Annotated in this window: 51 protein-coding genes, 2 tRNA genes and 1 pseudogene (2 of these 54 cut by a window edge); 34 read left to right on the top strand and 20 right to left on the bottom strand. The window is 66.2% G+C overall.

Going from position 1 to position 56856, the window contains the following annotated elements; genetic code table 11:
- Nucleotides 1-1471 carry the 3' portion of a bifunctional phosphoribosylaminoimidazolecarboxamide formyltransferase/IMP cyclohydrolase gene (gene purH / locus ACQR10_RS02990; RefSeq protein WP_315800759.1) on the top strand. It extends 122 nt beyond the left edge of the window, so 1471 of the gene's 1593 nt are visible here — the last part of the coding sequence; its start codon lies off the left edge, out of view; its stop codon occupies nt 1469-1471.
- Between the two features lie 133 nt (nt 1472-1604).
- Here purH and ACQR10_RS02985 read toward each other — a convergent pair whose 3' ends face one another.
- Complete coding sequence (locus ACQR10_RS02985) at nt 1605-3014, bottom strand: MFS transporter (protein WP_434838821.1); 1410 nt, start codon at nt 3012-3014, stop codon at nt 1605-1607.
- 169 nt (nt 3015-3183) lie between these two features.
- Between ACQR10_RS02985 and ggt the strand changes: the two genes are divergently transcribed.
- A complete protein-coding gene (gene ggt, locus ACQR10_RS02980; protein WP_434838820.1) occupies nt 3184-4890 on the top strand; it encodes a gamma-glutamyltransferase in 1707 nt (568 codons plus the stop codon).
- A 168-nt stretch (nt 4891-5058) separates the two neighbouring features.
- Nucleotides 5059-6465: a serine hydrolase domain-containing protein gene (locus tag ACQR10_RS02975; RefSeq protein ID WP_434838819.1), complete on the top strand. Its 1407-nt coding sequence runs from the start codon at nt 5059-5061 to the stop codon at nt 6463-6465.
- Nucleotides 6466-6474: 9 nt separating this feature from the next.
- On the opposite strand, the gene ACQR10_RS02970 is transcribed toward ACQR10_RS02975, so the two are convergent.
- Entirely contained in the window at nt 6475-7140 is a 666-nt protein-coding gene (locus tag ACQR10_RS02970; RefSeq protein WP_434838818.1) for a glutathione S-transferase family protein, read from the bottom strand.
- Nucleotides 7141-7303: 163 nt separating this feature from the next.
- Here ACQR10_RS02970 and ACQR10_RS02965 point away from each other — a divergent pair, with 163 nt between their 5' ends.
- The 5 genes from ACQR10_RS02965 (at nt 7304) to panE (ending at nt 11940) form a co-directional block, all read left to right on the top strand.
- A complete protein-coding gene (locus ACQR10_RS02965) occupies nt 7304-7876 on the top strand; it encodes a DUF2239 family protein (RefSeq protein ID WP_434838817.1) in 573 nt (190 codons plus the stop codon).
- 151 nt (nt 7877-8027) lie between these two features.
- Nucleotides 8028-9341: an MATE family efflux transporter gene (locus ACQR10_RS02960; protein WP_434911790.1), complete on the top strand. Its 1314-nt coding sequence runs from the start codon at nt 8028-8030 to the stop codon at nt 9339-9341.
- 103 nt (nt 9342-9444) lie between these two features.
- Complete coding sequence (locus tag ACQR10_RS02955) at nt 9445-10053, top strand: 2-hydroxychromene-2-carboxylate isomerase (protein ID WP_315800765.1); 609 nt, start codon at nt 9445-9447, stop codon at nt 10051-10053.
- Nucleotides 10054-10165: 112 nt separating this feature from the next.
- On the top strand, nt 10166-10903 hold the full coding sequence (locus tag ACQR10_RS02950) for an SDR family oxidoreductase (RefSeq protein WP_316180249.1): 738 nt from the start codon (nt 10166-10168) through the stop codon (nt 10901-10903).
- Nucleotides 10904-11016: 113 nt separating this feature from the next.
- Nucleotides 11017-11940: a 2-dehydropantoate 2-reductase gene (gene panE, locus ACQR10_RS02945; RefSeq protein WP_316180247.1), complete on the top strand. Its 924-nt coding sequence runs from the start codon at nt 11017-11019 to the stop codon at nt 11938-11940.
- Between the two features lie 105 nt (nt 11941-12045).
- Here panE and ACQR10_RS02940 read toward each other — a convergent pair whose 3' ends face one another.
- Together ACQR10_RS02940 and ACQR10_RS02935 are read right to left on the bottom strand one after the other, a co-directional pair.
- The gene (locus ACQR10_RS02940; protein ID WP_316180246.1) at nt 12046-12630 is read right to left on the bottom strand and encodes a c-type cytochrome; all 585 of its coding nucleotides are present in this window, start codon (nt 12628-12630) and stop codon (nt 12046-12048) included.
- A 131-nt stretch (nt 12631-12761) separates the two neighbouring features.
- Nucleotides 12762-14039, bottom strand: a complete 1278-nt coding sequence (locus ACQR10_RS02935; RefSeq protein ID WP_315800769.1) for a PQQ-dependent sugar dehydrogenase — start codon at nt 14037-14039, stop codon at nt 12762-12764.
- 401 nt (nt 14040-14440) lie between these two features.
- Between ACQR10_RS02935 and ACQR10_RS02930 the strand changes: the two genes are divergently transcribed.
- From ACQR10_RS02930 to ACQR10_RS02920, 3 genes are all read left to right on the top strand, one after another.
- On the top strand, nt 14441-15787 hold the full coding sequence (locus ACQR10_RS02930) for an amidase (protein WP_316215483.1): 1347 nt from the start codon (nt 14441-14443) through the stop codon (nt 15785-15787).
- A gap of 96 nt (nt 15788-15883) precedes the next feature.
- Complete coding sequence (gene pncB / locus ACQR10_RS02925; protein ID WP_316215482.1) at nt 15884-17188, top strand: nicotinate phosphoribosyltransferase; 1305 nt, start codon at nt 15884-15886, stop codon at nt 17186-17188.
- 116 nt (nt 17189-17304) lie between these two features.
- On the top strand, nt 17305-18741 hold the full coding sequence (locus ACQR10_RS02920; RefSeq protein ID WP_316215481.1) for a caspase family protein: 1437 nt from the start codon (nt 17305-17307) through the stop codon (nt 18739-18741).
- Between the two features lie 34 nt (nt 18742-18775).
- Here the strand turns inward: ACQR10_RS02920 and ACQR10_RS02915 are convergent.
- Nucleotides 18776-18850 (bottom strand) — tRNA-Gly (locus ACQR10_RS02915).
- 289 nt (nt 18851-19139) lie between these two features.
- On the opposite strand from ACQR10_RS02915, the gene trxA reads away from it, so the two are divergent.
- Together trxA and ACQR10_RS02905 are read left to right on the top strand one after the other, a co-directional pair.
- Nucleotides 19140-20060 (top strand): thioredoxin, encoded by a 921-nt coding sequence (trxA, locus tag ACQR10_RS02910; RefSeq protein ID WP_316215480.1) that lies wholly within the window; start codon nt 19140-19142, stop codon nt 20058-20060.
- A 48-nt stretch (nt 20061-20108) separates the two neighbouring features.
- Entirely contained in the window at nt 20109-20783 is a 675-nt protein-coding gene (locus ACQR10_RS02905) for an LON peptidase substrate-binding domain-containing protein (RefSeq protein WP_315715855.1), read from the top strand.
- Here ACQR10_RS02905 and ACQR10_RS02900 read toward each other — a convergent pair whose 3' ends face one another.
- The 3 genes from ACQR10_RS02900 to ACQR10_RS02890 all read right to left on the bottom strand — a co-directional run bounded on the left by ACQR10_RS02900 (nt 20784) and on the right by ACQR10_RS02890 (nt 22622).
- On the bottom strand, nt 20784-21614 hold the full coding sequence (locus ACQR10_RS02900) for an FTR1 family iron permease (protein ID WP_316215479.1): 831 nt from the start codon (nt 21612-21614) through the stop codon (nt 20784-20786).
- Between the two features lie 11 nt (nt 21615-21625).
- Nucleotides 21626-21922 (bottom strand): cupredoxin domain-containing protein, encoded by a 297-nt coding sequence (locus ACQR10_RS02895; protein ID WP_315800775.1) that lies wholly within the window; start codon nt 21920-21922, stop codon nt 21626-21628.
- Between the two features lie 349 nt (nt 21923-22271).
- Nucleotides 22272-22622: a hypothetical protein gene (locus tag ACQR10_RS02890; protein ID WP_316215478.1), complete on the bottom strand. Its 351-nt coding sequence runs from the start codon at nt 22620-22622 to the stop codon at nt 22272-22274.
- Nucleotides 22623-22712: 90 nt separating this feature from the next.
- Here ACQR10_RS02890 and ACQR10_RS02885 point away from each other — a divergent pair, with 90 nt between their 5' ends.
- Genes ACQR10_RS02885 through ACQR10_RS02875 form a run of 3 tightly spaced genes read left to right on the top strand, consistent with a single transcriptional unit; the run spans nt 22713 to nt 24442 of the window.
- The gene (locus ACQR10_RS02885) at nt 22713-23255 is read left to right on the top strand and encodes a TetR/AcrR family transcriptional regulator (protein WP_315800777.1); all 543 of its coding nucleotides are present in this window, start codon (nt 22713-22715) and stop codon (nt 23253-23255) included.
- A 56-nt stretch (nt 23256-23311) separates the two neighbouring features.
- Nucleotides 23312-23509 (top strand): Trm112 family protein, encoded by a 198-nt coding sequence (locus ACQR10_RS02880; RefSeq protein ID WP_006613415.1) that lies wholly within the window; start codon nt 23312-23314, stop codon nt 23507-23509.
- Nucleotides 23510-23512: 3 nt separating this feature from the next.
- The gene (locus ACQR10_RS02875) at nt 23513-24442 is read left to right on the top strand and encodes an alpha/beta hydrolase (RefSeq protein ID WP_316215477.1); all 930 of its coding nucleotides are present in this window, start codon (nt 23513-23515) and stop codon (nt 24440-24442) included.
- Between the two features lie 58 nt (nt 24443-24500).
- Here ACQR10_RS02875 and ACQR10_RS02870 read toward each other — a convergent pair.
- A pseudogene (locus ACQR10_RS02870) lies at nt 24501-25724 on the bottom strand (ubiquinone biosynthesis hydroxylase); the annotation flags it as partial.
- A gap of 152 nt (nt 25725-25876) precedes the next feature.
- Between ACQR10_RS02870 and tesB the strand changes: the two are divergent.
- The gene (tesB, locus tag ACQR10_RS02865; RefSeq protein WP_315800779.1) at nt 25877-26752 is read left to right on the top strand and encodes an acyl-CoA thioesterase II; all 876 of its coding nucleotides are present in this window, start codon (nt 25877-25879) and stop codon (nt 26750-26752) included.
- Between the two features lie 5 nt (nt 26753-26757).
- Here tesB and ACQR10_RS02860 read toward each other — a convergent pair whose 3' ends face one another.
- The gene (locus ACQR10_RS02860; RefSeq protein ID WP_315800780.1) at nt 26758-27633 is read right to left on the bottom strand and encodes a DUF4339 domain-containing protein; all 876 of its coding nucleotides are present in this window, start codon (nt 27631-27633) and stop codon (nt 26758-26760) included.
- A 208-nt stretch (nt 27634-27841) separates the two neighbouring features.
- Here ACQR10_RS02860 and ACQR10_RS02855 point away from each other — a divergent pair, with 208 nt between their 5' ends.
- The 4 genes from ACQR10_RS02855 (at nt 27842) to ACQR10_RS02840 (ending at nt 31797) form a co-directional block, all read left to right on the top strand.
- Nucleotides 27842-28180, top strand: a complete 339-nt coding sequence (locus tag ACQR10_RS02855; protein ID WP_315800781.1) for a P-II family nitrogen regulator — start codon at nt 27842-27844, stop codon at nt 28178-28180.
- Nucleotides 28181-28273: 93 nt separating this feature from the next.
- Nucleotides 28274-29584, top strand: a complete 1311-nt coding sequence (locus ACQR10_RS02850; RefSeq protein WP_316215476.1) for an ammonium transporter — start codon at nt 28274-28276, stop codon at nt 29582-29584.
- Between the two features lie 332 nt (nt 29585-29916).
- Nucleotides 29917-30255 carry a P-II family nitrogen regulator gene (locus tag ACQR10_RS02845; protein ID WP_006611147.1) on the top strand — a complete coding sequence of 113 codons (339 nt, stop codon included), beginning with the start codon at nt 29917-29919 and terminating at the stop codon, nt 30253-30255.
- Between the two features lie 39 nt (nt 30256-30294).
- Nucleotides 30295-31797, top strand: coding sequence for an ammonium transporter (locus tag ACQR10_RS02840; RefSeq protein WP_315800783.1), 1503 nt, complete (start codon nt 30295-30297; stop codon nt 31795-31797).
- An 858-nt stretch (nt 31798-32655) separates the two neighbouring features.
- On the opposite strand, the gene ACQR10_RS02835 is transcribed toward ACQR10_RS02840, so the two are convergent.
- From ACQR10_RS02835 to tsaD, 4 genes are all read right to left on the bottom strand, one after another.
- Complete coding sequence (locus tag ACQR10_RS02835) at nt 32656-32871, bottom strand: dodecin family protein (RefSeq protein WP_315800784.1); 216 nt, start codon at nt 32869-32871, stop codon at nt 32656-32658.
- A gap of 325 nt (nt 32872-33196) precedes the next feature.
- Nucleotides 33197-33610, bottom strand: a complete 414-nt coding sequence (locus ACQR10_RS02830; protein ID WP_315800785.1) for an EVE domain-containing protein — start codon at nt 33608-33610, stop codon at nt 33197-33199.
- A 184-nt stretch (nt 33611-33794) separates the two neighbouring features.
- Complete coding sequence (locus ACQR10_RS02825) at nt 33795-34775, bottom strand: NAD(P)H-dependent glycerol-3-phosphate dehydrogenase (protein ID WP_316180229.1); 981 nt, start codon at nt 34773-34775, stop codon at nt 33795-33797.
- A gap of 241 nt (nt 34776-35016) precedes the next feature.
- A complete protein-coding gene (gene tsaD / locus ACQR10_RS02820; RefSeq protein WP_434846065.1) occupies nt 35017-36084 on the bottom strand; it encodes a tRNA (adenosine(37)-N6)-threonylcarbamoyltransferase complex transferase subunit TsaD in 1068 nt (355 codons plus the stop codon).
- A 140-nt stretch (nt 36085-36224) separates the two neighbouring features.
- Here tsaD and ACQR10_RS02815 point away from each other — a divergent pair, with 140 nt between their 5' ends.
- The 5 genes from ACQR10_RS02815 (at nt 36225) to ACQR10_RS02795 (ending at nt 41844) form a co-directional block, all read left to right on the top strand.
- Nucleotides 36225-36953 carry a uroporphyrinogen-III synthase gene (locus ACQR10_RS02815; RefSeq protein ID WP_434911777.1) on the top strand — a complete coding sequence of 243 codons (729 nt, stop codon included), beginning with the start codon at nt 36225-36227 and terminating at the stop codon, nt 36951-36953.
- Between the two features lie 50 nt (nt 36954-37003).
- Nucleotides 37004-38314 carry a COG4223 family protein gene (locus ACQR10_RS02810; protein ID WP_434881634.1) on the top strand — a complete coding sequence of 437 codons (1311 nt, stop codon included), beginning with the start codon at nt 37004-37006 and terminating at the stop codon, nt 38312-38314.
- A 17-nt stretch (nt 38315-38331) separates the two neighbouring features.
- On the top strand, nt 38332-40230 hold the full coding sequence (locus tag ACQR10_RS02805) for a heme biosynthesis HemY N-terminal domain-containing protein (RefSeq protein ID WP_434881633.1): 1899 nt from the start codon (nt 38332-38334) through the stop codon (nt 40228-40230).
- 143 nt (nt 40231-40373) lie between these two features.
- Nucleotides 40374-40449 (top strand) — tRNA-Thr (locus tag ACQR10_RS02800).
- Nucleotides 40450-41649: 1200 nt separating this feature from the next.
- Nucleotides 41650-41844, top strand: a complete 195-nt coding sequence (locus ACQR10_RS02795) for a hypothetical protein (protein WP_316180214.1) — start codon at nt 41650-41652, stop codon at nt 41842-41844.
- Nucleotides 41845-41915: 71 nt separating this feature from the next.
- Here the strand turns inward: ACQR10_RS02795 and ACQR10_RS02790 are convergent, their stop codons facing one another.
- Both ACQR10_RS02790 and ACQR10_RS02785 read right to left on the bottom strand, forming a co-directional pair.
- Nucleotides 41916-43919 carry an ATP-dependent nuclease gene (locus ACQR10_RS02790; protein WP_316180212.1) on the bottom strand — a complete coding sequence of 668 codons (2004 nt, stop codon included), beginning with the start codon at nt 43917-43919 and terminating at the stop codon, nt 41916-41918.
- A gap of 468 nt (nt 43920-44387) precedes the next feature.
- Nucleotides 44388-44990, bottom strand: coding sequence for a hypothetical protein (locus ACQR10_RS02785; protein WP_316180210.1), 603 nt, complete (start codon nt 44988-44990; stop codon nt 44388-44390).
- Nucleotides 44991-45577: 587 nt separating this feature from the next.
- Between ACQR10_RS02785 and ACQR10_RS02780 the strand changes: the two genes are divergently transcribed.
- A complete protein-coding gene (locus tag ACQR10_RS02780) occupies nt 45578-46990 on the top strand; it encodes a GSCFA domain-containing protein (RefSeq protein ID WP_316180208.1) in 1413 nt (470 codons plus the stop codon).
- Between the two features lie 34 nt (nt 46991-47024).
- Here ACQR10_RS02780 and ACQR10_RS02775 read toward each other — a convergent pair whose 3' ends face one another.
- Nucleotides 47025-47600 (bottom strand): hypothetical protein, encoded by a 576-nt coding sequence (locus tag ACQR10_RS02775; RefSeq protein WP_434881632.1) that lies wholly within the window; start codon nt 47598-47600, stop codon nt 47025-47027.
- Between the two features lie 428 nt (nt 47601-48028).
- Here ACQR10_RS02775 and ACQR10_RS02770 point away from each other — a divergent pair, with 428 nt between their 5' ends.
- Complete coding sequence (locus tag ACQR10_RS02770; RefSeq protein ID WP_434911776.1) at nt 48029-48442, top strand: hypothetical protein; 414 nt, start codon at nt 48029-48031, stop codon at nt 48440-48442.
- A gap of 75 nt (nt 48443-48517) precedes the next feature.
- Here the strand turns inward: ACQR10_RS02770 and ACQR10_RS02765 are convergent, their stop codons facing one another.
- Nucleotides 48518-49561 carry a polysaccharide deacetylase family protein gene (locus tag ACQR10_RS02765; RefSeq protein ID WP_434911775.1) on the bottom strand — a complete coding sequence of 348 codons (1044 nt, stop codon included), beginning with the start codon at nt 49559-49561 and terminating at the stop codon, nt 48518-48520.
- A 326-nt stretch (nt 49562-49887) separates the two neighbouring features.
- On the opposite strand from ACQR10_RS02765, the gene ACQR10_RS02760 reads away from it, so the two are divergent.
- Together ACQR10_RS02760 and ACQR10_RS02755 are read left to right on the top strand one after the other, a co-directional pair.
- The gene (locus ACQR10_RS02760; protein WP_434848413.1) at nt 49888-50175 is read left to right on the top strand and encodes a hypothetical protein; all 288 of its coding nucleotides are present in this window, start codon (nt 49888-49890) and stop codon (nt 50173-50175) included.
- 115 nt (nt 50176-50290) lie between these two features.
- Entirely contained in the window at nt 50291-50506 is a 216-nt protein-coding gene (locus ACQR10_RS02755) for a cysteine rich repeat-containing protein (RefSeq protein WP_315800812.1), read from the top strand.
- 74 nt (nt 50507-50580) lie between these two features.
- Here ACQR10_RS02755 and ACQR10_RS02750 read toward each other — a convergent pair whose 3' ends face one another.
- On the bottom strand, nt 50581-51387 hold the full coding sequence (locus ACQR10_RS02750) for an oxidoreductase (protein WP_316215467.1): 807 nt from the start codon (nt 51385-51387) through the stop codon (nt 50581-50583).
- Between the two features lie 105 nt (nt 51388-51492).
- On the opposite strand from ACQR10_RS02750, the gene ACQR10_RS02745 reads away from it, so the two are divergent.
- Nucleotides 51493-52083, top strand: a complete 591-nt coding sequence (locus tag ACQR10_RS02745; protein ID WP_316215466.1) for a TetR/AcrR family transcriptional regulator — start codon at nt 51493-51495, stop codon at nt 52081-52083.
- Between the two features lie 137 nt (nt 52084-52220).
- The gene (locus ACQR10_RS02740) at nt 52221-53222 is read left to right on the top strand and encodes an NADP-dependent oxidoreductase (protein WP_316215465.1); all 1002 of its coding nucleotides are present in this window, start codon (nt 52221-52223) and stop codon (nt 53220-53222) included.
- 77 nt (nt 53223-53299) lie between these two features.
- Here the strand turns inward: ACQR10_RS02740 and ACQR10_RS02735 are convergent, their stop codons facing one another.
- The gene (locus ACQR10_RS02735) at nt 53300-54982 is read right to left on the bottom strand and encodes an MFS transporter (RefSeq protein ID WP_316215464.1); all 1683 of its coding nucleotides are present in this window, start codon (nt 54980-54982) and stop codon (nt 53300-53302) included.
- Between the two features lie 177 nt (nt 54983-55159).
- On the opposite strand from ACQR10_RS02735, the gene ACQR10_RS02730 reads away from it, so the two are divergent.
- Nucleotides 55160-56527 (top strand): hydrolase, encoded by a 1368-nt coding sequence (locus ACQR10_RS02730; protein WP_316215463.1) that lies wholly within the window; start codon nt 55160-55162, stop codon nt 56525-56527.
- 205 nt (nt 56528-56732) lie between these two features.
- Nucleotides 56733-56856, top strand: partial view of a cytochrome P450 gene (locus ACQR10_RS02725; protein ID WP_316215462.1) — the beginning only. It continues 1268 nt past the right edge of the window; only the first 124 of its 1392 coding nucleotides appear in the window; its start codon is at nt 56733-56735; the stop codon falls past the right edge of the window.

Genomic DNA, 56856 nt, shown 5'->3' with positions numbered 1-56856 from the left:
CGCCAAGGCGATTGCCGAGGCCGGCCTGAAGGTGAAGGACGTCTCCGACCTCACCGGCTTTCCCGAGATGATGGACGGTCGCGTCAAGACGCTGCATCCCAAGGTGCATGGCGGCCTGCTCGCCATCCGCGGCAATGACGAGCACACCGAGGCGATGAAGGCGCACAACATCGCGCCGATCGATCTCCTCGTCGTCAATCTCTATCCGTTCGAGGCCACCGCCGAGCGCGGCGCGTCGTTCAGCGACTGCATCGAGAACATCGATATCGGCGGCCCGGCGATGATCCGCGCGGCCTCGAAGAACCACGAGGATGTCGCGGTCGTCGTCGACGTCAACGACTACGAGGCCGTGCTCGAGGACCTCGCGCGCCACGAGGGCTCGACCACCTTGCTGCTGCGCCGCCGGCTTGCCGCCAAGGCCTATGCGCGCACCGCCGCCTATGATGCTGCGATCTCCAACTGGTTCGCCGCCACCATCCAGAACGACGCGCCCGACTACCGGGCCTTCGGCGGCAAGCTGATCCAGTCGCTGCGCTATGGCGAGAACCCGCACCAGCATGCGGCGTTCTACGCGCTGCCCGGCCGCCGTCCCGGCGTCGCGACCGCGCGCCAGCTCCAAGGCAAGGAGCTGTCCTACAACAACATCAACGACACCGATGCGGCCTATGAGTGCATCGCCGAGTTCGACCCGGCGCGCACCGCGGCCTGCGTCATCGTCAAGCATGCCAATCCCTGCGGCGTCGCCGAAGGCCCCGATCTCGTCACCGCCTATCAGAAGGCGCTGGCCTGCGATTCGACCTCGGCGTTCGGCGGAATCATCGCGATGAACCGCAAGCTCGACGCCGCCACCGCGCGCGCCATCACCGGCATCTTCACCGAGGTGATCATCGCGCCCGACGCCACCGACGAGGCGATCTCGATCATCGCAGCGCGCAAGAACCTGCGGCTGCTGCTCGCCGGCGCCCTGCCCGATCCGCGCGAAGCCGGCCTCACCGCCAAGACCGTGGCCGGCGGCCTGCTGGTGCAGAGCCGCGACAATGCCGTCGTCGATGACATGGAGCTGAAGGTGGTGACCAAGCGCGCCCCCACCGACGCCGAGCTGCGCGACCTGCGCTTCGCCTTCCGCGTCGCCAAGCATGTCAAGTCGAACACGATCGTCTACGCTAAGGATTCGGCGACCGTCGGCATCGGCGCCGGACAGATGAGCCGGGTGGATTCGGCGCGCATCGCCGCACGCAAGGCGCTGGATGCGGCCAGCGCGCTCAAGCTCGCCGAGCCGCTGACCAAGGGCTCGGTGGTCGCCTCCGACGCGTTCTTCCCGTTCGCCGACGGCATGCTCGCCTGCATCGAGGCCGGTGCCACCGCCGTGATCCAGCCGGGCGGATCGGTGCGCGACGACGAGGTCATCAAGGCCGCCGACGAGCACGGCATCGCCATGGTGCTTACTGGCGTCCGGCACTTCCGGCACTGATCGGCCCGACAATCTCCGTCGTCATTCCGGGGCGTCGCGTAGCGACGAGCCCGGAATCCATAACCACGACCGTGAGTATGGATTCCGGGCCTGTGCCTACGCGGCGCATCCCGGAATGACGGCGGAATAAGTTTCAAGCGCCCTGCCCTGCACGACCAACTGCGTCCACTCGCGCCAGCAGCAGCAGCCCCGCCGCGAAGAACAGCACCAGCACCGCCATGCCGGCCTTCTGACTCGCAGTGACCGCGGTGATGGTGCCGATCAGCAATGGCCCGACGAACGACGTCACCTTGCCGGTGAGCGCGAACAGGCCGAAATACTGCGCGACGCGCTCCTTCGGCACCATGCGGATCAGCAGCGAGCGCGAGGCCGCCTGCAGCGGCGCGCCGCAGGCGCCGATGACGCAGCCGAGCAGGAGATAGGCGCGCTCCGGCAGCGAGGCGAACAGCGGGCCGCCCGGCACGGCCGGCGTCACCGGAATGAACAGGACCGAATCACGGCTCACCATGAGAATCGCGACGATCGCGAGCAGCAGCAGCGTCATGCTGCCGGCGATCACACGCTTCGGCCCGAGAAAATCATCCAGCTTGCCGCCGAGCCAGCCACCGAACGTGCCGGCGGCGGCGAGGATGATGCCGAAGGTGCCGATCTGGATCGTGTTCCAGCCGAATGTGCCGGCGGCATAGATGCCGCCGAAAGCGAACAGCGACACCAGCCCATCGGTGTAGATCATGTTGGCGAGGAGAAAGAGCGCAACGTCACGCTGCTGCGGCAGGCTGCGCAGCGTCTGCTTCAGTTGGCCGACGCCCTCGCGCACGGCCGCGCCGAGCCGGTGGCGCGCCGGATAGTCCGGCGTGAACAGGAACATCGGCAGCACGAACACGACGAACCAGAGGCCGGTGAGCGGACCGGAGATGCGGTCGCCTTCATGGCTCACGGGATCGAGCCCGAACAGCGGCTTGAAGCCAAACAGCGTGCGGCCGCTGTCGGGATTGGCGGCGAGAAAGCCGAGCACGATGATGAGCGACAGGATGCCGCCGACATAGCCGGTGGCCCATCCGGTGCCGGACAGCCGGCCGATGCGTTCCGGCGGCACCAGGGTCGGCATCATCGCGTTGTTGAACACGGTGGCGAACTCGACGCCGATGGTGGCGATCACATAGGCCGCGAGCAGCGGCGGGATCAGCTCGGGCGCGCCGGGACGTCCGATCCACATCAGCGCGGCGCCGATCACGAGCAGCGCGCCGAACGCCGCGATCCACGGCTTGCGGCGCCCGGTGGCATCGGCGATGGCGCCGAACACCGGTGACAGCAGCGCGATGACGATGCCGGCCGCGGCGGTCGCAAAGCCCCACAGCGCCTGGCCGCTCGCCGCGTCCGGCGCGACATGCGCCGCGAAATAGGGCGCGAAGACGAAGGTCGTGATCAGCGTGAAATAGGGCTGCGCCGCCCAATCGAACAAGATCCAGCTGACGACGGCCGCGCGCCCGGGATAGATTCGGCCGTCGGCAGAGCCAGAGGTCTCGATCGTGATGACGGCCATTCGAAAATCCTCTGCAATCCCAGCGTCGCGTCTCGCGACGATCACGGCGTTGCGTTTTACGCCGGCGACCCGGCCCTATAACATCTGACGATCCCAGGCGGATGTCAGCAACGGCAGAATTGCGATGACCACGTTCACGATTGATCGACGACGGCTCCTTGCGGGTTTCATGCTGTTGCTGGCCGGCTGCCTGCCCGCACGGGCGCTGGATTCGCAAACCTTCGATATCCCGCAGCCACCCGGTATCACCGCGCCGGCGCAGCCGCCCGCCCACGGCATGGTGGTGGCACAGGAGAGGATCGCAGCCGAAGTCGGCCAGCGCATTCTCGCGCTCGGCGGCAACGCGGTCGATGCCGCCGTTGCCACCGGCTTTGCGATGGCCGTCACCTATCCGGTTGCCGGCAACATCGGCGGCGGCGGCTTCATGGTCATCCACATCGCCAAGTCCAACGAGGATATCGCGATCGACTATCGCGAGACCGGTCCCGCCGCGATCACGCGCGACATCTTCCTCGGCGCCGACGGCAAGCCCGACAACGCCAAGTCGCGCGATTCGGCGCTGTCGATCGGCGTCCCCGGATCGGTGGCGGGTCTCGCGTTGGCGCTGGAGAAATACGGCTCGGGCAAATTCACGCTGGCGCAGGTGCTGCAGCCGGCGATCGTGCTGGCACGCGACGGCATCCCCGTCGCCGACGACGTCGCCGTGACGCTGCCGATGATGGCGCCGCGGCTGGCGAAATGGAAATCGTCGGCCGCGATCTTCATGCGGCCCGATGGCACCGTGCTGAAGGACGGAGACCGGCTGATTCAGCGCGATCTGGCGGCGACGCTCACCGCCGTCGCCGAGCAGGGACCGCGCGGCTTCTATGAAGGCCCCGTTGCCGAGCGACTCGCCAAGGCGATCCAGGATGCCGGCGGCATCATGACGGCGGACGATCTCAAATCCTACCAGCCGGTGCTGCGCACGCCGGTGCGCGGCACCTATCGCGGCTATGATATCGTGTCGATGCCGCTGCCGTCGTCGGGCGGCACCGTGCTGGTCGAGATGCTGAACATCCTCGAGGGCTTTCCGCTCGCTGAGCTGAAGCAGGGCTCGCCCGAATCGCTGCATCTGCTGATCGAGGCGATGAAGCGCGCCTATGCCGACCGTGCGCGCTATCTCGGCGACCCCGCCTTCGTCGACGCGCCGGTGCGCGCGATGCTGTCGAAGGACTATGCCGCGCGCCAGCGCGCCGGCATCGATCCCGCGCACGCCACCAGCGCCGGCGACGTTCTCAACACCAAGCCGCTGCGGGAGGGCAGCAACACCACGCATTTTTCGGTGGTCGACAATGACGGCAATGCCGTCAGCAACACCTACACGCTGAACTTCCCCTATGGCGTCGGCCTCGTCGCCGAGGGCACCGGCGTGCTGCTCAACAACGAGCTCGACGATTTCACCGCCGCGCCCGGCGCCTCCAACGCCTTCGGCCTGGTCGGCTTCGAGGCCAACCTGCCGGGCCCCGGCAAGCGGCCGCTGTCGTCGATGTCGCCGACCATCGTGCTGAAGGATGGCAAGCCCGTGCTCGTCACCGGCTCGCCCGGCGGCAGCCGCATCATCTCGACCGCGCTGCAGGTGATCGTCAACGTGCTCGACTATCGGATGGACGTCCGCCAGGCCGTCACCGCGCCTCGCCTGCATCACCAATGGATGCCCGACGAGGTCCGGATCGAGAAGGGTTTTGCCGATGACGTGCTCGCCGGCCTGCGCGCCCGCGGCCACAAGATCGAGGAGCCGATGGGACGGACCTCGGCCAACTCCATTCTGGTGACGCCGGATGGATTTGTCGGCGCGCCCGATCCGCGCAGCAAGGGCGCCACCGCGGCCGGGCGCTGAGGTGCCCGGTTCCCGGCCGGGAGGAGGAGGTCGTGGCCCGGATGACGATTTGCCGCCGCCCGGCGGGGCCCTGCACCAGCTTCCCTCCGTTGGCGTGGTGACCGAGGCGCGTTAGAAGCATACCAGGGCGCAGCGAGGCTCGCCCGCGAGACGGCGTCGGACGTTCTGGTGCATTTGCGAAGATTCGTGGTCGGTCTGTTGGTGTTTGCGGCCCTGCTGGTGGCGGGGTGGCTCACCTATCGGCCTGACCGGGCGCTGCGCGTCGCGACCACCGTGGTCGCCGAGATGATCTGCGCCAAGACCTACGTCTCCGGCCTCGATCCGCAGACGGTGTTTGCGGAGACCATGGAACGGCCCGGTCTGCGCCGGTTGCGGGCCGTGATGCGCTACCGGGTGGAGCCCGACATGCGCATGGTGGAGGTGTCGCTGCTCGGCCTGCACGCCACCCGGGCCTCGTATCACGACGGTCTCGGTTGCGTGGCGCTTCAGGGTCAGAAGCCGCCTTACGTGCCCCACACCGACGTCGCTGCGCTGCGCGCCGCGGCGCCTGCTCCCGCCTTGCCCGACTTCGCCGAAGACGCTGCGGTGGAGCCCAGCGATCCCGCGCTGAAGGCGGCGCTCGATCACGCCTTCGAGGAGCCGGCCAGCCCGCCATTCCGCCGCACCAAGGCGATCGTCGTCGTCAAGGACGGTCGCCTGATCGCGGAACGCTATGCGCCGAACATCGGCGTCGATACCCCGCTCATGGGGTTCTCGATGACCAAGACGGTCACCAATGCGCTGCTGGGCATCCTCACCCGGCAGGGCAGACTGAGCCCGTCGATCCCGGCGCCGGTCGCGGAATGGCGCGAGCCAAGGGATCCGCGCCACGACATCACCGTCGAGCAGTTGATGCGCATGACATCAGGCCTGGCGCTGGACGAAACCAATTCCGGCTTCGATCCGTCGAGCCAGATGGACATCCACCGCGACATGGCGGCGTTCGCGGTGCATGCGCCGCTGATCGCGCCGCCGGGACAGCGCTGGGCCTATTCGAGCGCGAGCACCCAGATCCTGGCGCGCATCATCCGCGACGCCGCCGGCGGTCCCGAGCAGGCGATCGAATTCGCGTGGCGCGAGCTGTTCCATCCGCTCGGCATGCGCAGCCCGACGCTGCAGTTCGACGGCACCGGCACGCTGCAAGGTTACGGCAACATGCTGGCGAGCGCGCGGGACTGGGCGAAGCTGGGGCTGCTCTATCTCGGCGACGGCGTCGCCGGCGGCAAGCGCATCCTGCCCGAGGGCTGGGTGGCGATGTCGGCGACCGCGACGCTGGACACCGACTATGGCGCGGGATTGTGGACCAACCGCAGCCAGCACGTTCACGCGCAGGGACGGGCGCGCGCCGGCATTCCGGCGGATGCGTTCTTCGCCTTTGGCCTGCTCGGCCAGCGGCTCGTGATTATGCCGAGCCAGCGCATGGTGGTGGCCAGGCTCGGTGATTCCATCGACCCCGACGGCGACATCAAGGGCGTCGCGCGCCTGGTGCGCGAGGTGATCGCGGCGACGGAAGCCACCGCCGCGCAGTCGAAATAGACGCCGGCTTCAGCGGCCGACCTCGTAGGGCCCGCCCTTCTCCAGCGCGATCTTGTAGGCCGGCCGTGCCTCGATGCGGGCGAGGAAATCCATCGCCCGCGGATGGCCCTGCTCCAGACCGCCGCGCGATGCCGCCGCCTGCAGCGGGAAGCTCATCTGGATGTCGGCCGCGGTGAACGAATCGCCCGCAAACCACTCGCTCTTCTGCAGCTCGCTTTCCCAGAACGCCATGTGCTGCTTCAATTGCGGATTGACCAGCGTGCTCAACGCCTGGTTCGACACCTTGCGCACGATCGGACGCAGCAGCGCCGGCGCGCGCTTCGGCATGATGTTGAACAGCAGCTTCAGCAGCAGCAGCGGCATCGCCGAGCCCTCTGCATAGTGCAACCAGTACGAATAGCGCAGCCGCTCCGGCGTCTTCGACGGCGGGATCAGGCGGCCATCGCCATAGGTCTCGATCAGATATTCGACGATCGCGCCGGACTCCGCGACCGTGTTGCCGTTGTCGGTGATCACGGGCGACTTGCCGAGCGGATGAATGGCGCGCAGCTCCTTGGGCGCGCGCATGTCGGGCTGGCGCTCGTAGCGGATGATCTCATAGGGGACGCCGAGCTCCTCGAGCAGCCAGAGCACGCGTTGCGAGCGGGAATTGTTGAGGTGGTGAACGGTGAGCATGGGGTTCCCAGGGACGGATCGAGTGGCGGGCGGCGTTCCGTAGCAGGACGGCACGGGTTCGGCGAGGCGTCCTCGGCACTGGAGGAGAGTCACAATAATTATCCGGGTAATATTGACTTTAATTTCGCCCGGGTCTTATTAAGCGCATCAACGGGACCAAGCCATGGACACTTTCACCGCATTTGCCGGCCAGACCCGGATCGCCGCCGGGCCCCTGCCCAAGGTGGCGCTGGTGCTGAAACACGCCGCGCCGAACATCGAGCCGATCGTGATCTTCAACGACCGCACCGGGCAGCCGATCGACATCGATCTGCGCGGCAGCGACCGGGATATCCTGGCCCGCCTGCCGGTCGACGCCGGCGTGGTCGCAGACCAGCCGCCGACCGGGCCGCGCGGCCGCGGCCGGCCAAAGCTCGGGGTCGTGGCCCGCGAGGTCACGTTGCTGCCGCAGCACTGGGAATGGCTCAATGCGCAGCCGGGCGGCGCCTCGGTCGCCCTGCGCAAGCTGGTCCACGAAGCCCGCCGCGCCAACGGCGACAGCGACCGCGCCCGCGAGGCGCGCGACGCGGCCTATCATTTCATGTCGGGGATCGGCAGCAACCTGCCACAGTTCGAGGAGGCGTCCCGCGCGCTGTTCGCCGGCGATCTCGCCCGCTTCGCCGGCTTGATCGCGGACTGGCCGCCCGACATCCGCGACCATGCAGTGGCGCTCGCGCATCGCCACAGGGCCGAGTGAGATCGGCTGATTTCGACAGTCAACGAGAGCGGCCGCTCGCGGCGGCTCTCGCTTCCATTCCTCGCAACACGGCCGTGCCTCGAACGAAGGGCGGTCGACGGAGAACCACGCCGTGTCGCCGCCAACCGCCTCGCTGCGCAAGCCGTTCCTGATGTTCGTCGTCCCGATGATGCTGAGCAATATCCTGCAATCGCTGTTCGGCACCATCAACAATGTCTATCTCGGCCAGATGATCGGCGTCGATGCGCTCGCCGCGGTCTCGGTGTTCTTCCCGGCGATGTTCTTCTTCGTCTCCTTCGTCATGGGCCTCGGCTCGGGCGCCGGCGTTCTGATCGGACAGGCCTGGGGTGCCGGCGAGCCCGCGAAGGTGAAGCAGATCGCCGGCACGACGCTGAGCATCGCGCTGCTGCTTGGCGGCCTGATCGCGGTGCTGGGTGGCGTCTTCAGCCGCGAACTGCTCACCGCCCTCGCCACGCCCGCCAACATCCTGGATGCGGCCGCGGGCTATGCCCGCATCATGATGATCACAATGCCGCTGACCTTCGCCTACATCCTGCTGTCCTCGCAGATGCGCGGCGTCGGCGACACCGTGACGCCGCTGGCCTCGCTCGCCGCGTCGACCACGCTCGGGCTGGTGCTGACGCCGGTGTTCATCCGCGGCTGGCTCGGCGCGCCCGTTCTCGGCGTCGCCAGTGCGGCCTGGGCCTCGGCAATCTCGACGCTGACGACGCTGGCCTGGCTCCATGTCCATCTGCGCCGGCGCAAGCACCCGTTGGCGATCGATACGGCACTCCTGCGGGGCATGCTGCCGGACGCGAAACTGCTGCGGGCGGTGCTGCGGCTCGGCATCCCCGCCGCGATCGGCATGATCGTGATGTCCCTGGCGGAGATGGTGCTGATCGGCCTAGTCAACGGCTTCGGCTCGGACGCGACGGCGGCCTATGGCGCGGTCAACCAGGTGCTCGGCTATGTGCAGTTTCCGGCGCTGTCGATCGCGATCTCGGTCTCGATCTTCGGCGCCCAGGCGATCGGCCGCGGCCAGGCCAAGCAGATCGGCGACATCGTGCGGACCGGCATCGAGATGAATGTCGTGCTGACCGGCGGCCTCGTCGCGATCGGCTATCTGTTCTCACGGGTGCTGATGGGCTTCTTCATCACCGACCCAGCCGTCATCGAGGTGGCGCAGCATTCGCTGCACATCGTGCTGTGGAGCTCGGTGCTGTTCGGCATATCCATCACGTTCTCGTCGGCGATGCGCGCGTCCGGAACGGTGTGGATGCCGCTGGCGATCTCGGCGTTTGCGATCGCCGCGATCGAGGTGCCGGCTGCCACCTGGCTTAGCCGCAGCATCGGACTCGACGGCGTCTGGCTCGCCTATCCCATTACATTCGCCGCGATGATGCTGCTGCAGATGAGCTATTATCTCGTGGTCTGGCGCAAGCGGACGGTGCACAGGATGATCTGATGCACTCCGATGCCTCCCGGCCGCTGGAATATGATGACCGTCATAAAACCCTGGACGGGGCTGCTGCGCTGGACCACAATGTGAAAAACCGAGGAGACCGCCCATGAGCCGTCCAGCGCCAGAATTCATGTTCGACTTCGGCAGTCCCAACGCCTATCTGAGCCACGAGGCGATCCCGGCGATCGTGCAGCGGATCGGCGTCCAGTTCTACTATGTCCCGGTGCTGCTCGGCGGCATCTTCAAGGCGACCAACAACAAGTCGCCCGCCGAGTCGCTCGCCGGCGTCAGGAACAAGCGTGAGTTCCACGAGGTCGAGACGCAGCGTTTCCTCAAGCGCTACCACGTGCAGCCCTGGGTCTGGAATCCATACTTCCCGGTGAATACGCTGAACCTGATGCGCGCGGCCATCGCCGCCCAGCTCGAAGGCGTGTTCGAGGCCTATGTCGACGCGGCGTTCCACCACATGTGGCGCGAGCCGAAGAAGATGGACGATCCCGAGATCGCGATTGCTGCGATCACATCCTCCGGGCTCGACGGGGCCAAGCTGTTCGCGCGCGCCCAGGAGCCCGAGGTCAAGGCGAAGCTCGTGGAGAACACGCAAGCCGCCGTCGAGCGCGGCGCATTCGGTTCGCCCACCTTCTTCGTCGGCAACGAGATGTTCTTCGGCAAGGAGCAGTTGCGCGACGTCGAGGAATATATCCTGGGCAAGTGATCGCCATCATCGCGAGCCGACGGGTCCGCGCGAAGCACGGCCCGACGGGCTCGCCATAGGCGAGACCCGGGGCTCCTCGCAATGACGCTGAAGTGAGATCGGGAGACAAAGCATGCAACAGCGCAACGCCACCGTCGCGGTCGTCGGGGCCGGCGACTACATCGGCGCCGAGATCGTCAAGAAGTTCGCGTCGGAAGGCTTCACGGTGTTCGCCGGCCGCCGCAATGGCGACAAGCTCGCGCCGCTGGTCGCAGAGGTCGAGGCCGCCGGCGGGCGGATCGTGGCGCGCTCGCTCGATGCCCGCAAGGAGGACGAGACCACCGCCTTCCTCAACGACGCCGACAGGCATGCGCCGCTCGAGGTCGTGATCTTCAACGTCGGCGCCAACGTGAACTTCCCGATCCTCGAGACGACGGACCGGGTGTTCCGCAAGGTCTGGGAGATGGCGTGCTGGGCCGGCTTCGTCACCGGGCGCGAGGCCGCCCGGCTGATGCTGCCCCGCGGCGGCGGCAAGATCTTCTTCACCGGCGCGACCGCGTCGCTGCGCGGCGGCTCCGGCTATGCCGCCTTCGCTTCGGCCAAGTTCGGACTGCGCGCCGTGGCGCAGGCGATGGCGCGCGAACTGATGCCGCAGAACATCCATGTCGCCCATCTCATCATCGATTCCGGCGTCGATACCGCCTGGGTCCGCGAGCGCCGCGCCCAGCTCTGGGGTCAGGAGGCGCTGGACAATCCGGACCTGCTGATGCCGCCGGCGTCGGTCGCCGGTGCCTATTGGCAGCTCTACCAGCAGCCGAAGAGCGCCTGGACCTTCGAAATGGAGATCCGGCCGTTCGGCGAGAAATGGTAGAGGCGAATGGCGAATAGGGAGTAGCGAATAGGAATGGAGCCTATTCCCATTCGCTGCTCGCCATTCGTCGCTCGCTTCTGCATGATGCGGCCCGCTCACAGAGGGATCCACCCATGCGTATTCTCGTCGTCGGCGCCGGTGCCATCGGCGGCTATTTCGGCGGCCGGCTGCTGCAGTCCGGTGCCGATGTCACCTTCCTGGTCCGCCCGCGCCGCGCGGCTGAGCTCGCCAGTGCCGGCCTCGTGATCCGCAGTCCGACCGGTGACGTCACCTTGCCCAATCCGAAGACGGTGCAGGCGGACGGTTTGAAGCAGCACTTCGACGTCGTACTGCTGAGCTGCAAGGCGTTTGATCTCGACGACGCGATCGACTCGTTTGCACCCGCGGTGGGACCTGACACCGCGATCATTCCGATGCTGAACGGCATGAGGCACCTCGACGTGCTCGACGCCAGGTTCGGTCGCGCGCGCGTGCTCGGCGGGCTCTGCGCCATCGCCGCGACCTTGAACGAGAGCCGCGAGGTGGTGCAGCTGCAGCCGATGCAGTCGCTGAGCTTCGGCGAACGCGACGGCGGATCATCAGAGCGCGTCCGCGCGATCTTCGAGATTTTCCAGCGCGGCAATTTCAATGCGTCGGCCAGCGAGAACATCATGCAGGACATGTGGGAGAAGTGGGTTTTCCTGTCCTCGCTCGCGGCGTCGACCACCTTGATGCGCGGGCCGGTCGGCGTGATCCTGACCGCGCCGGGCGGCAAGGATTTCCTGCTCGGCATGCTCGATGAATGCAGCGCCACCGCTGCGGCTGCAGGCTACCCTCCGGCCGGCGCCTTCTTCCAGCGCGTTTCCGGCATGCTCACGGCGGAGGGTTCCCCCATGACCGCCTCGATGTTCCGCGATCTGCGCGCCGGTCTGCCGGTCGAGGCCGATCACGTCATCGGCGATCTCGTCGCCCGCGCCGATGCCGCCAAGGTCCCGGTGCCGCGGCTGCGCATCGCCTATACCCAGCTCAAGGTTTACGAGGCACAGCGGGGGAAGTAGCCTCGATGAGGCGGCAACGATGAGCGAAGTCCCTCGATAGATTCCGCGGTATGGGTCCCGGACCGTCGTCCGGGACGACGGCCTTTGTCTTGGCAACCATCCCGACTACAAATGCGCCAGATAATGCGCCAGCGCCGTGATCTCCTCGTCGCTCAGCGGATAGGCAACATCCGTCATCGCGGCCTGGCTGCCGCCGACACGTTGTCCGCTCTTGTAGTCGTGCAGCGCCTTGACGAGATATTCCTCGCGCTGGCCGGCGAGCCGCGCCACGCCCTTGGTGCCGGCATAGCTGTCGAGATGGCATGAGGCACAGCGGCGACCGGCGGCGGCTTCGGCGCCCTTCTTCGACAGCTCCGGATTATCGTCGGGCGGTGACTTCGCCGGCTGCAGCGAAGCGAAATAGGCGCCGAGGTTGCGGATGTCCTCGTTGTTCAGCTGATCGATGATCGGCTTCATCGCCTCGTTCTTGCGGGTGCCGGCCCGGAAGAACACCAGCTGCCACTGGATGAACTGGTCCTGCTGGCCGGCTAGCGAAGGAATGTTCTCGGTCTGCGAGATGCCGTTCTCGCCATGGCAGCCGACGCAGAGCTCGGCCTTTGCCTTGCCGGCTTCGACATCAGCCGCCTGCGCGGAGGGGCTCATCAACACCAGCGCCAGCACGCATGCCGCAGCGGCAACTCCATGACGCATGTCAAATCCTCCGAATGCCCGGCTTCGCCTGCGCGGCCGGGATCGCCACGCTCAGATCAACGCGCAGCCCCGAAAATAGTTGGGGCTGCGGCCGCCATAAGGCAGCGCGCAGCCCCGCTTTCACGACGAGATCACTTCTTCTCGTAGCTGATGCGATAGATCGCGCCGGCCCAGTCGTCCGCCACCAAGATCGAACCGTCCTTGGCGAGGATGATGTCGTCGGGACGGCCGAGGTAGCCCTGGTCGCCCTCGATGAAGCCGGAAGCGAACACCTCTTGCTTGGCGTCCTTGCCGTCGGGACCGACGATGACGCGCATGATCCGGGCGCCCTGGTACTTGTGCCGGTTCCAGGAGCCGTGCTCGGCGATCAGGATGTTGTTCTTGTACTCCGCCGGGAACTGGTCGCCGGTATAGAACTTCATGCCCAGGGGCGCGACGTGAGCCCCGAGGTTCAGCACCGGAGGCGTGAACTCCGAGCATTTGTGGCCCATCGCGAACTTCGGATCCGGCAGGTCGCCCTGGTGGCAATAGGGATAGCCGAAATGCTCGCCGAGCTTCGAGATCATGTTGAGTTTGTCGCTCGGCAGATCGTCACTGACCCAGTCGCGCGCATTCTCCGTGAACCAGTATTTGCCGGTGCGCGGATCGACGTCGCCGCCGACGCTGTTGCGCACGCCGAGCGCATAGATCTCGGCATTGCCGGTGCGCGGATCGACGCGGCGGATCTGCGACACCGATGTCGGCGGAATGCCGATGTTGAAGGGCGGTCCGAAGGGAATATAGAACCAGCCGTCCTTGTCGACCGCGATGTATTTCCAGCCATGCGCCGCATAGGACGGCATGTCGTCATAGACGACCTTGCCCTGGCCGAGATTGTCGAGATTGGCCTCGGCATTCTCATATTTGATCAGCTTGTCGACGGCGATGACGTACAGATTGCCGTCCTGGAAGGCGAGGCCGGTCGGCATGTTCAGGCCCTTGAGGACCGTCTTGACCTCGCGCTTGCCGCCCTTGTCGCTGATCGCATAGACGTTGCCGAGCCCGAACGAGCCGACGAACAGCGTGCCCTTGTCGCCCCAGGCCATCTGCCGCGCGGCAAGCACGCCCGAGGCCCAGACTTCCATCTTGAAGCCGTCGGGCAGCTTCACCTGCTTGACGATCTTGGCGAGCTCGGCATCGGAGGCGCCGGTCGGCGGGCCCGATGGCGGCGCCAACCCCTTCTGCGCCTCGGTCTCGTCGCCGAGGAACCAGTCGTCCGGCGGATGCGTCCAGAATTCCTTGGTGCCCGATTCGTACTTCTTGAGCGGCTTACCCGCGTCGGATTTCTGCTGCGCGCCGGCAATGCTGGTGCCGGCGAGAAGACCGATTGTTGCAAGCGCAAGAATGCTTCGGTGGAAAGCCGATGTCATCGCTTCACTCCCATGAGGCAGCTCGTCTGGCTGCGTCTACTTTTCGGAACGTATCTGAGGACGTCCTTTGGCCGGCCACGTCGAGTGGTCCTGCGCGAAAATGGTAGCACATCCTGAGCGGGTGAGAAGCGGATTGCGGCGAAGTTTGCGCGGCACTCACGAGCCGCCTCTGCACTCAAAGCATGCCAAATGCGCGCTTGATGTGCGCGCTCTTGCAACCCATCGATCGCTTTTGCGCTGACGGCAAGAACGGCCATGCGCTGTATTCATACGCACTGATCGCAGGCGCGACTGGCGGCCGCATCGCCAGTCGCTACTCTGCGGCAGCACGAGCGGGCGCGGGCCGTGCGAGAACCTCCAAGACTCGTGCCGAACAAAACTCGTGCCAAACAGGATGCCCGATGTCGCGACAGTCCGAACTTCAGACGCCGAAGGCCGGTGCAGGTGTTCTCGAGCTGCTGCGCCGGTTCGCCGCCGACCCGGCCGCGGCGGCGGGCTATGGTGAAGAATGTCTGACGAGGACACGAGCGATCGAGCCGCAGTTGAAGGCGTTCGAATATCTGCCGCGCGACGTCACGGCGAAGGCCGGACCGCTGGGCGGAATTCCCGTCGCCATCAAGGACATCATCGCCACCTCGGACATGCCGACCACCAACGGCTCGCAGATCTATCGCGATCACGTCCCGGAGGCGGACGCCTGGGTGGTCGAGCGGCTGCGCAATCTCGGCGCGACGATCTTCGGCAAGACGGTCTCGACCGAGTTCGCGTGGCGTCATCCAGGCCCGACCGTCAACCCATGGAACCCCGAGCACACGCCGGGCGGCTCATCGTCCGGATCAGCCGCGGCGGTTGCGGCCGGCCTGGTGCCGCTGGCGCTGGGCACGCAGACGCTCGGCTCGGTGATCCGGCCGGCGGCGTTCAACGGCGTCGTCGGCTTCAAGCCGAGCTTCGGCGCGATTCCCCGCGTCGGCGTGCATCCGCTCAGCCCGTCGCTCGACCATGTCGGCTTTTTCGCCCGCCGCGTCGACGACGTCGCCTTCGCCCTCTCGCTGCTGGCCGGCAGCAGCGCCGACGATCGCCACGGCCGGCCGCTGCCGGGCTTCACGGTGGATGTTGCGCAGGGCGTCGCGCCGCTCTCCAGGCCGCGGCTCGCGGTGGTACGCTTCGCCAAATGGGAGCGCGCGGAGGCGGACCAGAAGGCGGTGTTCGAGTCGGTCGTCGACACGTTGCGCAGCGCCGGCGCGGCGATCACCGAGATCGAACTGAGAGAGCTCGATACGGCAAACGGGAAGGCGGTCACCACCATCATGCTCAGCGAGGCGACCACGATCTTCTCCGACCTGATCGCGCGCTATCCGGATCGCGTCAGCGCAGTCATGAAGGACCATGTCGAGAGCGGCCGCAGCAAGACCGCCATGGAATATCTCGCCGCCAAGGCGGCCCAGGCCCACCGGCAGAGGGCGCTCGCAACCGAGCTCGACGGGTTCGATGCGGTGCTCACCTTGCCGGCCTTCGGCGAAGCGCCGCGCGGCCTGGATTGGACCGGCGATGCCGAATATTGCGCGCCCTGGACCTTCGTCGGAGCGCCTGCAATCTCCCTGCCGGCGGGGTTCGGCCATGACGGCCTTCCACTCGGCGTGCAGATCACCGGCCCCTATCGCAACGACCTCCACGTGCTCCGCGTCGCGAAATGGGCCGAAGCTGCGCTGGCGTTCGATCCCGGCGTACCGCTGCTGGCGCGCGAATAGCCCTCAAAAAGTGCGAGCGAGGATGCCGCCGCGCCACAAGGTTCACCTGCGACAAGCCCAGTGGCGGGTTTGCGGCCGGCGCTGTAGAACGATCACATGACAGTCACAGACATCGCGAGCAGAACCTATAATCACGGTTGGCGCCTCGATCCGATCGTGCGCAGCCTGCTCGATACCGATTTTTACAAGCTGTTGATGCTGCAGATGATTCGGGAATTCTACCCGAATCAGCAGGTGACGTTCTCGGTCATCAACCGGACGAAGCGCGTGCGGCTCGGCGACGTCATCGACGAAGGCGAGTTGCGCGCCCAGCTCGATCACGCCCGCACCATCCGCTTCTCCAAGAAGGAGCTGATCTGGCTGGCCGGCAACACGTTCTACGGCAAGACCCACATGTTCTCGCCGGACTTCATCGCCTGGCTCGCCAATTTCCGCCTGCCCGAATACGAGCTGCGCAAGTCCGAGGGCCAGTACGAGCTGCATTTCCACGGGCCATGGACGCACACCACGATGTGGGAGATCCCGGCGCTCGCCATCGTCAACGAGCTGCGCTCGCGCCAGGCGATGAAGGGCCAGGGCCGGTTCGCGCTCGACGTACTGTTCGCTCGCGCCAAGGCCAAGCTGTGGGCCAAGGTGGAGCGGCTGCGCAAGCTGGACGGCCTGCGGCTGTCGGATTTCGGCACCCGCCGCCGTCACGGCTTCCTGTGGCAGCGCTGGTGCGTCGAGGCCGTGAAGGAAGGTCTCGGCTCGTCGTTCACCGGCACTTCCAACGTGCTGCTGGCGATGGACAATGATCTCGAAGCCATCGGCACCAACGCGCATGAGCTGCCGATGGTCGCGGCGGCGCTTGCCAAGGACGATGACGAGCTTCGCTTCGCGCCCTATCGCATTCTCGACCAGTGGCGGCAGACCTATGCCGGCAACCTCCTGATCGCGCTGCCCGACGCATTCGGCACCAAGGCCTTCCTGCGCGACGCACCCGATTGGGTCGCCGACTGGACCGGCTTCCGGCCCGACAGCGCGCCGCCGATCCAGGCCGGCGAGGAGATCGTCGCCTGGTGGAAATCGAAGGGACGCGATCCCAAGCAGAAGCTCCTGGTGTTCTCCGACGCGATGGACGTCGAATCCATCGAGCAGATCCATCATCGCTTCTCCGACCAGGTGCGGCTGTCGTTCGGCTGGGGCACCAACCTGACCAACGATTTCGTCGGCTGCTCGCCGGACGGCTCGGTCGACCTCGATCCGATCTCGCTGGTCTGCAAGGTGACGTCGGCGGACGGCCATCCCGCCGTGAAGCTGTCCGACAACCCGGAGAAGGCGACCGGCGACCCCACCGAGATCGCGCGTTACCTGCGGGTGTTCGGCGACGCCGGGCGAGTGCGCACGCCGGTGGTCGTCTAGGCGGCCAACACCCGGCGGCAATTTTCTCTTTTCTGCCACGATTCTTGTTCCGGTTTTGTTCGACTTGCGGTATTACCACCGCGAGCGTTCGGATCGGATGGCAGGAGATCGTTGGCATGCGTCGGGTGATCGGCCGAGTTGGACCGCTGCTGTCTGCAATCATCCTATGGGTCGGCGTGATCCTGATCACCACGGGGCCCGCTGCCGCCGACAAGCGGGTGGCGTTGGTGATCGGCAACTCCATCCACGAGCGCGCGCCGCTGCTGGACGAGCCGGCGGCGGACGCCCGGCTGATCGCCGACAGCCTGTCGCGGCTGGGCTTCACCCTGAGCGGTGGTGCTGCGCAGATCGACCTCGACCGACGCGGCTTCGATCGCGCGCTGGCCGAGTTCAAGGGCCGGATCGCCGACGCCGACGTCGCGCTGGTCTATTACGCCGGCTATGGACTCAACCTGGGCGGCGCCGATTATCTCGTCCCGGTCGACGCGACGCCGGCGACGCCCGCGGACCTGACCACCGAGCTGCGCGACCTGACTGGCATTCTGCGCGAGCTGAGCGGATCGAGCTCCCGGCAAAACGTGATCATTCTCGACGCCTTCCGCTCCAATCCGTTCGCCGGGCGCGGCATCGCCGGTCTTGCCGCCGGCCTCGTCCCGGTCGACGTTTCCGCACAGACCGTGATCTCCTTTGCCGCACAGGCCGGGACGGCGGGACAGCGCGGTCCGGACGGTCACGGCGTGTTCGCCGCCGCCCTTGCAGAAGCGCTCCAGCAGCCTGGCCAACGCCTGATCGAGACCTTCAACCAGACCAACGCGGCGGTGGAGCGCGCCACCGGCGGAGCGCAGCGCCCGCTCGTGATGTTCACGTCGATCGACGGCAGCGCCCAACTGAGCGCCGCTGCGGCGAAGCCGGCGCAGCCCGCTGGCCTGGGCGCCGGACATAGCAGCGCTCCCCTGCCCAGCCCGACCGCATCCTCCGACGCGCCGGACGCGCGGACGCCCGGACTCGCGGTGCTGTATGACGAGGATCTCTCCAACCCCAACGGCAAGCGGTATTCCGGCTCGGTGACCTGGCGGACCGAGACGGTCACGAATGCACAATCAGGGCGGCCCACGCCGGTGATCCGTGGCGAGATCGACATTCCCGAGCGCAAGCTGAAGGTCAGCCTGCAGCTGCGCCGCAACGACGATCCCAGCCTGCCGGCCAGCCATGTCGCCGAGCTCACCTTCAGGCCCGCCGCCGATTTCGTCGGTGGCGGCGTCAGCAACGTGCCGGGAATGCTGATGAAGACGGATGAGAAGTCGCGCGGGACGCCGCTCGCCGGGCTCTCCGTCAAGATCACCGAAGGCTCGTTCCTGGTCGGCTTGTCCAACGTCGAGGCCGATCGCGCACGCAATGAGGAGCTTCTCGCGCGGCGCGAATGGTTCGACATCCCGGTCGTCTATGCGAACCAGCGCCGGGGCATCCTCGCAATCGGCAAAGGTCCAAGTGGGGATCGGATATTTGCCGACGCACTCGCGGCCTGGGACAAATCCCCGGCGACGAAACGATGAGGCATAAAGCGAGAGAGCAACGGAGCGGAATTTTTGGAGCGGGCGAAGGGGTTCGAACCCTCGACCCCGACCTTGGCAAGGTCGTGCTCTACCACTGAGCTACACCCGCATCCGTGACGCCTTGGCGGCGTGGCCGCCAGCGACGGGCAGACCTATGCCAAATGCCGCGGACGAATGCAACAGGTCTGCGACAGGTTTCGTACGCCGGCGACGTTCAAATTTTAGCGGTCGGGACCGGCCGAACCGGGCCAAAACCTGCCCATCACCGGACCGCGAAGGGCGCTGATTGAAATTTCCGGCTGGACCGCCACTTAAAGTGAAAGAAAACGTGTATTGAGGCGCGGCGGCGGCCGGTTCCCGGTCGCCGTCCATCGGAATTTTTTCGGACGAGGGACCCCGTGACCATTGTTGAACAGGGCGGCGGAGCGGCGCCGCAGGTGCCGGATCTGATCAAGGACACCACGACGCAGAGCTTCGTGAAGGACGTCATCGAGGAATCGAAGCGGCAGCCGGTCCTCATCGACTTCTGGGCGCCGTGGTGCGGACCGTGCAAGCAGCTGACGCCCATCCTGGAAAAGGCCGTCAAGGCCGCCAAGGGCAAGGTCAAGCTGGTCAAGATGAACATCGACGAGCATCCGGCCATCCCGGGCCAGATGGGCATCCAGTCGATTCCGGCCGTGATCGCGTTCGTCGGCGGACGGCCCGCCGATGGCTTCATGGGTGCCGTGCCCGAGAGCCAGGTCGCCACCTTCATCGAAAAGATCACCAAGGGCGTTCCCGGCGCCGGCGAGCCCGACATCGCTGAGATCCTCAAGGAAGCCGAAGCCGTGCTGGCCGAGGGCGATGCGGCCGGCGCGGCCGAGATCTATGCCGAGGTGCTCGCGGTCGACGCCGCCAACCTCCCGGCGATCGCCGGGCTTGCCAAGTGCCAGGTCGAGCTCGGCGCGATCGACGAGGCCAAGCAGACGCTGGCGATGGTCCCGGACTCCAAGCGCAGCGATTCGGCGGTCTCCGCCGTGCAGGCCGCGATCGATCTGGCCGAGCAGGCCCAGTCGCTCGGGCCGGTCGGCGAGCTCGAACAGAAGGTCGCCGCCAATCCGCTCGACCACCAGGCGCGTTTCGACCTGGCGACCGCGCTGAACGCCGCGGGCAAGCGGAAGGAAGCCACCGACCAGTTGCTCGAGATCGTGAAGCGTGACCGCAAATGGAACGAGGACGGCGCGCGCAAGCAGCTCGTGCAGTTCTTCGAAGCCTGGGGCGGCGCCGACGAGGCCACCATCGAGGGCCGCAAGCGGCTGTCGACGATCCTGTTTTCGTAACCCGGCTGGGCGGGACGCGCGCTCGTTCCAGCGGACACGAGGTATCGCATGCCGATCAATGCCGAATATCGCGGTCCCGCCGAGCTGCCGGAGATCGTTCCGGTGTTTCCGTTGGCGGGAGCCTTGCTGCTGCCGCGCGGCCAAATGCCGCTCAACATCTTCGAGCCGCGTTATCTCGCGATGGTCGACGATGCGCTTCGCGACGGCCATCGGCTCATCGGCATGATCCAGCCCGACGTCACCCATTCCTCCAGCGAGGAGCGCCCGGTGCTGTTCAAGGTCGGCTGCGTCGGCCGGATCACGCAGCTCGCCGAGTCCGGCGATGGCCGCTACATCCTCGAGCTCACCGGCGTGTCCCGCTTCAAGGTGGTCGAGGAAATGACGGTGCTGACGCCCTATCGGCAGTGCAAGGTCGATTATTTCCCGTTCGTCGATGATTTCACGGCGCGCAAGGGTGAGGACGCGGTCGACCGCGAGGCGCTGCTCGCGGTGCTCACCGACTTCCTCAAGGCCAACAATCTGAAGGTCGACTGGGCCGGCATCGAAGCGGCGCCGAACGAGGCGCTCGTGAACGCGCTGGCGATGATGTCGCCCTACGGACCGGCGGAGAAGCAGGCGATGCTCGAGGCGCCGGACCTGAAGACCCGCGCCGAAATCCTCATCGCCGTGACCGAGATGGATCTCGCCAAGAAGCGGACCTCAGGCGATCCGCCGCTGCAATGATCATTCGGCGGGAGCCGCACGCGGCGCTGGCGGAGCCGCCGTCAGACGCATCAGCGCGATGGTGGCGACGATCACCCCGATGTAGACTGCGAGCTGCATCGCGGTAGGCTGATCAGTATAGCCGATCAGAGCCTTGAGCGTCCGCCCGGCGACGCCACGCTCGGGCAGAACCGCGCTCGAATCCCACACCACCTGGTCGAATGACGTCAGCCAGTTGGCGCGGGCAAGAAAGAACACCGCCTGCGCGGCCATTCCCGCCGACAGCAGGGTGATCAGCACGGTGGTGGTCTTGAACAGCGCGCGCGGCGGGATGCGCATCAGACCAAGGTAGGTCGCGAGACAGACGGCGACGCCGAGCATCAGGCCGAGGACGCCGCCACCGAGCAGCGCCCGCCCGCCGCCGTCGCCGGAGGCCGCCACGCCATACAGAAACAGCGCGACCTCACTGCCCTCGCGCAACACGGCGATGGCGATCACGGTCGCCAGCGCGACCAGCGGCTTGGCGCCTTCGGCCACCGCCTGGCCCATCGTCCGCAGCTCGTTGCTCATCTCGCGGCCGTGCCGGGCCATCCAGACATTGTGCCACGTCAGCATGATCACGGCAGCCGACAGGATCCCCGCATTGAACAATTCCTGTCCCATGCCTTCAAAGAGCTGAGTCAGCGTTCCCGCGAACGCCGCGACGATGCATGCGCCGACCAGGCCGGCAAACAGCCCCGCGCCGATCCAGCGCAGGCGATGCGGGACCGCGCTGGTGACGGCAAGCACGATGCCGACGATCAGGCCGGCTTCGAACACTTCGCGGAAGACGATGATCAGGGCGGCGAGCATGGGATCTGGACCTATTGGACGTTGACGAAGCCGCGGGCCTTTTCGTTGAAGTCGTTATAGAACTCGTAGCGCCCGGACTTCATCGCGCGGACGTTGAGAACCGCCTCGCTGTTGGCCGCGATCACCTTCTCGACCTTCAGGGTCTCGCTCTCGAACTCGATCGCCTTGCCCTCCATGTTCCTGACGCGGATGGTCAGCGGCGCGTCCGCAGGAACGGTCGGCTCCTTGGGCTCGAATTGACCATTGGCATAGGTGAGGCAGATCTCGTTCGATCCGCCGGCGTGCGCCTGCGCTGCCATCACGAGCATGCCGACGCTTCCACCTACGACGACCAACTTCCGCACCACGTCGACCAACATCGATCCGTCCCCTCTCCTATCCAGACAAGCAAATCGGAGAACGGTTGCGCGCCCCGGATCGATGTCGACACCGGGCACCCGTTCGCGACGACGAACAACTAAGCGGCTCGTCGCCGTGTCTGCAAAGAGACTCCTTCTAAGTTGGAACCATTCTTGGCGAATGTGTCGCGGCAGTGGCCTCGCGGTGAACGGAGTGCGGCCGAACGGCAGTTGAGGCGACGCGGCGGTGACGGAGCGTCACGGTGCCTTCCTCTGGCCGGGTACGTGGCGGCGCTGCGGTCGACCGGAATTCCCCGCATCAGTAGCCGGCGATGGCGAGACTGACCACGCCGGCGAGCATGACCCAGCCGAAATGCCGCCCGCGCGTCGCCAGCGCATTGGCGCCTGCAGCGAAAGCGAACACGACGATGACCGTGGCCACCGTCCAATGCCGCGCCGGCTCCGACGCCATTTGCGGGGCGACGGCGAGCAGCACGCCACAGCCGATCCACGCCACCGTGCCAGTCTGCCAGACCAGCCGCAGCAGGGTTCGCAGCCGCTCCGGCGAGATGGCGGCACGCGCGAAGACCATCGTCTCGCCGAGCACGCCATGGATCACGGCGACGGTGATCGCCAGCAGCCCCGCGCATACCAGCAGCACATCACGCATGGCACATCCTCCATACAGTTCTGTATGGAGGATGCACGACGTCCTGGCGGCCGTCAATACAGTTGTGTATGGTCGTCTCATGGAGACGACATGACCGATCAGCTCTCGGCCGACGATTGGCTGGACCAGGGATTGAAGGTGCTGGCCAGCCAAGGCTTCACCGCGCTGAAGGCGGAACCGCTGGCGAAAGCCCTGGGCGTGTCACGCGGCAGCTTCTACTGGCATTTCGCCGACGTGGCTGCGTTTCACGCCGCCCTCCTCAAGAGGTGGCGGGAGATTGCGGCCGAGCAGATCATCACCGGGGTGGAGGCGAGCGCCGGCGACCAGCCGGCGATTGCCGTGCTCCTCCGGCGCACGTTCACGGTCAAGCTCGTCCTGGAGCGCGCCGTGCGCAACTGGGCAGGATCCGACCCCGCCGCGCGCCAGGCGGTGCAGGCCATCGATAGGCGCCGGCTGGGCTATGTCGAGAGCCTGCTTGCAGCCGAGGGACTGACGCCGGCGATCGCACACGCACGCGCCCAGGTGCTGTACTGGGCTTTTCTCGGCCATGCGCTGTCGGATCGGCCGTTGCCGGCCCAGCAACTGGACACGGTCATCGACGAACTGATCCGGATCGCCCTGCACAGGCCTTGATGGACGACAAGCAGGCGCGCGATATGCTACAGAGGCGCCCGCCGGAGACCCTTGCCATGAACGCCCCGCTCGAACGCCCCGCCAATTCCGTCGATCCCAAGCTGCTCGAGATCCTGGTCTGTCCGATGACCAAGGGCCCGCTGGAATACGACGCGGCGAAGCAGGAGCTGGTCTCCCGGTCGGCGAAGCTCGCCTACCCGATCCGCGACGGCATCCCGATCATGCTGCCCGAGGAAGCGCGGAAGATCGACTGACCGATGCGGTCCGTCGTGATCCGCTGCGCGCTCGCTTTGGCGCTGATGGCCCTCGCTTCGGCGGTCTCGGCCGAGGAGAGCGCCGTCCGCATTGGCCCACTCGACGCCGTCTTGACGACGCCAGCGGGTGTCGCGCGCCCGCCGGTGGCGCTGTTGATCGCCGGCTCGGGGTCGACGGACCGGGACGGCAACGGGCCGCAGCTCAAGCCGGCGACCTTGAAGAAGCTCGCCGAGCAGCTCGCCCTCCAGGGCATCGCCAGCCTGCGCTACGACAAGCGCGGCGCGCGCGGCTGGAAGGCGGAATTCGGCAAGCCTGAGGACTTCCGCTTCAAGGACTATGTCGACGACGCCGCTTCGCTGGTCGACTTCCTGCGCGGCAAGTTCGCCCGCATCGTTCTCGTCGGCCACAGCGAGGGCGGCCTGGTCGCCATCCTCACCGCCCGCCGCACCCCGGTCGACCGCCTCGTGCTGCTCACGACGTCGGCGCGGCGGCAGGGCGATCTGCTCAAGGCGCAGCTCGAGAAGAAGCTGCCGGCGGCGAAGATGGAGCCGGTCGCCAAGGCGATCGACGCCATCATGGCCGGGCAGGTCGTGGACCCGCCACCGCCCGAGCTGCCGGTCGCGCCGAGCATGCAGCCCAGCATCGGCTCCGCCTTCGCAGAGGACCCGATCGATCCGCTGAAGCAGCTCACGATCCCGATCCTGATCGTCGGCGGCGCCCGCGATCACCAGATCGCACGCCTCGACATGGTCGCGCTCGCCGCCGCCGCACCGGCCGCCAAGTCGCTGTGGCTGCCGGAGATGAACCACGTCCTGGTCGACGTCGCCAACGAGGACGAGAACCTCGCCTCCTACAACGACACGGAGCGTCCGCTCGACCCCGACATGGTCGAGGCCGTCGCCGGTTTCATCACGGCCGCAGGCCCGCGCTAGCTCTTTGTTTGAGCATGATCTTTTCGGAAAACCGGTCCCCACTTTTCCGGATCATGCTTTATAACGCTTCCCCCTTCAACAGCCGCGGCATCTCCCCGGTGAGGCCCGCGGCCTGCTTGATGAACAACTCCTTCAGCGGCGGCGCGCGATCGACGATCCCAAGGCCGATGTCGCGCACGGCGCGCAGCAAGGTCGACTTGTTCGAGAACAGGAAGTTCAGCGAGTTGGTGGCGACGCCCATCGCCATCGTGTCGAAGCGGCGCCAGCGCTGGTAGCGCTCGAGGACATCGACCTGCCCCGGATCGATCCCCATGCGCGCAGCATCGACCACGACCTCGGCCAGCGCGGCGACGTCCTTCAGCCCCATGTTGAGGCCCTGCCCCGCGATCGGATGGATCACATGGGCGGCGTCGCCGACCAGCGCCAGCCGCGGCGCGATGAAGGAGCGGGCAACGAAATAGGACAGCGGAAACGCCCGGGGCTGGTCGAGCACCTTGAGCTCGCCGAGATGCAGGCCGGCGCGCTTTTCCAGCTCGGCGTGGAATTCGTCCGCGCTCAGCTCCACGAGGCGCTTCGCTTCCTTGCGCCGCTCGGTCCACACCAGCGAGGAGCGCTTGCCGGTCAGCGGCAGGATCGCGAATGGGCCGGGCGGCAGGAAATGCTCTTCGGCGCGGCCGCCATGGTCGCGCTCATGACCGATGGTGACGACGATGCCGGACTGATCATAGTCCCAGCCATGGGTCTGGATGCCCGCGCGCTCGCGCAGCTTCGAACGCGCGCCGTCGGCGGCCACCAGCAGGCTGGCTTCGCAGCGGCTGCCATCGCCCAGGGTCACTGCAACGCTGTCGCCGCGCGTCTCAAAACCGGTCACCGGCATCGCCTTGAGCTCGACGCCCGCCGCCTCCGCATGCTTGACCAGCGCGTCGATCAGGTGCCGGTTCTCGACCATGTGCGCGAACGGCTCGCCGGCCTCGACCTGGCCCGCAAAGGTCAGGAACGACGGCCGCATCGCATCCTCGAGCTTGGAATCGGTGATGACCATGTCGAGGATCGGCTGCGCCTGCGGCGCCACGTCCGCCCAGACGCCGATCGCGTCGAACAGCTTGCGGCAGGCCGCGACGATGGCGCTGGCGCGTGGATCGCGGCTTGGCCGGTTGGCGAGCGCCGGATCGGCCACGATGACGGGCACCTCGGGGCCGAGCCCCTGCCGGAGCGCCAGCGCAAGCGCCAGGCCGGCAAAGGCGCCGCCACAAATGACAATGCTTCGCTGTGTCGTCATGGCACCCTGCTCACGGTTACTCTTGCGGGGCGATTATAGCTGGGCGAAACAGGGGCGTGAACCAAGGGCTGCCACCCCAGGCCGTCATTTCCGGATGCCTGATCCCGCCCGAACGGGGCCGGAGCGGACGGCCGAGCCAGCGAAAGCAACACGCCATGTCCAAGGGACTGATCGACCTGATCTCGATCCTCGATCTCGAGCCGATCGAGGTGAACCTGTTCCGCGGCAACAGCCCGAAGACCAGCTGGCAGCGCGTGTTCGGCGGCCAGGTGATCGGCCAGGCGATGATGGCGGCGTGCCGCACCGTCGAGGGCCGGCTGCCGCATTCGCTGCACTGCTATTTCATCCTGCCGGGCGACCCGCAGGTGCCGATCATCTACCAGGTGGAGCGCCTCCGCGACGGCAAGAGCTACGCGACGCGCCGCGTCACCGCGATCCAGCACGGCAACGCTATCTTCTCCATCATGGTCTCGTTCCACAGCGACGAGGAGAGCGCGTTCAACCATCAGGACAGGATGCCGGACGTGCCGCCGCCGGAGAAGCTGACGGCCGAGGAGATCTCCAAGCAGCCGATGTTCCAGGAGGTCTTCCAGCGGATGCCGGACTTCATCCGCCGCTATTACGAATCCGATCGTCCGATCGAATTGCGCCCGGTCGAGCTCAGCCGCTATTTCGGCCAGAAGATCGACGACGGGCGCATCCATGTCTGGATCAGGACGGCGGCGAAGCTGCCCGATGATCCGGCGCTGCACATGTGCGCGCTGGCCTATGCGTCGGACTTCTCGCTGCTTGACGCCGTGATGGCGCGTTACGGCCGCACGCTGTTCGACAAGCGCATGATGCCGGCCTCGCTGGATCATGCGATGTGGTTTCACCGCCCGTTCCGCGCCGACGAATGGCTGCTCTATGCGCAGGATTCGCCGAGCGCGCAGGGCGGCCGCGGGCTGACCCGCGGCTCGATCTTCAAGCCCGACGGCACGCTGGTCGCCTCCGTCGCGCAGGAGGGATCGATCCGCGAGCGCCGGGCCTAGCCGCATCACATCGGCTGCGCGGTGCGCGGCACGACCGCGAATTGCGACACGTACCAGGCGCTGTACCAGCGCAGCAGCCACGGGATCGGAATGATCACCGAGCTGCCGAGCACGAACGCGAAGGTGCGCCACAGCACCTGCAGGCCCGAGCCGGTGAACACGACCTCGCGCCGCGTCCCCTGGATGTTGCGGCACACCCAGCGCATCCAGGCGGTCAGCACCCAGGCCCAGCCGATGACGGTGATGCCCGACACGATCATCAGCAGGTACCAGCCGGCATAGACGACGGGGCTGCCTTCGAAATGGATCGGCAACCGCTCGCCATTCGAGGCGAGGTTGCTCAGCAGCCAGCGCAGCACCATCCAGCCCAGGAACGCCGGGGCAACCAGCGAGATGAGGTTGAGGATCGGCCGGTCGCTGAGGCTGACATAGGCCAGCACGCCCATCGCGACGAAGACGTACCAGATGTCGAGCGGCTGACCGGTGAAGGTGAGGTTCGGCCGACCGGGCACCCTCATCCGCTCGATCACGTAGCGGTAGAGATAGACAGCGGTCCAGGGCGTGATGACGATCAGGAACTGGCCGACGACATACAGCAGCGTCCAGCCGAGATAGGACCAGGTGTCGAGCTTGACCGAGAGCGCGCCGCCCGACGCGGCGGTGCCGGCGTCGAACGCGGGCGGCGTGGCCGGCGACATGCTCGGCACGCCCGACATCAGGCCGGGAATGCGCCCGGCCTTCTCCCAGCCGGCCATGCCGTCGCTCCACAGCAGCGTCTCGGCGGTCACGACGCCCCGGGCGATCAGGTCGCGCAGTTCGTCTTCCGAAATGGGACCCTGTTGCTGGCCTTGCGCCGCGTAATACCAGGAACGATTCGACATGGGATGTCCTTGAATAGAGGATGGCAGGAACACGTCTTCAGTCTGTCGGGCGATGTCGCGTTCCGTTCAGTGATATCCGTCACTCCTTGACGTTTTCGCTTAACGCTGCGCTGATTTTGTGCCATTTGCCTAGGAACAGGCCAAAACGGCCGTCCCAAGCCTGCCTCCGAAACAGGCTGCTTCGCTCCGAGGAAACCAAGGCCCGCCCATGAAGCTCGTCGTCGCGATCATCAAACCCTTCAAGCTCGACGAGGTGCGCCAGGCCCTCACCGCGATCGGCGTCCACGGCATGACCGTGACCGAGGTCAAGGGCTACGGCCGCCAGAAGGGCCACACGGAGATCTACCGGGGCGCCGAATATATCGTGAACTTCCTGCCCAAGCTGCGCATCGAGATCGCGGTCAACTCCGAGATGGCCGACAAGGCGGTCGAGGTGATCACCACGCATGCGCGCACCGGCCAGATCGGCGACGGCAAGATCTTCGTGACGCCGATCGATCATGCCCGCCGCATCCGCACCGGCGAGACCGACACCGACGCTCTGTAAACCGTTCAAGCAGCCGCGACGGCTGCACGCCCGCCGCAACGGCGCGGCGGAGCGAACATTCTCAACCTGATCCGACATGCCGGGGGGACTGCCATGGGGACCTGCGCGTCTCGTTGCCTGCGCGCGCCTGCTGCTTTGGCTGCGGCGGCCGCCATCATCTTCGTTACACCCGCACGGGCGGCAGCGCCGTCCACGATCGATCCGGCCGACACCGCCTGGATGATCGTCGCCACCGCGCTGGTGCTGATGATGACCATTCCCGGGCTGGCGCTGTTCTACTCGGGCATGGTGCGCAAGAAGAACGTGCTGGCGACGATGGCGCAGAGCCTCGCGGCGGTGATGCTGATCTCGATCCTGTGGGTCGCGTTCGGCTATTCGCTGGCGTTCGTCGGCGACGGCAACTGGATCGGCTCGCTCGACCGCGCGTTCCTTGCCGGCATGGGCATGGACAGCGTCCATCCTGGCGCCAAGACCATCCCCGAGTCGCTGTTCATGCTGTACCAGATGACGTTTGCGATCATCACGGTGGCGCTGGTGGCGGGCTCGGTCGCCGACCGCATGCGATTCTCGGCCTATCTGCTGTTCAGCATCGCCTGGTTCATCTTCGTCTATGTCCCGCTGGCGCATTGGATCTGGGGCGGCGGCTTCCTTGCGCAGGCCGGCGTGGTCGATTTCGCCGGCGGCCTCGTCGTGCATCTCTCCGCCGGCACTGCCGGGCTGGTCGCCGCGCTGGTGATGGGACGGCGCCAGGGCTATGGCAGCGAGAACCTCTCGCCGTTCGACCTGTCGCTCGCGGTGGTCGGCACCGGCCTGCTCTGGGTCGGCTGGTTCGGCTTCAATGGCGGCTCGGCGCTTGGGGCCAATGCACATGCGGTGATGGCGATCCTGACCACGCATCTCGCCGCCTGCGCCGGCGCCGTCACCTGGGGCGCGCTGGAATGGTCGACCCGGCGCAAGCCCTCGGTGCTCGGCATGATCTCCGGCGCGGTCGCCGGCCTCGGCACCATCACGCCCGCGTCCGGCTTCGTCGCGCCGTGGCACGGCCTGGTGATCGGCGCGCTCGCCGGTGTCATCTGCTACTGGGCCTGCACCTCGCTGAAGCACCGCTTCAACTATGACGATTCGCTCGACGTGTTCGGCGTCCACGGCATCGGCGGCCTGACCGGGACCCTGCTGGCCGGCGTGTTCGCGACGGCCGCGATCGGCGGCACTACCGGGCTGATCGAGGGCAACCCAAAGCAGCTTGCGGCCCAGCTCTACGGCGTCGCCGTCACACTGGTGTGGTCGGGCGGCGTGACCTGGGGTCTCCTGAAGCTGGTCAGCGCCTTCGTGCCGCTGCGGGTGTCGCGCGAGCACGAGCTGGAAGGGCTCGACATCTCCCAGCATGGCGAGGCGCTGCAATAGCTGCAGCAAACGGCGCCAATTGACCTGTTCGGCGTCGCGGGATTCTGCCCGCTCGGTGAGCAGCATTGTGTCTTGAGCCAGACATGCGCAACTTTTGCGCATGCCTGCCCATTCCTTGAGCGCGGCGGAATGGCGCAGCCCCTGATGCCCCCCCTGAGGGCTGAAAAGGTCAGGATTCACCGCTCGTTAGCCCTGACCAGCCGTCTGGCACGGCATTTGATTCTATCGCCCCCGGCTGTGCCCGCGTCGTGAAGATTTCTCCGCGTGGTGAACCTCAGTCGACAGGAAGCGCTCGGTAACGTCCGTACCGGGCCCAAGCGGGGATTGGACCCATGAAAATTGTTATGGCGATCATTAAGCCATTCAAGCTCGAAGAAGTCCGGGACGCCCTGACCGCCATCGGCGTTCATGGTCTCACGGTGACGGAAGTGAAGGGGTACGGCCGTCAGAAAGGTCATACGGAAATCTACCGCGGCGCTGAATATGCGGTGAGCTTCCTGCCCAAGATCAAGATCGAGGTCGCGATCCCCTCCGACCAGGTCGACAAGACCATCGATGCCATCTCCTCGGCCGCCAAGACCGGCCAGATCGGCGACGGCAAGATCTTCGTCATCAGCCTCGACCACGCCGTGCGCATCCGCACCGGCGAAGCGGACGCTGCGGCCCTTTGATTTCGCGCTCAAACCAGAACACTTACGGAGTAGAATAAAATGACGTTCAAACGTCCAACCAGCGCGGGATGGATCACGCTCGCCATCGCCGGGCTCTGCGTCGCAGGCCTCGCCGACGTGGCGTTCGCCGAAGACGCGCCGGCCGCCGCTGCCGCAGCCGCCCCCGTTCCGAACAAGGGCGACGTCGCCTGGATGCTCGTGTCCAGCGCGCTCGTGCTGATGATGTCCATCCCCGGCCTCGCGCTGTTCTATGGCGGCCTCGTCCGCACCAAGAACATGGCCTCGGTGCTCACCCAGGTGTTCGCGATCGTCGCCATGGTCGGCGTGATCTGGACGCTGTACGGCTACTCGATGGCCTTCACCGACGGCGGCAGCATGACCTCGTGGGTCGGCGGCTTCTCCAAGGCCTTCCTGCACGGCGTGGACGCCAACTCGACCGTTCCGACCTTCTCGAACGGCGTGGTGATCCCGGAGCTCGCCTACTTCGTGTTCCAGATGACCTTCGCGATGATCACCCCGGCCCTGATCGTCGGCGCCTTCGCCGAACGCATCAAGTTCTCGGCCGTGATGCTGTTCATCCTGCTCTGGGTGACCTTCATCTACTTCCCGATCGCGCACTGGGTCTGGTACATCGCGGCTCCCGATGACGTCGCTGCCGCTGCCAAGGCTCTCGCTGCCGCTGGCGACGCTGCTGCCAAGACGGCCGCCCAGGCCAAGCTCGACGAAGTCACCGGCGCGGTCGGCTGGCTCGCCGGCGCCGGCGCTCTCGACTTCGCAGGCGGCACGGTCGTTCACATCAACGCCGGCATCGCCGGCCTGGTGGGCGCGGTCCTGATCGGCAAGCGCACCGGCTACGGCAAGGAGCTGATGGCTCCGCACTCGCTGACCATGACCATGATCGGCGCCGCGCTGCTGTGGGTCGGCTGGTTCGGCTTCAATGCCGGCTCGAACCTGGAGTCGAACGGCGTCACCGCGCTGGCCTTCGTCAACACCATGGTCGCCACCGCCGGTGCGGCGCTGTCCTGGCTGCTGTGCGAATGGGCCGTCAAGGGCAAGCCCTCGCTGCTCGGCATCTGCTCGGGCGCGGTCGCCGGCCTCGTCGCCGTCACGCCGGCCTCCGGCTTCGCCGGCCCGATCGGCGCGCTGGTGCTCGGCCTGATCGTCTCCCCGATCTGCCTGTTCTTCGTCTCCACCGTGAAGAACGCGCTGGGTTATGACGACGCGCTTGACGTGTTCGGCGTGCACTGCATCGGCGGCATCGTCGGCGCGCTGGCCACCGGCATCCTGGTCAACCCGGCGCTGGGCGGCGTCGGCATCACCGACTACACCAACATCACCGGCAACAACGCCGGCACCTACGACTTCGCCACGCAGATGCTGGCGCAGATCAAGGCTGTCGTCGCCACGCTGGTGTGGTCGGGTGTCGGTTCGGCGATCCTCTACAAGGTCGTCGACGTGATCATCGGCCTGCGTCCGACCGTCGAGCAGGAGCGCGAGGGTCTGGACATCACCGACCACGGCGAGCGCGCCTACAACTACTGAGTTCTCCCGGGACTTGGCCGTAAGCGACCAGGTCCGCAACTTCGGTTCGGGCAAATACCCGGCAATGCCCTGACCGTTGAGGGGCTCCAGCGCAAGCTGGGGCCCCTTTCTTTTTTGGCCTTTCGACTGGGCTTGTCTTTTGTCCGAGATGGGCAGCCGCAGCGCTGCGGACAGGTCGTAGAGGCCGATCGCGTGCCACACCGCCGGTGTCGTCCCCGCGAACGCGGAGCCATACCGCGTGATCTTTGTAAGGGGCAGGCGGCAGGTACCACAGGTCTGGCCGAACACACCCGGCCCTCCCTGCGCAACGATTTTAACGGCTGCTTCGCGTTCTCCCTGGTGCGCTGGGCTGTCTGGCCACCATCACGAGCGCGACACGCCAGGGCATCGCCACCCGCTTGATATCAGCGTCGGGATATCAGGACCGCGCGACTTGACCGTGCGTGCATCGATCGTTCGTCCGCGCAACTAAGTCGCGCTGCGTTGACACACGCCCATCGCATCCCACTGCCAACGATCCGTGACGGTCGCGAAACGACCCTCATGCGGCAGCAGGGACGCGCGGAAATGTTATTTGCCCGACGGTGCAAGGGGAAATGCTGCGGCAAACTAAAACGACGGGCAGTTTGCCCATGGCAGGCTTGCGGTCACGTCCATCCCGCTCGGCTTTACGGAGAGCCCGGCCATCCCCGTCCTTGTTTGCTCAAAAGGAAGACGTGGATGCCCGGGACAAGCCCGGGCATGACGGAGTAGTTAGTTCGCGATCACCGCGCCCTGATGACGGGCGTGACGCCGAATAGCACGTCCGCCGTTGCTCTGGCCGATGGGCGCTGCGAGCAATGCAAGCCGATGGACAGCTTATGCACCTTCGAACTTGAACGACACGTTGAGCTTGGCCCGATAGGCTTCCACTTTCCCCTTCGCGTCGAGCTGCATGTCCAGCTTGACGACTTCCGCGACGCGGAGGTCTCGGAGTGTTTTCGCCGCCTGTTCGACCGCATTCGCGGCCGCCTTTTCCCAGGATTCACCGCTGGTACCGATCAGCTCGATGACTTTGTAGACGCTGTCAGACATGTCGTTCTCCTGTTCGGTATGAAGCAGGAAGCAGGAGCTTCCTGCCACAACCGAGCGTAGCATCACGACATCAACACGGGAAGCGCTCGGCAGAGTATTGATCCCGAAGTTCACCCAGCCTTTCAGGGCAGGATTTCCTATTCTCAGATGCGATCGCGGCCCTCTACGCCGGGAACTTCTCGACTGACGACCTGAGGGCCATGGGCAGGCGCTCGGCGAAGAGATCGCAACCAGATGGTCGACGAGCCGCGCAAGAAAGGTCTGGATCTCTGAGCTGCGCCAGAGCCGGGCGCTGCTGAGCCGGCATCTTACGCCGTTCGATCGGTTATACTCCGCCCAACTTGCAGATGTGCTTCCATTCCTCCGGCGTCACCGGCTGCACCGACAGGCGCGACTGCTTGACCAGGGCCATCTCACTGAGCGTCTTGTCGGTCTTGATCGCGGCGAGCGTCACCGGGGTCTTGAACGCCTTGTGCGCCTTGATGTCGACGCAGACGAATTTGCCGGTCTTGTCGGTCGGGTCGGGATAGGCTTCCTTGATGATCTCGGCGATGCCGACGATCTCCTTCCCCTCGTTGGAATGATAGTAGAAGGCGAGGTCGCCCTTCTTCATCGCCACCAGGTTCTGCCGCGCCGTGTAGTTGCGCACGCCGGTCCAGGCCTCCCCCTTCGCGCCCTTCTCCACCTGCTGGTCCCACGACCATACCGAGGGTTCGGATTTCACCAGCCAGTAGTTCATGATGCAGTTCTCTTTTCTCTTTCCATTCATCGTGGCCGGGCAAAAGTGCGAAGCACGTCTGTCAAAGGCCCCGGCCATCCACGTCTCACCGCCAGCTCTATTATCTTAGACGTGGATGCCCGCGACAAGCGCGGGCATGACGGCGGAGGTGGCTGCACGACCGGTAGCGCCGCGCCTACACCGCTCACTCCTCCGCCTTGAACGGGCGCAGCATCAGCGCCTCGATCGCAGCGTCGATCGTGACGCTGCCGGCGAGAATGGCGGCCACGGCCAGCGCGACCGGCATCTCGACGCCGCGCGAGGTGGCGAGCTCGACCAGCACGGGCGCGGTGTATTGTCCCTCGGCGAGCTTGCCCGCCGGCAGCGGCTCGCCGCGGCCGAGCGCGAGGCCGGCGGCGAAGTTGCGCGACTGCGGGCCGGCGCAGGTGAGGATGAGGTCGCCGAGGCCGGACAGGCCGGTCAAGGTCTCGCTGCGCGCGCCATAGGCGCGGCCGAGCCGGACCAGCTCGGCGAAACCGCGCGTGGTCAGCGCCGCCAGGGCCGAGGCGCCGAGCTGCCGTCCGGCGACGATGCCGGCGGCGATCGCCAGCACGTTCTTGGCGGCGCCGCCGATCTCGACGCCGCGCACGTCGGTCGCGTGATAGGGCCGGAAGGTCGGCGAGCCCAGTGCCTGCACCAGCGCCGCCGCAAGCGGCTCGTCGCGGGCGGCGAGCGTCACCGCCGTGGGCAGGCCGCGCGCGACATCGTCGGCGAAGCTCGGGCCGGACAGGATGGCGGGGATCGCATTCGGCGCCGCCTCGGCGATGACCTCGGTCATGAATTTGTGGGTGCCGTGCTCGATGCCCTTGGCGCAGGCGATGAGCGGTGTGCCAGGCCGAAGCAGCGGCGCGAGGTGCATGACCGCGCCGCGCAGGTGCTGCGCGGGAACGACGATGAGAACGGCGTCGGCGCGGGCGGCCCGGGCGAGATCGGCGGTGACGGCGATGCTGTCGGCGAGCGGAATGCCGGGCAGGCGCGGATTCTCGCGCGCGCTGGCGATGCGCGCGGCGTGGTCGGCATCGCGGGCGTACAGCGTGACGTCACGGCCGGCGCGTGCCGCGACGGCGGCGAGCGCGGTGCCCCACGCCCCGGCGCCGATGATGCTGATGGTTTGGAAACTGATCATGCGCGGCAACCGCCGCTGCGCTCCCTCTCCCCTTGTGGGGGAGGGCTGGGGAGGGGAGTGCCACGGGCGAGAGCGTTCGTGGGGCTACGCCCACCCCCGACCCCTCCCCGCCTAGCGAAGCTCCGCTTCGCGCGGGGGGAGGGGGGCGCACCGAGTTTGCCGCGCCAGCTTGCGCTATGGCGTACAAGAGAACGAGCCAATGGATGGCGCGTGCTCGGCGCAGCCAGCAACTCTGCCACGGTCAAAACCCCGCGCGCGTATTCGCGAACTTGCCCGGCACGCTGGCATTGGCATCCAGCAGCCAGCGGGCGCGCGGGGCGGCGTCCATGCCGTCGACCATGCCGAGCGCGAGCCGCTCCAGTCCGGCCCAGGCAATCATCGCACCGTTGTCGGTACACAGCGCCGGCGGCGGCATGATCAGGCGGGTGCCGCCGGCTTGCGCGACATCGTCGAGCGCGCCACGGATCGCCTGGTTGGCGGCGACGCCACCGGCGGCGACCAGCGCGGTTGGCGCACCGAAGCGCTGCTTGAACAGATCGAGGCCGACGCGCAGACGGTCGGCGGTCGACTCCAGCACCGCCGCCTGGAAGCTGGCGCAGAGGTCGGCGACATCCTGGTCGGCGATGCTCTCCAGTCGGCCGATCTCGTTGCGCACCGCGGTCTTCAATCCCGACAGCGAGAAATTCGCATCGCTGCGGCCTAGCATCGGACGCGGAAACGCGAAGCGCTTGGCGTCGCCGTTGCGCGCGGCCTGCTCGACTTCAGGTCCGCCGGGATAAGGCAGGCCCAGCATCTTGGCGACCTTGTCGAACGCCTCGCCCATGGCGTCGTCGACGGTGGTGCCGAGCCTGATGTAGTCGCCGACGCCGGCGACCGCGACGATCTGGGTATGGCCGCCGGAGGCCAGGAACAGGCAATAGGGGAAGTCGATTGCATCGGTGAGGCGCGGCGTCAGCGCATGCGCCTCGAGATGGTTGACCGCGATCAGCGGGGTATTGTGGACGAGAGCAATCGCCTTGGCGGTGGTGAGGCCGACGATGACGCCGCCGATCAGTCCTGGGCCGGCCGCCGCGGCGACGCCACCGAGCGCGGCATAGTCGATGCCGGCTTCGCGCATCGCTGCGTCGATGAGATGGTCGAGCATGTCGACATGGGCGCGCGCCGCGATCTCGGGAACCACGCCGCCATAGATGGCGTGCTCGTCGGTCTGCGAGCGCACGACGTTGGACAGGATCTGCCCCTTGCCGTCCGAATCACGCGCCACCACGGCGGCGGCGGTCTCGTCGCAGGTGGTTTCGATGCCCAGCACGAGCGTTTGCGATTCGTTACCCAATCTCAACCCTTTTGGTCATTATGAGTGCGCAGAACCGCCTAACACCACGAGGTCGCCAGGTGCAATCACCCGTCCGTTGCAGCCCGGCCGATCCGTATTCGACGGGAGCATAGCACATGGCCGTGCTGGTGACCCGTCCCGCCCCCGACAATGAGCGCACCGCCGCGGCTTTGCGCGCGCGCGGCTTCGACGTGCTGCTGGCGCCGATGCTGCGCTTCGAGCCGGTCGCGCTGCCGCCTGACGCCGGCCGCGACGCCGCCGGACTGATCGTGACGTCATCGAACGCGCTGCGCGCGGCCGCGCCGCAGCTCGGAGCGTCCGCCTTGCTGCGCCTGCCGCTGTTCGCGGTCGGCGACCAGACCGCGGCGGCCGCACGCGACGCCGGCTTCAGGCAAGTGATCTCGGCCGCGGGCGATGCGACGGCGTTGCGCGACCTGATCGCCAATGGCGGCGTCGTCGACGCCGGGGCCACCCTGCTCTATCTTGCGGGCGCCGATATCTCGCGCGATCTCGCCTCCGAGCTCGCCGCACGCGGCTACGACGTGGTCACGCAGACCGTCTATCGGATGGCACAGGTGACCAGCCTGCCACGCGAGGTCTGCGACGCGTTCGCGGCAAACGCGATTCGCGCGGTGCTGCATTATTCGCGGCGGAGCGCGGCGGCGTTCGTGGCGGCCATCCGGGCCGACGGCGTCGAAATCTCGGCGCTGGCGGTGCCGCATGCCTGCCTGTCGGCCAATGTCGCCGAGGTTCTTCGAGAGGCTGGCGCGACCCAGGTCACAATCGCGGCGCATCCGGATGAAAACGACATGCTGGAGGGCCTGACCCGTGCGCTACGGTCGTGAATGGCGTAAGAGGGCCTGCTCAATCTTGCCTCAGCCAGGGAACTTCCACCATGGTCGATGAACCCGACACCGCTGCACCGGCCTCCGACACCGGGCGGCCGAAACGGCCACCGCCGACCATCGACCTGGAGCCGACCTCGCGCGAGGAGCGCCCGTCGGCCAGCGAGAGCGCGGCCGAGCGGCCGAGCGCCTCGCCATGGTCCGCGCCGGCCGAAGCCTTGGCCGAGGGGTCGTCGGGCGCGGCGAGCCAGTCGCATCCGCATGGCGCCGGTGACACCGAACCGGAATCTGCTGCCAGCGAGACGCCCGAGGAGACCGTCGCCGCGGCCGAGCCGCCGCGCGCCGAGCTTCCTCCGCTCCCGCCGCCCCGCCCGGTCTCGCCCTGGATCATCGCGCCATTCTCCGGCGCGGCCGCGGCCGCGCTGGTGATCGGCGTCGGCTGGATGCTGGGCTGGCCGCAGGTCGTACCGCCGTCGGCCGTCTCACCGCAGGCGTCCGCCGTCGACGCGCTCGCCACCCGCGTCGCCGGGCTGGAGCAGCGCATCGGCAAGCCGGATGGCGCCGTGACCGGGCGGCTCGATGCCGCCGACAAGGCGATTGCAGCGCTGCGCAACGATATCGCCGGCCTGCGCGCGCAGGCTGACAAGACGGTGGCCGCGCTCAACGATGTCAGGGCGCAGCCGCGCGACGGCGCCGCGCCGGCGCCCGCACCCGAGCCGGTCGATCTCTCCGGCCTGACCGCCCGCATCGATGCGCTAGAGCAGGCGAGCAAGAGCCAGAGCGCGGCGCTGGCGCAGGAGAGCCGCAAGATCACCGAGGCCGCGGCTGCCAAGCCCACCGACGACGCGCCGCTGCGCCGTGTGGTCGCCGCGACCCTGCTCGACGTCGCCGTGCGTCACGGCGATCCCTACGGGCCGGCGCTGTCGACGGCGAAGTCGCTGGCGCCCGATCCGGCCGCGCTGAAGCCGCTGGAGGTCTTCGCCACCAGCGGCGTGCCGAGCCCCGCGGCGCTCAGCCGCGAGCTGCTCACCATCGTGCCGAAGCTCTCGCCGCCGGCACCGGAGAGCACCACGGGAACCTCGATCCTCAGCAAGCTCTCGGCCGGCGCCTCGAGCCTGGTCAAGGTCGAGCGCACCGACGGCGCCGGCACCGATCGCGGCGCGGTGGTGGCACGGATCACCGCGGCGGCGCTGCGCAACGACTTCGCCGAGGCGCGCCGCGAGCTGAAGGGTCTCTCGCCGGAGGATCGCGCTCCCGCCAATGACTGGCTCGCACGTGCCGACGCCCGCGACGCCGCGCTGTCGACCGCCCGCAAATTCGCCGACGACGCGATGACCGCGCTCGCCAAACCCGCGCAATAGGACGCCCAAGGACGCACATGTTCCGGATCGTCATTTTCCTCATCCTGGTCGGGCTCGCCGCGGCGGGCTCGGCCTGGGTCGCCGAGCAGACCGGCGACGTCGTCTTGAACTGGGGTCCGTGGCGGATCGCCATGACCTTGCCGGTGTTCGTGCTCGCGCTCGGCCTGACCATCGCCGCCTGCGTGCTGGTCTGGAACCTGATCAGCGCGCTGCTGCGGGCGCCCGGCCGCATCCGCAAGGCGCATCGCGCCCGCCGGCATCAGCGCGGCCGGCACGCCATCACCCACGGCCTGCTCGCGATCGGCCATGGCGATTCGACCGCGGCGCGCCAGCACGCCGACACCGCCAGGCGGCTGGCCGGCGACGATCCGCTGACGCTTCTCCTGCACGCCCAGGCGGCTCAGCTCGAAGGCGACCGCGACGGCGCCCGGCGCGCCTTCCGCGCCATGGCCGAGCGTCACGACACCAGGCTGCTCGGCCTGCGCGGCCTGTTCATCGAGGCGCAGCGCGCCGACGACGCCTACGCCGCGGTCATGATCGCCGACGAGGCGCTCAAGCTGGCGCCCAACGCCACCTGGGCCTCGCATGCCGTGCTCGGCTTCCGTTGCGCCGAGGCCGACTGGGACGGTGCGCTGGCGATCCTCGACAGCAACTACACCGCCGGGATGATCGACAAGCCGACCTACCGCCGCCAGCGCGGCGTGCTGCTGACGGCGCGCGCGCTGGCGCTGGAGACTGCGGATCGCGACCTGTCGCGCACGAGCGCGATGGAGGCGGTGAAGCTGGCGCCGAGCCTGGTGCCGGCCGCGGTGCTGGCGGCGAAGTTCGAGAGCGAGGCGCATCAGGTGCGGCGCGCGATGAAGATCATCGAGGCGGCCTGGGCCGCCGGCCCGCATCCGGAGCTCGCCGACGCCTACGCCCATGTGCGGCTCGGCGATTCCGCAACCCAGCGGCTGGCGCGGGTGGAGAACCTCGCCGCGCGCACGCCCGGCCATGTCGAGGGCGCGCTGGCGGTGGCGCGCGCGGCGATCGACGCCGCCGAGTTCGGCCGCGCCCGCGCGGCGCTGGCGCCGTTCACCGACGATCCGACCCAGCGCGTGGCGATGCTGATGGCCGAGCTGGAGCGCACCGAGCATGGCGATGCCGGCAAGGCGCGGGAATGGGCGCTGCGCGCGGTGCGCGCCCGCCACGACCCGGCCTGGACCGCGGACGGCTATGTCAGCGACCGCTGGCAGCCGATCTCGCCGGTCACCGGCCGGCTCGACGCCTTCCAGTGGCAGACGCCGGTGGCGAGCCTGCCCTCGGAGCGCAGCAGCGTGATCGAGAGCACGGCCTTCGCCGAGGCCGTGCTGGCCCCACCGGTCCGTCCGGCCGTCGCCGAGGCCGCAGTCGCGCCACCGCGCGAGGCCGCAAGCGAACCTGTGGTGATCACGCCGGCCGTGCAGGACAACGAGCCGCCGCGGCCGGTGGTCGCCACCGAGCCCGAGCAGGCCGAACAACCGGTCGAGGAGGCCGTGGACAAGCCTGTCGACAAGCCGGTGGATATCCCTGTGGACACGGCTGAGGACGGCAAGCTGATCGAAGCCACGGCCGTGGCCGCCGAGCCGGCGCCGCCGTTGCAGGCCGCGGAGCCCGCCGAGACCGAAGCCGAGCCGGACACGGAGGCCGAGCCGGACGCGGTGGCCGCCAAGCCGGCCGAGACCGCGGCGACCGCGCCGACGCCGCTGTTCCGCACCCGCAACGATCTCGCCCGGCCGGCGGAGACGCCGATCCAGGCGATCGTCCCGATCATGCGGCCGCCGGACGATCCGGGCGTCGACGACGACGACCAGCCCCGCGACGAGTTCGCCGAGCAGATCGCGCCCAAGGCGCAGGCCGGCGGCTGGCGCGGGTTCTGGTCACGGTTCGGCGGCTGAGGGCCGTCCCGCTGTTCCCGGCCACACCGGTTCGATTCCGGGCCGCGGCGGCGCGCGTTGTCCTTGCCAACGGGCCGTCCGCCCGATATCAGGAGCGCGTTCGCGTCGTCAGGCCTCGTGCCGGGCGCTCGCCGCTATAGTTCGCCGCAATAGCTCAGCTGGTAGAGCACGTCATTCGTAATGACGGGGTCGGGGGTTCGAGTCCCTCTTGCGGCACCACGCTTCGCCCTACGGGCTACGCGTGGCGCAGCCGCCGTAGCCCGGAGGGCGAAGCGTGCCCGGCGTAGCCCGTTGGCGAAGCCGGGCGTTTGAGCCCCCCGGTGCTGCCGCTAAGCCCGCTTTCTGATCCCAATCCACTCTGTCAAACAGCCTGCCGCTCGTCGCAGCCTTGCTCGCGCCCATGCCACCGCAGCCTCGCGGCCGGTTCGGCCCGAGTTCTGCTGCAATCTGGCGTCCTCTTGAATGAGAGGGCGCGGGGAAGGCCGGGTGCTGGTCGCACCCGCGGTCCGCGTGCAGCAAAAAAGCACGCGGCAGAACCACAGGTACGGCCGAACATCCGGCCTTCCCCGCGCGATGGCTTTACGGCTTATACGCGATCTCCCCGGGGACCGGCTGTCTTGCCCCCGTCGCCCGCAGCGCTCGTCATGAACGCCGCGACCTTGACGCCAGCATCGGGGCGCCAGGACCACGCGACTTCGCCGTCCGCACCTCGTCAGTCGTCGCGCAAAAGCGCCTGACAAAGCCGCGGCCACCGCATCCCCGCCTCACGTGCCGTGACGATCGCGATACGCCCCTCTCGGCGAAGCAGGATGGCGGGATAAGATCACTGATTTGGGGGTAGCGTCAAGAGTTTTTCGGGTATTCGGAATCGATCGCTTGCGCTCTCTCCATACGGGCGGGCGAGAGATCGTTTACAGTAGGTCGCCATGTAATTCATGGCCTAGGCGACTTTCTTCACGAGCACGCCGAGCGGTCTCTACTTGACCTTCGCCAGTTAGAAGTACGCGGAAGAAAAGTGCAGCGTCACCGTAACTCCGCGGTCGGGGCTAGCATGGATGTTCGAAGGGAGAGCGCCCAAACGGCGGCCTAGCTGCACAGAGTTTTGATTCGGATGGGTGTCAATGGCTAACTGCACTCAATCCAGGAGAAATCCACCTGCCGGTTTAACGTGGTTAGCAGGACCATTTTGCGCTTGCGGCCAACGGAACGGTGAGGGACAAACCTAAATCCCCCCGAGAATCAGCTCTCAAGATTTCAAATGGAGAGCTGTGCCTATGTCTTCACATCCGCTTGAAACGCGCTCCACGCTTAAGAGCGGGCAAATCTGTCCGTGCTTTCCGCTTGCGCGCCAAGAAAATCATTTGGCACAAGGGAATCGCCCCCGAGAAGCCAGCTCGAAGAATTATGGAGAGCTGCGCCATGAGTGACCCCGAGCTGAATGTTAAGTTCTGGCCACCCAGCGTCACGGCCAAAGGGGCGAAGGCCATCGAAGCCATCCGCCGTCCCCTCGCATTTGCAGTCTACGCTCGGCCCGTGGTGGCGTTAATTCTCGGGCTGGCCGTCGTGTTCGGCGGGCACGAGATGGTCCCATGGCGTTTGCTGAAGTTCTGGTAGGGCGCGTGATAGAGCAGCGACCGGGATGGTGTCGAAGCGGGCGGCCTTGCTGAAGCGAGTATTGGAGCGCTTCACTTGAAGGGGGCTGAGCCTTTCATTTTGCTATATCGATCGGACAATGTTTTAAAGATTGCCTGAAAGCGTTTGATGCTGTCCGGTGTCAAAACCTTGGCTGGTTCTGATCCCACCAACGACATGAATTCTCGGGCAGGGCGCGTTTTGAAGAACTCTAACCCTATTGCAGCAAATGCCTCCTCGTATCGCTTGACTATGCGAGGAATTTTGGCGTTTAGCGCGAGCTTCTTTCCCTTTAATTCCGTCTTGTATGTGTCTGCTACCAGCTTTTCATAAACCGCCGGTTCTATAAGGTCCTCAATATCAGCCTCGGAAGGTTTTGGATCGAACCCCTCCGTTACAAAGAGCACGGCTGTCTCTCTGAGCAATTTGTTTTTGACGATATCCTTCTGGGTCTCACGGCCGGAGCGATCATCGTCCAGAAGAACAAGAACGTTTAATTCTTCTGACGCCAGAAGAGCGGCCATATAGGAGACTTTCCCAGCACCGCCGGCAGGGGTGATGGTCAGTTCCTCGGGCAGCGCAGGGACGCCCGCCGCGGAGCAGTGGGCATTTACGGAAGATAGTATCCAAAAGTCGGTCACGCCCTCTACGATGAGGTTTGAGTGACCTACGAAAAGGGTTTGAGATAACTGGTAGCCCAGAGCCGCCTGAAGGGGGAACAGCGTTCTGGCGTCGCCTGTCGGAACGTTGGTGACCTTAGTTCCGGTCTTTTCGTCGATGTTGACCGTCCTCACAATCTCGATGGCGTCCGGTGGGACCATGAAGGGAGAGTGGGTGGTGTAGATGATCTGGTTTTTGTAGTCCTCACGGAAGTGCTTGAGGAGGTTTTCCTGGGATTTAGCGTGCAGGTATAACCCCGGCTCGTCGAGGAGAAGGATTGCTCCTTCGGCATTACCGCCCTGAGTATCGGCTGAAAACGTGATGTAGAAGGCGAAGAACCACCTAAACCCGCGGCTTCGCTCATCTAGATTCACTTCAACGGGATATTGGGCGTTCGGGTCTGAAATCAAAACTGTAACGTGAGGCCCGTCGATATCGATGCGGACCATGAGTTGCCGGTCTTTCCAGAGTCGGCGAATCTCACCTGTCACAAGTGAACTAGCGCGGTTAAGGAGTTGTCCTCTTAATTCGTGGTCGGTGCGTTTTTCGTACAACTCATTCGGTTTGAACCCCGCGACCTTGGCGAGTTTCTCGAAGTTGTTTTCACTTTCCTTTGTGGACGGGTTGTTTCCGCGGGCTTCGACGAAAGCCTGTAAGTCTTGATGTCCAGACAATTCGGGAAAATCCGCGATGTAGATGAATTGGGGCAGCCAATCCAAAACAAGCTTTCGCGCCTCCAGCAACTTCCCATCATAGCCAGTGATTTCCGCAGCGTGATCCTCGACCTCGGTCAGTAGTTCGTCCTGGGCGTCATCGAGCATTATACCAGCCGCCCCAAGGGTTTTTCTCACAGCGGTCGCTGCTGGGGCAACTGCCGCTGCCCAAGCTTTTGCTTCCGCTGTCGTGTTGGCGGTTTCGAGCGCTGTCCATGCGTTGATACAATGGGTCTTCGGCTCACCCTCAACAGCGAGCCATTTCGGCTCAAGAACCGGTTTCAGCCGTTTCAGGGCGCTCGCGGCTTTCTTGGAGACGAGGGCTGGCGGCTGCGTTTGAAAATCGGTCCAGAGTTGAGCACCGTATGGGCGGCCCACGGCAACCCTCTTTAGCGGGCCCAGAAGCGGGGTGATCTGCTCAGTTTCTTCCGGCGTGAGCTCCCACCACGTCCACACAACGGGAGTATTGTTCTTGCAGTCTTCTAACCTACGACTCCGCGGAAAGTCCTTTACGGGGTTCAGAGGCTGCATTTCCCCGGGCGGATTAAGCGACGCGAGCGCCAGCAGCAGGTTGGATTTACCGCTCTCGTTCCGACCTACCAAAGCTGTAAGATCACCAACGTTGATCCAGCCGCTGTCTTCGATTGATCGAAAATTCTGGACCCAAAAACTGCTTAGCTTCATGAAGTCCCCCAACAATTCGGCGCGAGGTTAGACGTTCACAACCCCCGGAGGAAGTTGGAAAGCGAGAAAACTGGTGATCTCTGAGGAAAAAGCTCAGACGGGTTATGGGGTTTGTTCTTGATGCTAGACTGCGCCATGGACCGGGCAATGCAGCTACTGCACTTGGCTGAGGCCGAACGGCGCATTGCCCTAGGTATGCGGATTATTGCCGACCAGGAGGAGCGCATCGCGCTTCGTCGAAGCTGCCACGACGTAACCTTGGCTCAGCAACTTCTTGATAAGTTCGAGCTAACCCAAAACCATCACCTGGCTCACCCGGCGAATATCCTCGCAGAGTTGGAAGCCTGTGAAAGCGAAAGCCCAAGTTACGGGGCTTGTCTTGGCGCTCTGAGGGGTGGGGGACGAGGCGTTGAACCTCTCTACTGTGCCGTGGGCGCTTTCAGGCGACCAGCCTTAAGCCGCCATCGTCTATCGGATCGCCTCGTAGACCAAGACCGAAGCAAATAGGATCGGCAATACAGCAAGCCACCAAAGAACGATGGCGACGACAAACGTCCATAGCGTCGACGCTATGGCGGCAATGAATCCCAACCGCTCAGGTCCCAGCGCCCGTGTGGACCTCCAATTGCCGAGCGGCGCGAAAACTGGTGCGATGAGGAGCTTACCCCAGCCCCCGAAAATGCCGGCGAGCGCCCCCGGCATCTTAGGAACCCATGTGCCCGCGGTCTCAGCTGCCAGCGTTAACGCCGCGATTAGCATCATCGCGACCGGTACCCAGTAGTACGGGAGCTGCTCCAACTTGATGCCTCGACCCCATGCAAGCAGCACGACAACAAGATTGGCCACCACGGCTGGTATTCCGACAATCAGGTAGAGCCACGGTTGATTATTTCGGCGAGCTGTCGACACCTCCTCATGCGCGCTGCGAAATATCCGCCCACCGACGGCAACGATCAGAACAACGGCAAGCAGACACGCAAAAATCGCCGCGAGCCAGCTCAACCCCGCCAGCACCGCTCCAGCTCCGAAGAGCAGAACGCAGAGGATCAGAAACAGAAGAACATTCGTCATTGCGCCCCGCTTGCCCTTCCGCAATGCAACGCAGGAAACCATCGAGCCAAATATTTTGAAAGGGCACTGTCACCATAATTCCGACATGCGCAGACGAGGGCAGCAGGATGCTGCCTAGAGTGTGACACCCTTTTGGAGCGCCACGCTTCGCCCGTGCGGCTACGCCTGGCACAGCCGCGGGATGGCCCGAAGTGGCAAACGTGCCGAGCGTAGCTCCTTCGTGAGCCGGGCGTTTGAGCGATCCGCGTCCAGAGCCTCGTTTCTCAAACCTTTACGTCTGCGTTCCCCGGTTAACAATTGCTTAACCCAAATCGCGCCATCGTCGGCGCGAGCTGCGGGGAAAGTTCCCGCACTGGCGGCGTTTCGGACCCGTGTTTTTACGTTCGATATCCGCAATGCCGGCTGCGCTCGGCGTACGTCAACGGCCAGGCCGCAGACGATTAGTAGCAAAGGTCATGGTCGAAGCGGAATGCGCGCGGCGTGCGATGCCTGCGCGCGTGACGAACAGGCCTTTTAGGCGGCGATGCCCGGCTCCGGCGGCCGGCAGGCCGGATCGACGCAACGAGACACAAGGCGAGCCCTTCGACATGAGCACGACAGCCACTGCCCTCGACAGCCACACGCAGTTTCAATCGATCGTCGGCCAGATCCGGACGCTCGCCTACAAATATATCGAGGACAAGGATTTCGTCAGCGCGCAGCTCGCGTTCCAGAAGCTGCTCGAGCTCGACCCCAAGGACATCAACGCGCGCTTCATCTATGCGCAGCTGATCGACGACGGCTCGCACAAGAAGCGCGCCGAGGCGCGCGACATGATGCTGGCGATCCTCGACGAGAACCCTGAGATCTTCGAGCAGGCCACCGAAGGCAATCTGCACCTGATCCGCAGCGCGGCCGTGCGCTGCAGCCATGTCGGCCCCTTCACGCGCTCGATGGAGCTGTTCCGCAAGCTCGCGGCAGCCTCCAACGAGGCCGCCGACTATTTCTCGCTCAGCGAGATCCTGACCCAGAACAACGAGTTCGAGGAGGCTGTCGCCGCGCTCGAAAAGGCGATCAAGCTGAACCCGGCCTACGACAACCCGCTCAACCGCGAGACGCTGGAGCTTTCGCGCACCAACGCCAAGAAGGGCAAGGTCAAGGACGCCAAGGCAGGCCGCGCCAAGGTCGGCCGCTATCCGGAGACCAAGGACTTCCTCGGCGACCTGCAGACGCTGATCACCAGCCACATCGCCGTGAACCTCGCCGCCGCGCCAAAGTTTCTCGACAAGAGCACGCGCTTCTTCACCATGGGCTCGTGCTTCGCGCGCAACCTCTCCAAGAGCCTCAATGACAGCGGCTACAACAGCCACCACATGGAGATCTCGGAGTACATCAACACGACCTTCGCCAACCGCGTGTTCGTCGACTGGCTGCGCGGCGCCAAGATCGATCCGGAGATCCGCGAGCGCATCGTCGAGCTGCTGCCGCCGGGATCGAGCCCGGAGAATACGCTGGCGGTCATCAAGCAGGCCGACGTCTTCATCCTGACGCTCGGCGTCGCCGCGGCGTTCTTCGACCGCGAGACCGGCGCCTTCGTGCTACCGCGGCCGACCGCGCTGAACTCGCGGGCGCTGGCGGAGAAGTACAAGTTCCGCACCGCCAGCGTGCAGGAGAACGTCGACAACGTCCTCTACCTGATCGAGTTCATCCGCAGCATCCGGCCGGACATCAAGGTGATCGTCACCGTGTCGCCGGTGCCGCTGTTGACCTCGTTCGAATATGAATCGGTGGTGCAGGCCGACTGCCTGTCGAAGAGCACGATGCGGCTGGTCGCGCACGAGGTCGTCAACAATTCCAACCTCGCGGACATCTGGTACTGGCCGTCGTTCGAGGTATTCCGCTGGGCCGGCTCGAACGCGTCGAGCTTCTTCGCCGCCGACGACGGCGCTGCCTGGCACGTCTCGGAGGACAAGGTGTCCGCGACGGTGCGCGCCTTCGTGCAGACCTTCTCGCCGGCCTGAGCGCTGGTCGGGACGGCGATCGAAGGCGGCTGCCTCAGGGCAGCCGCTTCTTCCACAGGCGGATGATCAGGATGCCGGCCTGGGCGTAGCCTGGCGGCGAACTTTCCGTGCCGAACGGCGTCTTCGAATACAGCGAGCTCGAGACCAGGAAGCCGCCGACATACGGCTCAGGCAAGCCCGACAGCGCCAGGAAGCAGCGGTGGGTGAGCAGGCCGTCCTCCGGCAGATTGCCGCGCACCAGCCGGCAGTCGCCGATGCCGGTGAATGCGATGCCGTTGAGCTGGCCTTCGGTGTAGGTGCCGAGCAGGGTCGGATCCATCGCCTGACCGATACAGACCCGCATCTCGCCAATGCTCTTGTCGCCGGTCTCGGTCATGCGGCCGTCAGCCGGCCGGACCCCGACGGAGCGGATCGATAGCTGGTCCTCCAGCGCCGGCGCGAAGCCGGTCTTGGTCGGCGCGCAGAAATCCGACGGCACGACACGGCCCTGGCGCACGCTCCGCGCGATGTAGATCTCCTCGACATTGTCGCCGGACTGCGCCGGGCCCTGCCCGCTGGCGGTCAGCGGCGTCACGGCCGCCAAGAACAGTGCAACGATCACCCGGCGCATGCGCGCATCCTTCCTCCGAATCGATCGCTCTCCCTATCGGATTCGGCGAATCTTCTGAACAGCACCAACGAACAGTACACATGCATACGATCATACCTCAAGACGGAGATCTCACCGGCACCATGGACCACCTCCTCGTGACGGTAATTTGGTAGCAGACGCCGAATCTGCCCGACCGCCGCGGTGCTCACCGCCCAAGCGCTGCAGCCGGTGGACTTCCGGAGGGCTCGTCCCGAGCTCCCTCGTCCTGAACGGGCATCGCCGCGGCGCTGGAAAAGGTTTCGAGAAAGATGGTGCGCCGATCCGCACTGCAGTGTGCCGGCATCCGGCTCCATTCGCGCGCGCAATGCCGAGTGTGACGGCGGTCACATCGGACCGCCACGCCGGCGCCTAAACGTTCCCGCAGTCAACAAAGGGGAGCTTACTCGATGCGCAAGATGATCCTGATCGGAGCCATGGTGCTCGCCTCCGCCACGGTCGCGCAGGCCGAGGGAACACGCAGCCTGTCGCTGTCGTCGAACGACGCCGCCGCGCCGGCGCCGCGGCCGACCTACGTCCAGCAGGCCGGCGAGGTCACCATCACCCCGGCGCCCGTTCCGGCCGTCGCGGCCCAGACCCAGCGCATCGACCCGCCCGCTGCGCCACCGGTGGCGCCAGCGGCCCCGGCCGCCGTGCCGTCGCCGCCGCAGCCCGCCGCCACCGCGGCGCCGGCACCGCAGCCGGGCTCGGTGCAGCGATCATCGCGGCGGTCGACATCGGCGCGCTCGGACCGGACGCGCCGCAACAAGTGGACCGAAGCCCGCATCGTCCGCGAGCTGCATCGCCACGGCATCTATTGGTGAGCGGCCGGCAACAGAGGACAAACGAACAAGGCCGGGCGAACGCCCGGCCTTTCGCGCGCAGAGGTCATGCAGCCATCACTGCGAGATGGTCTGGATCACGCTCGAGATCGGCCGCGCATTGGTCATCGTGGTCGGCAGCTTCGGATCCTGGCCGATCATCGCGTCATATTCCGGCAGCGTGTCGAGCGTGCCCTTCGGCTTCATCGCGACCACCTTGTAGCCGCCAGCCTTGAGTCGCCGCAGCAGCGTCGGCAGCGCCAGCGCGGTGTTCTTCTGGAAGTCGTGCATCAGGATGATGCCCTTGCCCTTCTTGTCGAGCCCGGTCATCACGGTGTTGACGACCTGGTCGGCATCCTTGGAACGGAAGTCGAAGCTGTCGACGTCGCAGGAGAACATCGCGATGTTGCGGCTGCCGAGATAGGCCACCGCCGACGGCCGGTGCTGCAGCTGCGGGAAGCGGAAGAACGGCGCCGGGTTGGTGCCGAGCGCAAATTTCACCGCGCTGAAACCCTTCTCGAGCTCCTCCTTGGCGGTCTCGTCGGTCATCTTCTTGCCGTTCAGGTTGGCGTGCGACCAGGTATGAACGCCGACGACGTGACCGGCGGCCAGCACCTGACGCAGGATCTCCGGATGATAGGTCGCGTGCTTGCCGATCGAGAAGAAGATGCCGGTGGTGCATTCGTCGGCCAGCGCCTTCAGCACCGCCGGCGTGTTGACCGGCCACGGGCCGTCATCGAAGGTCAGCACCACCTCGCGGTCGGCGAGGAAGTCGAACTGCTTGAAGTGGTCGAGGCCGAAGCCGGGGCCACCGGTGGTGTCGACCATGACGGTGCGGGAGATGCCGAGCGCGTCCAGATTGGCGCAGGTCGATCTGGGCTGCACCGGCGCCGGCACGCTTGCGGCCGTGCGCGTGGGAATGGTGCCGGTGGTCTCGACATCATCCTTCGCGCTGGCCTTGGCGGCAACGCGCGCCGGAGGCGACGCCGGCTCGGACGGCTTCGCCGCTGCGCTCTGCGCGGCGGCCTTGGCGGCGCTGGGCTTCGATACGTAGTACCAGACACCGGTGATCGCCAACGCCGCGACGACGGTGGCCAGCAGCAAGCCTAACGCATGACGCATGGTTACTCTTCCCGAAAACGCGAGACACTCGATGGCGGACGCAACGCTGTCCGCCTGCTTCGATTAGCTTCCATTAGTGCCAACGAATCCTTAACGCGGTGCCAACACGGGCAGGATCAGCCAAGATTTCCAGGATGATGCCGGCGCGAGATCGGCAGTTGACCGGAGCGACATGTCGCCGCGGCCATCGGCCTGCCGAACCTGCCGGGCAGGGTTGAGCCGCCAGATCTGGCGTGACCGGCATCACGGTTGCTCGAGCGGGATCGGACCATGATGGGCGCATTGAAAACGCGGCCCGCGAAATGCGGCGCCAATGGGAGCCAGCCATGACGAATTCGACCAATCTGCTGCGCAAGGCCGTTCTGACGGTCGTCAGCCTTGCCGCCGTCTCGACCTTGTCATCGACCGCGAGCTTCGCCTTCAGCGCCGAGGCGCAGCAGATGTGCACCGGCGACGCCTTCCGGCTGTGCAGCAGCGAGATCCCCAACATCCCGGCGATCACCGCCTGCATGATCAAGAACCGCTCGTCGCTGAGCTCCGGCTGCCGCGTCGTGCTCGACCGCGAGCTGTCCAGGCGCAACGGCAAGGTCGCCGAGGCGGGCGACGCCAATTGAGAACGCTTCCGGCTCCCGCCTGCGCGCCCCGGCTGCGACCGGGGCGCTTGCGAGGCCCGGTTGTGAGCACTAAAAGCGCCGCCAAACCTTCAATGCCGGGAGCGAGGCGCCAGTCATGAACAAACTCACACTGATCATCCCCCTGGTGCTGATCGCGTCGACCGCCTCGGCCCAGCAGCAGCCCGGTCAGGACGCGTGCGCGCGCGACGTGTCACGGCATTGCCGCGCCGTGATGAACAACGGCGACCAGGCGGTGCTGGCCTGTCTCAAGGAACACCGCGCCAAGCTGTCCAAGGCCTGCGACAAGGTGCTGACCGAGCACGGGCAGTAAGGTCCGTCCCGCAGCACGGACAGCAATTTTCGCGAACTGGTGCGGCCCGCCCGAAGGCGGTCGGAAGCGTCTGACTACGCGAGGCGGAACTGCTTGCGCAGGGTCTTGTCGAATAGTCCGGCGGTTGCGAACCGGCGCAGCAGACTGACCATGCGCGCCGCATTGCCTGCGGTGTAGCGCCGGCGCGGGACCTCATCGCTCGCCGCCTTGATGATCACCTTCACGACGACATCCGGCAGGTCGGCCTTGGGCATGACATCCCGCAGCAGCGCCGCGACAGCCGTGCGCGCCTGATCGTATTCGGCCTTCTGCTGGTCGGGCTCCATGCCGTTCTGATCGAAAATGGTGCGGACATAGGCCGGCTCGATGACGGAAACGCGGACATTGAAGGCCCGGACCTCATGGTCGAGCGATTCCGAATAGCCCTCGATCGCATGCTTGGCAGCCGAGTAATGCGCCGAGTACGGCGCCGGGATAACGCCGAGGATGGAGCCGATGTTGAGAATGCGGCCGCCGCCTTGGCGTTTCATCGTCGGCAGAACGGCATTCGTCATCCGCATGACGCCGAAAACATTGACGTCGAAGAGCGCCTGCGACTGCGGGATCGAGGACTCCTCCGCACCGCCGAACATGCCGATGCCGGCATTGTTGACGAGGAGATCGATCCTCCCCGCCCGCGAGACGACGTCCGCGACCAGCGTCGAGACGGACGCCTCGTCGGTGACGTCGCATGCCAGCATCGTGACCCCCTTGGGGCCGTCATTGGCGATTTTCCGGCTCGTTCCGAACACGGTGAAGCCCGCGTGGGCAAGACCTTCGGCGGTAGCGTAGCCGATGCCGGAGGATGCCCCGGTCACGATTGCAGTTCTTACGGCGGCCATGTGTTTTCCTCACGTAATCTCGGACTTCGCGTCAGAGACAGATTGCATTATGCTCGTTTAGTGATATTATGATCATAATGCAATAGGGATGCGGACGAAGGCGTCATGCGATACGAAAAGGGCCGAAAAGACACGTCGCGTCGCAGGATCATGGACGTCGCTGTCGAGCGCTTCCGCACGGATGGAATTGCGGGCTCCGGTCTGGCGACGATCATGAAGGATGCCGGCCTGACGAACGGCGCCTTCTATCCCCACTTCCCTTCGAAGGCCGATCTCGTCCGCGAGACGATCTCCGACTCCCTCGGCAGGCAGGCCGTATGGCTGCGCAAGGTGCTTGACGAAGGGGGACTCGATCGCTTGATCGACATCTATCTTTCCCCCGAACACCGGGACCATCCGGGACAGGGCTGCGCCTCCGCGGCGCTGTTACCGGAGCTTGCGCGGCAGCCGGAAGAGACGCGCGGCATGTATGCCAGACAGTCCCGCGCCCTCGTGATGCAGCTCGCAGAAGCACTTCCGGCCCATGTTGAAGCGAGGGAAGATGTGGCATGCGCGATCTTTGCGACCCTGATCGGGACGCTCCAGCTGGCACGCGCAGTCGACAAAGAGGCGTCGAGTGGCATCTTGCAGAGCGGAAAACTCGCGATCCGCATCTTGGCTGGCCTTCGCGCGCATCAGCTTCCTAAGCCTGAATGAACCCCCGATGCGCGCTTCGTGCGCGTTCGGATGACGTCACGCGCGGCGCCATCAGCCTCGACCACACCTGAATTTGTGCAGATCGCACGGCGGAAGCCGAACCTTGCCAGACAAGGACCACAGACCGGAGAGCCCCAGTGAAAGCCTACGTCGTCGAGAAGTACAAGAAGAAGGGCCCGCTACGGCTCGTCGAACGGCCCGATCCGCAGGTCCAGAACGCCGACGTCCTCATTCGCGTTCATGCCTCGGCCGTGAACCTGATCGACTCGAAGGTCAGGGACGGCGAGTTCAAGATCTTCCTGCCCTACCGTCCGCCCTTTGTGCTCGGTCACGACGTCGCCGGGACCGTCGTCAAGGTCGGCGATGGTGTCAGCCGCTTCAGGGTCGGCGACGAGATCTATGCCCGGCCAAGAGATCACCGCATTGGCACCTTCGCGGAATTCATCGCCATCCACCAAGACGATATCGCACTCAAGCCCCGCACACTGACGATGGAAGAGGCGTCGTCCGTGCCGCTGGTTGCGCTGACGGCGTGGCAGGCTCTGGTCGATGTCGCAAAGGTGAAGCCCGGCCAGAGGGTCTTCATTCAGGCGGGTTCCGGAGGCGTCGGTACGATCGCGATCCAGCTTGCCAAGCATCTGGGGGCGACGGTCGCGACGACGACGAGTGCGAAGAACGCCGCCCTCGTCAACAGCCTCGGCGCCGATGTGGTGATCGACTACACGACCCAGGACTTCGAGAAAGTTCTCTCGGGCTACGACGTCGTGCTGCACAGCCAGGATCCGAAGACGCTTGCGAAATCGCTGAACGTCCTGAAGCAGGGCGGCCGCCTCGTCTCGATTTCGGGGCCGCCCGACCCGGCCTTTGCCACGGCTCTCGGGCTGAACGCCGTTCTGAAGCTTGTTATCCGGCTGTTGAGCCGCAGCGTGCGCAAGAGGGCAAAGAGCCTCGGCGTTGACTATTCATTCCTGTTCATGCACGCCGATGGCCGGCAACTCGAGCAGATCGCCGGGTTGATCGATAGCGGCGCGATTCGCCCCGTCGTCGACAGGATATTCCCCTTCACCCAGACGCCCGAGGCGCTAGCCTATGTCGAGACCGGCCGTGCAAAGGGCAAGGTCGTGATCAAGGTGCAGTAGCGGGTTTCTTGATTGCAGCTGAGAGCAGCATCCTAAAGAGCGCATACCTTGCGAAGGCTACGCTTGCCCTCGCCGTTCTAAGGCCCGCTGCGGGCACCCGTCGCAACGGCGGGCGCCTGCTCGGCGGTGCGGTCGACATCCTCCTTGGCGCGGACCGAGCCGAATGGCCGCTCCAGCATGCGGCGGATGCGCACCGGGTCGGCCCCGATGTGGAAATCGATCGCGCGCTTGTGCAGCTCGCGCTCGGCGCGGGTCGAGCGGTTGCGCTGGCGCAGATAGTCGATCCAGGTCGGACAGTGATAGCGCTCGGTCCAGAGCTCGGGATCGGCGATGTCGCGCGCGATCGACCAGCCATAGGCGCCGTTGCGCTGGCGGCTGAGCTGGACGTCCTGCATCAGGTCGTGGAAGGCGCGGGCATTGTCCTCGGCAACGCGGTACTCGATCTCGACCACCAGCGGACCGGAGCGCGGCGTCAGCTCGAGCTGCACCTCGGGATCGGCCAGGGTCTCACCGTCCTCGTTGCGGGCGCCGATCGGCGGCATCCGCAGCCACAGGCCGAGCAGCGGCGACACCATCATCAGCGCTCCCGACGCCAGCAGCGCGACCTCGACGCCGGCGGCGTCGGTGAGACGTCCCCAGCCCCAACTGCCGATCGCGATGCCGCCGGAGATCGCCGCCTGGAATGCCGCGAGCGCGCGGCCCGCGACCCAGCGCGGCGCCGACAACTGCACGCCGATGTTGAACAGCGCCACCGCGAGCATCCACACCGCGCCGGCGATGACGAGCGCCGCCGCCGTCAGCACCGGCGCGGTGCTGAGCGCGACGGCCGCGGTGGCCGCGCCCAAGGTGAGCGCGCAGGTGCGGATCGCGGCCTCGCCCGACAGCCGCTTCCTGATCTCGCCGATGTTGAGCGCGCCGACCACCGCGCCCATGCCGAAGGCGCCGAGCATGATGCCGTAGGTCTGCGCGCCGCCATGCAGCAGGTCGCGCGCGACCAGCGGCATCAGCGCCGAGATCGAGCCGCCGATGATGCCGGTGACCAGCGTGCGGATCAGCACGATCCGGATCGACGGCGAATGGACGATGTAGCGGACGCCGGAGACAATGGCACGGTTGAGCGGCTCGCGCGGCAGCCGGCTCGGCTCCACCACGCGCCGCCACAGGAACAGCGCCGCGAGCAGCGGCAGATACAGCAGCGCATTGGCCGCGAACGCCGCGACCGCGCCGGCGGCCGCGACCACGACGCCGCCGATCGCAGGTCCGAAGCTGCGCGCGATGTTGTAGCTGATGCCGTTCAGCGCGACCGCGGCCGGCAGCGTCTCCGGCGGCACCTGTTCGCTGACCGAGGATTGCCAGGCCGGCCCCATCAGCGCCATGCCGCTGCCGATGACGAAGCACAGCGCCAGCAGGCGCTCGGGCGTCACCAGCCCGTACCATGCCAGCACCGTCAGGGTGGTGGCGCCGCCGAGCGCCACCGCGAGCGCGACCAGCGCGACGATGCGCCGGTCGTACATGTCGGCGATCGCGCCGGCGGGCATCGAGATGAACATCACCGGCAGCATCAGGGCGGTCTGCACCAGCGCCACCTTGTCGGCCGACGACGTCATCTGCGTCATCGCCCAGGCGGCGCCGACCGCCTGGATCAGCAGGCCCAGGTTCGACAGCAGGCTCGCCAGCCAGATGCGGCGGAACACCGCGTGCCGGAGCGGCGCGGCGATGCTCTCGGCCGCGAACAGCTCACGTTTCTGCGGCGCATTCATGCGGGTCCGTCCACGTCGCCAGGTCGCCTCCGATAAGATCGCATCGAACTATCGCTTGATTCCGGCCGGATCTATGTGATGCCTGCGAATGTCTGCCGCTGTCCAGTGCCCAGAGCGCTCGCATCAGGGACCGCGGCCAACGAACACGACATGAACAAGACCAGAGGGAGACCGCCGATGAATCTGACGCGCCGCACCATTTTGAAGAGCATGGGAACCTTGCCCCTGCTCACGAGCGGCCTGACCTTACCAGCGCGCGCGCAAACGGCGGCAGCCGCGGCCGGCGAGATGCCGCCTGTGCTGTTCGTCCACGGCAATGGCGATCACGCGGCGCTATGGATGACCACGCTGTGGCGGATGGAATCCGACGGCGTGCCGCGCACGCGCCTCGCTGCGCTGGACTTCACCGACCCGCTGGCGCGCAACGACGATTCCGTGGCGCAGCCGAGCCGCTCGTCGACCGAGGATCAGCGCCGCGAGCTGACCGAAGCGATCAAGGCCCTCAAGGAGCGCACGGGCGCGGCGCGCATCGCATTGGTCGGCAGCTCGCGCGGCGGCAACGCGATCCGCAACGTGGTGAAGAACGGCGGCGGCGCCGATGTCAGCCATGCCGTGCTGTGCGGCACGCCCAATCATGGCGTGTTCGATTGGGAGGACAGTCCCGGCAGCGAGTTCAACGGCCGCGGCCCGTTCCTGCGCGGACTGAATGCCGGCGACAGCGAGGTGACCGAGGGCACCGCCTTCCTGACGCTGCGCAGCGATGGCCTCGACAAATATGCCCAGGCTGACGGCCGCCTGGTCGGCAAGCCCGGTGTCCCCACCGGCATCACGGCCGAGGGGCCGGCACTGAAGGGCGCGACCAATCTCGTGATCGGCGCGCTCGACCATCGCGAGGTGGCGTTCCACCCGCGCGCGTTCCGCGAGATCTACAAATTCATCGCCGGCCGTGAGCCGACGCAGATCGCGATCCAGCCCGAGCCGCAGGTGCGGATCAGCGGCCTGGTGACGGCAACGCCGGGCGGCGCGCCGACCAATCGCCCGGTGGCGGGCGCAAGCGTGGAGGTCTATCGCGTCTCGAGCGAGACCGGCGCACGCAATGGCGAGCCGGTGTATCGCGGCCAGACCGGCGCCGACGGACGCTGGGGTCCCGCGGAGGTCGATCCGACGTCCTATCTCGAGATCGTGCTGACTTCGCCGGGCGCGCCGATCACGCATTTCTACCGCTCGCCATTCCCGCGTTCGTCCGACGTCGTGCATCTGCGCGCGGCGCGGCCGCTCGGCAAGGCCGATGCCGGCGCTGGAGCGATCCTCATCATGATCAGGCCGCGCGGCTATTTCGGCCTGCCCCGCGACATCGTGCTGCTCGACGGCAAGGAACCTGCCGACATACAGAAGGGAATACCGACCGATGCCGCAACGACATTGCGGCTGCCGGCGGGCGACGTCGGACGCAGCGTCACCGGACTGTTCAACGAGGAACGCATCGCCGCCCGTCTTTGGCCAGCATCGGAGAGCAGGATTGCAATGATCGAGCTGACTAATTAGTTGCCGGAGTATGATGGTACATCACATCCTCGAAGAGCGCGGAATCGCGCTCTCCCTCTCGCGTTGCGAGCGAGATGACAGCGTTACCTCTGGCAGAAGACCGTCCTTGCGCGGCGGCCCGGCGCGGCCTGCAGCCGGGGGCTCGGTTGGTCGCAATGCAGCCGATCGATGGTTCCAGGCTCGTGACAGCGTCGAGAGGCCGTGAATGAGTACCGCCGACGTCCATTATCTGCCGCAGGCACGATTGCCGCTGATACCGCCAACACCGCCGCGGGCGCCGGACAGCATGGGCGCGCTGCGCCGCGTGCTGATGATGGGCGACAACGCGA

The sequence above is a fragment of the Bradyrhizobium sp. HKCCYLRH2060 genome (assembly GCF_051168135.1).
GTDB lineage: Bacteria > Pseudomonadota > Alphaproteobacteria > Rhizobiales > Xanthobacteraceae > Bradyrhizobium.
This window is presented reverse-complemented; position numbering and strand designations above follow the sequence as displayed.

Coding starts and splice junctions, on each gene's coding strand:
- ACQR10_RS02985 (WP_434838821.1), bottom strand. CDS start 3,014: ATGGCCGTCATCACGATCGAGACCTCTGGCTCTGCCGACGGCCGAATC.
- ggt (WP_434838820.1), top strand. CDS start 3,184: ATGCTGTTGCTGGCCGGCTGCCTGCCCGCACGGGCGCTGGATTCGCAA.
- ACQR10_RS02970 (WP_434838818.1), bottom strand. CDS start 7,140: ATGCTCACCGTTCACCACCTCAACAATTCCCGCTCGCAACGCGTGCTC.
- ACQR10_RS02965 (WP_434838817.1), top strand. CDS start 7,304: ATGGACACTTTCACCGCATTTGCCGGCCAGACCCGGATCGCCGCCGGG.
- ACQR10_RS02960 (WP_434911790.1), top strand. CDS start 8,028: ATGTTCGTCGTCCCGATGATGCTGAGCAATATCCTGCAATCGCTGTTC.
- ACQR10_RS02955 (WP_315800765.1), top strand. CDS start 9,445: ATGAGCCGTCCAGCGCCAGAATTCATGTTCGACTTCGGCAGTCCCAAC.
- ACQR10_RS02950 (WP_316180249.1), top strand. CDS start 10,166: ATGCAACAGCGCAACGCCACCGTCGCGGTCGTCGGGGCCGGCGACTAC.
- panE (WP_316180247.1), top strand. CDS start 11,017: ATGCGTATTCTCGTCGTCGGCGCCGGTGCCATCGGCGGCTATTTCGGC.
- ACQR10_RS02940 (WP_316180246.1), bottom strand. CDS start 12,630: ATGCGTCATGGAGTTGCCGCTGCGGCATGCGTGCTGGCGCTGGTGTTG.
- ACQR10_RS02935 (WP_315800769.1), bottom strand. CDS start 14,039: ATGACATCGGCTTTCCACCGAAGCATTCTTGCGCTTGCAACAATCGGT.
- ACQR10_RS02930 (WP_316215483.1), top strand. CDS start 14,441: ATGTCGCGACAGTCCGAACTTCAGACGCCGAAGGCCGGTGCAGGTGTT.
- pncB (WP_316215482.1), top strand. CDS start 15,884: ATGACAGTCACAGACATCGCGAGCAGAACCTATAATCACGGTTGGCGC.
- ACQR10_RS02920 (WP_316215481.1), top strand. CDS start 17,305: ATGCGTCGGGTGATCGGCCGAGTTGGACCGCTGCTGTCTGCAATCATC.
- ACQR10_RS02905 (WP_315715855.1), top strand. CDS start 20,109: ATGCCGATCAATGCCGAATATCGCGGTCCCGCCGAGCTGCCGGAGATC.
- ACQR10_RS02900 (WP_316215479.1), bottom strand. CDS start 21,614: ATGCTCGCCGCCCTGATCATCGTCTTCCGCGAAGTGTTCGAAGCCGGC.
- ACQR10_RS02895 (WP_315800775.1), bottom strand. CDS start 21,922: ATGCTCGTGATGGCAGCGCAGGCGCACGCCGGCGGATCGAACGAGATC.
- ACQR10_RS02890 (WP_316215478.1), bottom strand. CDS start 22,622: ATGCGTGATGTGCTGCTGGTATGCGCGGGGCTGCTGGCGATCACCGTC.
- ACQR10_RS02885 (WP_315800777.1), top strand. CDS start 22,713: ATGACCGATCAGCTCTCGGCCGACGATTGGCTGGACCAGGGATTGAAG.
- ACQR10_RS02880 (WP_006613415.1), top strand. CDS start 23,312: ATGAACGCCCCGCTCGAACGCCCCGCCAATTCCGTCGATCCCAAGCTG.
- ACQR10_RS02875 (WP_316215477.1), top strand. CDS start 23,513: ATGCGGTCCGTCGTGATCCGCTGCGCGCTCGCTTTGGCGCTGATGGCC.
- tesB (WP_315800779.1), top strand. CDS start 25,877: ATGTCCAAGGGACTGATCGACCTGATCTCGATCCTCGATCTCGAGCCG.
- ACQR10_RS02860 (WP_315800780.1), bottom strand. CDS start 27,633: ATGTCGAATCGTTCCTGGTATTACGCGGCGCAAGGCCAGCAACAGGGT.
- ACQR10_RS02855 (WP_315800781.1), top strand. CDS start 27,842: ATGAAGCTCGTCGTCGCGATCATCAAACCCTTCAAGCTCGACGAGGTG.
- ACQR10_RS02850 (WP_316215476.1), top strand. CDS start 28,274: ATGGGGACCTGCGCGTCTCGTTGCCTGCGCGCGCCTGCTGCTTTGGCT.
- ACQR10_RS02845 (WP_006611147.1), top strand. CDS start 29,917: ATGAAAATTGTTATGGCGATCATTAAGCCATTCAAGCTCGAAGAAGTC.
- ACQR10_RS02840 (WP_315800783.1), top strand. CDS start 30,295: ATGACGTTCAAACGTCCAACCAGCGCGGGATGGATCACGCTCGCCATC.
- ACQR10_RS02835 (WP_315800784.1), bottom strand. CDS start 32,871: ATGTCTGACAGCGTCTACAAAGTCATCGAGCTGATCGGTACCAGCGGT.
- ACQR10_RS02830 (WP_315800785.1), bottom strand. CDS start 33,610: ATGAACTACTGGCTGGTGAAATCCGAACCCTCGGTATGGTCGTGGGAC.
- ACQR10_RS02825 (WP_316180229.1), bottom strand. CDS start 34,775: ATGATCAGTTTCCAAACCATCAGCATCATCGGCGCCGGGGCGTGGGGC.
- ACQR10_RS02815 (WP_434911777.1), top strand. CDS start 36,225: ATGGCCGTGCTGGTGACCCGTCCCGCCCCCGACAATGAGCGCACCGCC.
- ACQR10_RS02810 (WP_434881634.1), top strand. CDS start 37,004: ATGGTCGATGAACCCGACACCGCTGCACCGGCCTCCGACACCGGGCGG.
- ACQR10_RS02805 (WP_434881633.1), top strand. CDS start 38,332: ATGTTCCGGATCGTCATTTTCCTCATCCTGGTCGGGCTCGCCGCGGCG.
- ACQR10_RS02795 (WP_316180214.1), top strand. CDS start 41,650: ATGAGTGACCCCGAGCTGAATGTTAAGTTCTGGCCACCCAGCGTCACG.
- ACQR10_RS02790 (WP_316180212.1), bottom strand. CDS start 43,919: ATGAAGCTAAGCAGTTTTTGGGTCCAGAATTTTCGATCAATCGAAGAC.
- ACQR10_RS02785 (WP_316180210.1), bottom strand. CDS start 44,990: ATGACGAATGTTCTTCTGTTTCTGATCCTCTGCGTTCTGCTCTTCGGA.
- ACQR10_RS02780 (WP_316180208.1), top strand. CDS start 45,578: ATGAGCACGACAGCCACTGCCCTCGACAGCCACACGCAGTTTCAATCG.
- ACQR10_RS02775 (WP_434881632.1), bottom strand. CDS start 47,600: ATGCGCCGGGTGATCGTTGCACTGTTCTTGGCGGCCGTGACGCCGCTG.
- ACQR10_RS02770 (WP_434911776.1), top strand. CDS start 48,029: ATGCGCAAGATGATCCTGATCGGAGCCATGGTGCTCGCCTCCGCCACG.
- ACQR10_RS02765 (WP_434911775.1), bottom strand. CDS start 49,561: ATGCGTCATGCGTTAGGCTTGCTGCTGGCCACCGTCGTCGCGGCGTTG.
- ACQR10_RS02760 (WP_434848413.1), top strand. CDS start 49,888: ATGACGAATTCGACCAATCTGCTGCGCAAGGCCGTTCTGACGGTCGTC.
- ACQR10_RS02755 (WP_315800812.1), top strand. CDS start 50,291: ATGAACAAACTCACACTGATCATCCCCCTGGTGCTGATCGCGTCGACC.
- ACQR10_RS02750 (WP_316215467.1), bottom strand. CDS start 51,387: ATGGCCGCCGTAAGAACTGCAATCGTGACCGGGGCATCCTCCGGCATC.
- ACQR10_RS02745 (WP_316215466.1), top strand. CDS start 51,493: ATGCGATACGAAAAGGGCCGAAAAGACACGTCGCGTCGCAGGATCATG.
- ACQR10_RS02735 (WP_316215464.1), bottom strand. CDS start 54,982: ATGAATGCGCCGCAGAAACGTGAGCTGTTCGCGGCCGAGAGCATCGCC.
- ACQR10_RS02730 (WP_316215463.1), top strand. CDS start 55,160: ATGAATCTGACGCGCCGCACCATTTTGAAGAGCATGGGAACCTTGCCC.